Annotated in this window: 60 protein-coding genes (1 of these 60 only partly in view); 43 read left to right on the top strand and 17 right to left on the bottom strand. The window is 68.8% G+C overall.

The window, feature by feature from the left end:
• Positions 1-652: the 5' portion of a LacI family DNA-binding transcriptional regulator gene (locus tag ABLE43_RS10660; RefSeq protein WP_425475257.1), read on the bottom strand. It extends 389 nt beyond the left edge of the window; 652 of the gene's 1,041 nt are visible here — the first part of the coding sequence; the start codon lies at positions 650-652; its stop codon lies off the left edge, out of view.
• 234 nt (positions 653-886) lie between these two features.
• Here ABLE43_RS10660 and ABLE43_RS10655 point away from each other — a divergent pair, with 234 nt between their 5' ends.
• The 3 genes from ABLE43_RS10655 (at position 887) to ABLE43_RS10645 (ending at position 5,162) form a co-directional block, all read left to right on the top strand.
• A complete protein-coding gene (locus tag ABLE43_RS10655) occupies positions 887-3,283 on the top strand; it encodes a glycoside hydrolase family 3 N-terminal domain-containing protein (RefSeq protein WP_348978483.1) in 2,397 nt (798 codons plus the stop codon).
• A gap of 212 nt (positions 3,284-3,495) precedes the next feature.
• Positions 3,496-4,665, top strand: a complete 1,170-nt coding sequence (locus tag ABLE43_RS10650; RefSeq protein WP_348978482.1) for a BaiN/RdsA family NAD(P)/FAD-dependent oxidoreductase — start codon at positions 3,496-3,498, stop codon at positions 4,663-4,665.
• Complete coding sequence (locus ABLE43_RS10645; protein WP_348978481.1) at positions 4,662-5,162, top strand: DNA-deoxyinosine glycosylase; 501 nt, start codon at positions 4,662-4,664, stop codon at positions 5,160-5,162. Before ABLE43_RS10650 ends, ABLE43_RS10645 begins: the two co-directional genes overlap by 4 nt.
• A gap of 215 nt (positions 5,163-5,377) precedes the next feature.
• Here ABLE43_RS10645 and ABLE43_RS10640 read toward each other — a convergent pair whose 3' ends face one another.
• A complete protein-coding gene (locus ABLE43_RS10640; RefSeq protein WP_348978480.1) occupies positions 5,378-5,566 on the bottom strand; it encodes a hypothetical protein in 189 nt (62 codons plus the stop codon).
• A 134-nt stretch (positions 5,567-5,700) separates the two neighbouring features.
• Here ABLE43_RS10640 and ABLE43_RS10635 point away from each other — a divergent pair, with 134 nt between their 5' ends.
• The 3 genes from ABLE43_RS10635 to coaD are packed head-to-tail and all read left to right on the top strand — an operon-like array spanning position 5,701 to position 7,348.
• Positions 5,701-5,943 carry an exodeoxyribonuclease VII small subunit gene (locus tag ABLE43_RS10635; protein ID WP_348978479.1) on the top strand — a complete coding sequence of 81 codons (243 nt, stop codon included), beginning with the start codon at positions 5,701-5,703 and terminating at the stop codon, positions 5,941-5,943.
• Positions 5,943-6,851, top strand: coding sequence for a polyprenyl synthetase family protein (locus ABLE43_RS10630; RefSeq protein ID WP_348978478.1), 909 nt, complete (start codon positions 5,943-5,945; stop codon positions 6,849-6,851). The genes ABLE43_RS10635 and ABLE43_RS10630 overlap by 1 nt, the downstream gene beginning before the upstream one ends.
• Positions 6,848-7,348: a pantetheine-phosphate adenylyltransferase gene (coaD, locus tag ABLE43_RS10625; protein ID WP_348978477.1), complete on the top strand. Its 501-nt coding sequence runs from the start codon at positions 6,848-6,850 to the stop codon at positions 7,346-7,348. The genes ABLE43_RS10630 and coaD overlap by 4 nt, the downstream gene beginning before the upstream one ends.
• A gap of 146 nt (positions 7,349-7,494) precedes the next feature.
• Here coaD and ABLE43_RS10620 read toward each other — a convergent pair whose 3' ends face one another.
• Complete coding sequence (locus ABLE43_RS10620) at positions 7,495-8,049, bottom strand: DedA family protein (protein ID WP_348978476.1); 555 nt, start codon at positions 8,047-8,049, stop codon at positions 7,495-7,497.
• 98 nt (positions 8,050-8,147) lie between these two features.
• On the opposite strand from ABLE43_RS10620, the gene ABLE43_RS10615 reads away from it, so the two are divergent.
• From ABLE43_RS10615 to ABLE43_RS10595, 5 genes are all read left to right on the top strand, one after another.
• Positions 8,148-9,170: a COX15/CtaA family protein gene (locus ABLE43_RS10615; RefSeq protein WP_348978475.1), complete on the top strand. Its 1,023-nt coding sequence runs from the start codon at positions 8,148-8,150 to the stop codon at positions 9,168-9,170.
• Positions 9,170-9,952: a hypothetical protein gene (locus tag ABLE43_RS10610; RefSeq protein WP_348978474.1), complete on the top strand. Its 783-nt coding sequence runs from the start codon at positions 9,170-9,172 to the stop codon at positions 9,950-9,952. Before ABLE43_RS10615 ends, ABLE43_RS10610 begins: the two co-directional genes overlap by 1 nt.
• Positions 9,953-10,081: 129 nt before the next feature.
• Positions 10,082-10,561: a 50S ribosomal protein L13 gene (gene rplM, locus ABLE43_RS10605; RefSeq protein WP_348978473.1), complete on the top strand. Its 480-nt coding sequence runs from the start codon at positions 10,082-10,084 to the stop codon at positions 10,559-10,561.
• A complete protein-coding gene (gene rpsI / locus ABLE43_RS10600; protein ID WP_348978472.1) occupies positions 10,561-11,112 on the top strand; it encodes a 30S ribosomal protein S9 in 552 nt (183 codons plus the stop codon). The genes rplM and rpsI overlap by 1 nt, the downstream gene beginning before the upstream one ends.
• A 199-nt stretch (positions 11,113-11,311) precedes the next feature.
• Entirely contained in the window at positions 11,312-12,061 is a 750-nt protein-coding gene (locus tag ABLE43_RS10595; protein WP_348978471.1) for a class I SAM-dependent methyltransferase, read from the top strand.
• Between the two features lie 139 nt (positions 12,062-12,200).
• Here ABLE43_RS10595 and ABLE43_RS10590 read toward each other — a convergent pair whose 3' ends face one another.
• On the bottom strand, positions 12,201-12,953 hold the full coding sequence (locus ABLE43_RS10590) for a metallophosphoesterase family protein (protein WP_348978470.1): 753 nt from the start codon (positions 12,951-12,953) through the stop codon (positions 12,201-12,203).
• A gap of 82 nt (positions 12,954-13,035) precedes the next feature.
• Between ABLE43_RS10590 and ABLE43_RS10585 the strand changes: the two genes are divergently transcribed.
• From ABLE43_RS10585 to ABLE43_RS10570, 4 genes are all read left to right on the top strand, one after another.
• A complete protein-coding gene (locus ABLE43_RS10585) occupies positions 13,036-13,305 on the top strand; it encodes a hypothetical protein (protein WP_348978469.1) in 270 nt (89 codons plus the stop codon).
• Entirely contained in the window at positions 13,305-13,619 is a 315-nt protein-coding gene (locus ABLE43_RS10580; protein WP_348978468.1) for a DMT family transporter, read from the top strand. The genes ABLE43_RS10585 and ABLE43_RS10580 overlap by 1 nt, the downstream gene beginning before the upstream one ends.
• 61 nt (positions 13,620-13,680) lie before the next feature.
• Positions 13,681-14,424 (top strand): 16S rRNA (uracil(1498)-N(3))-methyltransferase, encoded by a 744-nt coding sequence (locus ABLE43_RS10575; RefSeq protein ID WP_348978467.1) that lies wholly within the window; start codon positions 13,681-13,683, stop codon positions 14,422-14,424.
• Between the two features lie 66 nt (positions 14,425-14,490).
• The gene (locus tag ABLE43_RS10570; protein WP_348978466.1) at positions 14,491-15,864 is read left to right on the top strand and encodes a glutamate--cysteine ligase; all 1,374 of its coding nucleotides are present in this window, start codon (positions 14,491-14,493) and stop codon (positions 15,862-15,864) included.
• A gap of 128 nt (positions 15,865-15,992) precedes the next feature.
• On the opposite strand, the gene ABLE43_RS10565 is transcribed toward ABLE43_RS10570, so the two are convergent.
• On the bottom strand, positions 15,993-17,270 hold the full coding sequence (locus ABLE43_RS10565) for a methyltransferase family protein (RefSeq protein WP_348978465.1): 1,278 nt from the start codon (positions 17,268-17,270) through the stop codon (positions 15,993-15,995).
• Between the two features lie 66 nt (positions 17,271-17,336).
• Between ABLE43_RS10565 and ABLE43_RS10560 the strand changes: the two genes are divergently transcribed.
• Entirely contained in the window at positions 17,337-19,262 is a 1,926-nt protein-coding gene (locus ABLE43_RS10560; protein WP_348978464.1) for a M61 family metallopeptidase, read from the top strand.
• Positions 19,263-19,413: 151 nt separating this feature from the next.
• Complete coding sequence (gene ppa / locus ABLE43_RS10555; protein WP_348978463.1) at positions 19,414-19,989, top strand: inorganic diphosphatase; 576 nt, start codon at positions 19,414-19,416, stop codon at positions 19,987-19,989.
• A gap of 33 nt (positions 19,990-20,022) precedes the next feature.
• On the opposite strand, the gene ABLE43_RS10550 is transcribed toward ppa, so the two are convergent.
• The gene (locus ABLE43_RS10550) at positions 20,023-20,394 is read right to left on the bottom strand and encodes a TfoX/Sxy family protein (RefSeq protein WP_348978462.1); all 372 of its coding nucleotides are present in this window, start codon (positions 20,392-20,394) and stop codon (positions 20,023-20,025) included.
• On the bottom strand, positions 20,391-21,284 hold the full coding sequence (locus ABLE43_RS10545) for a DMT family transporter (protein ID WP_348978461.1): 894 nt from the start codon (positions 21,282-21,284) through the stop codon (positions 20,391-20,393). Before ABLE43_RS10545 ends, ABLE43_RS10550 begins: the two co-directional genes overlap by 4 nt.
• Positions 21,285-21,367: 83 nt before the next feature.
• On the opposite strand from ABLE43_RS10545, the gene ABLE43_RS10540 reads away from it, so the two are divergent.
• The gene (locus tag ABLE43_RS10540; protein WP_348978460.1) at positions 21,368-22,006 is read left to right on the top strand and encodes a DUF1345 domain-containing protein; all 639 of its coding nucleotides are present in this window, start codon (positions 21,368-21,370) and stop codon (positions 22,004-22,006) included.
• An 87-nt stretch (positions 22,007-22,093) separates the two neighbouring features.
• Here the strand turns inward: ABLE43_RS10540 and ispG are convergent, their stop codons facing one another.
• Positions 22,094-23,218, bottom strand: coding sequence for a flavodoxin-dependent (E)-4-hydroxy-3-methylbut-2-enyl-diphosphate synthase (gene ispG, locus ABLE43_RS10535; protein ID WP_348978459.1), 1,125 nt, complete (start codon positions 23,216-23,218; stop codon positions 22,094-22,096).
• Between the two features lie 86 nt (positions 23,219-23,304).
• Here ispG and ABLE43_RS10530 point away from each other — a divergent pair, with 86 nt between their 5' ends.
• The 10 genes from ABLE43_RS10530 (at position 23,305) to ABLE43_RS10485 (ending at position 33,309) form a co-directional block, all read left to right on the top strand.
• Positions 23,305-24,495, top strand: a complete 1,191-nt coding sequence (locus ABLE43_RS10530; protein ID WP_348978458.1) for an acyltransferase family protein — start codon at positions 23,305-23,307, stop codon at positions 24,493-24,495.
• A gap of 39 nt (positions 24,496-24,534) precedes the next feature.
• A complete protein-coding gene (locus ABLE43_RS10525) occupies positions 24,535-25,473 on the top strand; it encodes an isoaspartyl peptidase/L-asparaginase family protein (protein ID WP_348978457.1) in 939 nt (312 codons plus the stop codon).
• A complete protein-coding gene (gloA2, locus tag ABLE43_RS10520) occupies positions 25,470-25,859 on the top strand; it encodes an SMU1112c/YaeR family gloxylase I-like metalloprotein (RefSeq protein ID WP_348978456.1) in 390 nt (129 codons plus the stop codon). The genes ABLE43_RS10525 and gloA2 overlap by 4 nt, the downstream gene beginning before the upstream one ends.
• A gap of 8 nt (positions 25,860-25,867) precedes the next feature.
• Positions 25,868-26,722 (top strand): S1/P1 nuclease, encoded by an 855-nt coding sequence (locus tag ABLE43_RS10515; protein ID WP_348978455.1) that lies wholly within the window; start codon positions 25,868-25,870, stop codon positions 26,720-26,722.
• Between the two features lie 84 nt (positions 26,723-26,806).
• Positions 26,807-27,115 (top strand): hypothetical protein, encoded by a 309-nt coding sequence (locus ABLE43_RS10510; protein WP_348978454.1) that lies wholly within the window; start codon positions 26,807-26,809, stop codon positions 27,113-27,115.
• Positions 27,116-27,171: 56 nt separating this feature from the next.
• The gene (locus ABLE43_RS10505) at positions 27,172-28,854 is read left to right on the top strand and encodes a GGDEF domain-containing protein (RefSeq protein ID WP_348978453.1); all 1,683 of its coding nucleotides are present in this window, start codon (positions 27,172-27,174) and stop codon (positions 28,852-28,854) included.
• 87 nt (positions 28,855-28,941) lie between these two features.
• Complete coding sequence (locus ABLE43_RS10500) at positions 28,942-30,636, top strand: long-chain-fatty-acid--CoA ligase (RefSeq protein WP_425475256.1); 1,695 nt, start codon at positions 28,942-28,944, stop codon at positions 30,634-30,636.
• 295 nt (positions 30,637-30,931) lie between these two features.
• Positions 30,932-32,242 carry a tRNA (N6-isopentenyl adenosine(37)-C2)-methylthiotransferase MiaB gene (miaB, locus tag ABLE43_RS10495; RefSeq protein ID WP_348978452.1) on the top strand — a complete coding sequence of 437 codons (1,311 nt, stop codon included), beginning with the start codon at positions 30,932-30,934 and terminating at the stop codon, positions 32,240-32,242.
• On the top strand, positions 32,239-32,802 hold the full coding sequence (locus tag ABLE43_RS10490; RefSeq protein WP_348978451.1) for a hemerythrin domain-containing protein: 564 nt from the start codon (positions 32,239-32,241) through the stop codon (positions 32,800-32,802). The genes miaB and ABLE43_RS10490 overlap by 4 nt, the downstream gene beginning before the upstream one ends.
• Positions 32,803-33,006: 204 nt before the next feature.
• Positions 33,007-33,309: a polyhydroxyalkanoic acid system family protein gene (locus ABLE43_RS10485; protein ID WP_348978450.1), complete on the top strand. Its 303-nt coding sequence runs from the start codon at positions 33,007-33,009 to the stop codon at positions 33,307-33,309.
• 136 nt (positions 33,310-33,445) lie between these two features.
• Here ABLE43_RS10485 and ABLE43_RS10480 read toward each other — a convergent pair whose 3' ends face one another.
• The 8 genes from ABLE43_RS10480 to ABLE43_RS10445 all read right to left on the bottom strand — a co-directional run bounded on the left by ABLE43_RS10480 (position 33,446) and on the right by ABLE43_RS10445 (position 40,153).
• On the bottom strand, positions 33,446-34,780 hold the full coding sequence (locus ABLE43_RS10480; RefSeq protein ID WP_348978449.1) for a PQQ-dependent sugar dehydrogenase: 1,335 nt from the start codon (positions 34,778-34,780) through the stop codon (positions 33,446-33,448).
• A gap of 386 nt (positions 34,781-35,166) precedes the next feature.
• Entirely contained in the window at positions 35,167-36,075 is a 909-nt protein-coding gene (locus tag ABLE43_RS10475) for a hemolysin family protein (RefSeq protein ID WP_348978448.1), read from the bottom strand.
• Positions 36,076-36,085: 10 nt separating this feature from the next.
• Positions 36,086-36,598: an rRNA maturation RNase YbeY gene (gene ybeY, locus ABLE43_RS10470; RefSeq protein ID WP_348978447.1), complete on the bottom strand. Its 513-nt coding sequence runs from the start codon at positions 36,596-36,598 to the stop codon at positions 36,086-36,088.
• Positions 36,595-36,990, bottom strand: a complete 396-nt coding sequence (locus ABLE43_RS10465; protein WP_348978446.1) for a type II toxin-antitoxin system VapC family toxin — start codon at positions 36,988-36,990, stop codon at positions 36,595-36,597. The genes ybeY and ABLE43_RS10465 overlap by 4 nt, the downstream gene beginning before the upstream one ends.
• Positions 36,987-37,238, bottom strand: a complete 252-nt coding sequence (locus tag ABLE43_RS10460) for a type II toxin-antitoxin system VapB family antitoxin (protein ID WP_348978445.1) — start codon at positions 37,236-37,238, stop codon at positions 36,987-36,989. The genes ABLE43_RS10465 and ABLE43_RS10460 overlap by 4 nt, the downstream gene beginning before the upstream one ends.
• A gap of 51 nt (positions 37,239-37,289) precedes the next feature.
• The gene (locus ABLE43_RS10455; protein ID WP_348978444.1) at positions 37,290-38,291 is read right to left on the bottom strand and encodes a PhoH family protein; all 1,002 of its coding nucleotides are present in this window, start codon (positions 38,289-38,291) and stop codon (positions 37,290-37,292) included.
• Positions 38,292-38,646: 355 nt separating this feature from the next.
• The gene (locus tag ABLE43_RS10450; RefSeq protein WP_348978443.1) at positions 38,647-39,711 is read right to left on the bottom strand and encodes an NAD(P)-dependent alcohol dehydrogenase; all 1,065 of its coding nucleotides are present in this window, start codon (positions 39,709-39,711) and stop codon (positions 38,647-38,649) included.
• 109 nt (positions 39,712-39,820) lie between these two features.
• On the bottom strand, positions 39,821-40,153 hold the full coding sequence (locus ABLE43_RS10445) for an SMR family transporter (protein WP_348978442.1): 333 nt from the start codon (positions 40,151-40,153) through the stop codon (positions 39,821-39,823).
• 173 nt (positions 40,154-40,326) lie between these two features.
• Between ABLE43_RS10445 and lnt the strand changes: the two genes are divergently transcribed.
• From lnt to ABLE43_RS10425, 4 genes are all read left to right on the top strand, one after another.
• On the top strand, positions 40,327-41,844 hold the full coding sequence (gene lnt, locus ABLE43_RS10440; protein ID WP_348978441.1) for an apolipoprotein N-acyltransferase: 1,518 nt from the start codon (positions 40,327-40,329) through the stop codon (positions 41,842-41,844).
• Positions 41,845-41,918: 74 nt separating this feature from the next.
• Complete coding sequence (gene metK / locus ABLE43_RS10435) at positions 41,919-43,130, top strand: methionine adenosyltransferase (protein WP_348978440.1); 1,212 nt, start codon at positions 41,919-41,921, stop codon at positions 43,128-43,130.
• Positions 43,131-43,238: 108 nt separating this feature from the next.
• Positions 43,239-44,036 carry a hypothetical protein gene (locus ABLE43_RS10430; RefSeq protein WP_348978439.1) on the top strand — a complete coding sequence of 266 codons (798 nt, stop codon included), beginning with the start codon at positions 43,239-43,241 and terminating at the stop codon, positions 44,034-44,036.
• A gap of 220 nt (positions 44,037-44,256) precedes the next feature.
• Positions 44,257-45,363: a hypothetical protein gene (locus tag ABLE43_RS10425; protein ID WP_348978438.1), complete on the top strand. Its 1,107-nt coding sequence runs from the start codon at positions 44,257-44,259 to the stop codon at positions 45,361-45,363.
• 19 nt (positions 45,364-45,382) lie between these two features.
• On the opposite strand, the gene ABLE43_RS10420 is transcribed toward ABLE43_RS10425, so the two are convergent.
• Entirely contained in the window at positions 45,383-46,030 is a 648-nt protein-coding gene (locus ABLE43_RS10420) for a phosphatase PAP2 family protein (RefSeq protein ID WP_348978437.1), read from the bottom strand.
• Between the two features lie 79 nt (positions 46,031-46,109).
• Between ABLE43_RS10420 and trmB the strand changes: the two genes are divergently transcribed.
• The 11 genes from trmB to ABLE43_RS10365 all read left to right on the top strand — a co-directional run bounded on the left by trmB (position 46,110) and on the right by ABLE43_RS10365 (position 53,881).
• A complete protein-coding gene (gene trmB / locus ABLE43_RS10415; RefSeq protein WP_348978436.1) occupies positions 46,110-46,790 on the top strand; it encodes a tRNA (guanine(46)-N(7))-methyltransferase TrmB in 681 nt (226 codons plus the stop codon).
• A 122-nt stretch (positions 46,791-46,912) separates the two neighbouring features.
• Positions 46,913-48,157 (top strand): tyrosine-type recombinase/integrase, encoded by a 1,245-nt coding sequence (locus tag ABLE43_RS10410; protein ID WP_348978435.1) that lies wholly within the window; start codon positions 46,913-46,915, stop codon positions 48,155-48,157.
• Positions 48,158-48,245: 88 nt separating this feature from the next.
• Positions 48,246-48,956, top strand: coding sequence for a hypothetical protein (locus ABLE43_RS10405; RefSeq protein WP_348978434.1), 711 nt, complete (start codon positions 48,246-48,248; stop codon positions 48,954-48,956).
• A 112-nt stretch (positions 48,957-49,068) separates the two neighbouring features.
• Positions 49,069-49,263: a helix-turn-helix transcriptional regulator gene (locus ABLE43_RS10400; protein ID WP_348978433.1), complete on the top strand. Its 195-nt coding sequence runs from the start codon at positions 49,069-49,071 to the stop codon at positions 49,261-49,263.
• A 206-nt stretch (positions 49,264-49,469) separates the two neighbouring features.
• Positions 49,470-49,661, top strand: coding sequence for a hypothetical protein (locus ABLE43_RS10395; protein WP_348978432.1), 192 nt, complete (start codon positions 49,470-49,472; stop codon positions 49,659-49,661).
• Positions 49,658-50,107: a hypothetical protein gene (locus tag ABLE43_RS10390; RefSeq protein ID WP_348978431.1), complete on the top strand. Its 450-nt coding sequence runs from the start codon at positions 49,658-49,660 to the stop codon at positions 50,105-50,107. Before ABLE43_RS10395 ends, ABLE43_RS10390 begins: the two co-directional genes overlap by 4 nt.
• The gene (locus tag ABLE43_RS10385; protein WP_348978430.1) at positions 50,104-50,334 is read left to right on the top strand and encodes a hypothetical protein; all 231 of its coding nucleotides are present in this window, start codon (positions 50,104-50,106) and stop codon (positions 50,332-50,334) included. Before ABLE43_RS10390 ends, ABLE43_RS10385 begins: the two co-directional genes overlap by 4 nt.
• A complete protein-coding gene (locus ABLE43_RS10380; RefSeq protein ID WP_348978429.1) occupies positions 50,331-50,849 on the top strand; it encodes a hypothetical protein in 519 nt (172 codons plus the stop codon). Before ABLE43_RS10385 ends, ABLE43_RS10380 begins: the two co-directional genes overlap by 4 nt.
• On the top strand, positions 50,846-51,856 hold the full coding sequence (locus ABLE43_RS10375) for a DUF7146 domain-containing protein (protein WP_348978428.1): 1,011 nt from the start codon (positions 50,846-50,848) through the stop codon (positions 51,854-51,856). Before ABLE43_RS10380 ends, ABLE43_RS10375 begins: the two co-directional genes overlap by 4 nt.
• Positions 51,853-53,424, top strand: coding sequence for a DUF3987 domain-containing protein (locus ABLE43_RS10370; RefSeq protein ID WP_348978427.1), 1,572 nt, complete (start codon positions 51,853-51,855; stop codon positions 53,422-53,424). The genes ABLE43_RS10375 and ABLE43_RS10370 overlap by 4 nt, the downstream gene beginning before the upstream one ends.
• Entirely contained in the window at positions 53,417-53,881 is a 465-nt protein-coding gene (locus tag ABLE43_RS10365) for a hypothetical protein (RefSeq protein WP_348978426.1), read from the top strand. The genes ABLE43_RS10370 and ABLE43_RS10365 overlap by 8 nt, the downstream gene beginning before the upstream one ends.
• The last annotated feature ends 230 nt before the right edge of the window (positions 53,882-54,111 follow it).

Here is a 54,111-nt window from a genome sequence, read left to right as displayed (position 1 = left end):
GCCGCTCGCCCGCGATCATGCCCGAGCGGAAGGTGAAATAGCCCTGCTCGACCGGCATCGACGCCGGGTCCAGCCCCGCCGCCGCGACCGCCGCCGCGAAGCCGCGCCACCGTTCGCCGCTGGCACCGTTGTTGGGATTGCCGCGGATGAAGCCGATGCGACGATGCCCCTGTTCGATCAGATGCGCAGTCATCGCCCGCGCCGCCGCGAAATCGTCGATCCGCACCGCGAGGCGCCCCGGCTGCGGCACGCCGATCGCCACCGCGACCGAGGGGATGCCCGCCGCGTCCAATTCGGCGTGCACCGGGGCCGAATCCGACAGCGGCGGCGGCAGGATCACGCCCTGTACCGCCGTCGATGCGAAGCGGCGGGTCGCCTCCGCCTGCGCCTCGGCACTCTCCCCCTCGCACGGTTCGAGGACGAGGTGGCAGCCGATCCGCCGCGCGCCTTCCAATGCGCCGATCAGGAAGTTCGACAGATAGGCGAGCGAGGGGTTGGCATAGAGCAGCCCGATCTGGGTCGCGTCGCCCGCCGCAAGGTTGCGCGCGGCGCTGTTGGGCCAGTAGTTCAGCTTCTCGATCGCCTCGGTCACGGCGACGCGGGTCGATTCGCGGACGTTCGCCCCGCCGTTGACCACGCGGGACACGGTCATCGCGGAAACCCCGGCCTCGCGCGCCACATCCTGTACGGTAACGCTCCCACGGCTGCGACGGCTGGGCTTTTGCATGGGGGTCGACGGCTCCTTCGCATGCATGGTTATGCGGTGCACGATGCTTTTGCAATTGCAGCATCGGTTGACGCGGATGCAGGCGGGCGATAGCTGATAGCGCTACCATGCGACCCGGGCGTCCACGACCCGCGCGCAGCACCGTCGGGAGAGAGAATCATGATCCGCCGCGCCGCCCCCCTCGCCCTCATGCTCGCCGGACTGCTCGGCAGCGTCGCCGCCGCACCGCTCGTCGCGCAGACCCGCCCCGCCGCCGACCGACCGCTGTACAAGGATGCCGCCCAGCCGGTGACGGCGCGGGTCGAGGATCTGCTGGCGCGGATGACGCTGGAGGAAAAGGTCGCGCAGATGCTCGGCATCTGGGAGAAGAAGGGCGACATCCAGACGGCGGCGGGTGACTTTTCGGCGGAGAAGGCCCGCGCCGCCTTTCCCGACGGCATCGGCCAGATCACCCGCCCGTCGGACCGGCGCGGGGTGAGCGCGGGCAACAATGCGGCGGGCGTCGCCGCCAACCAGGTCAACCGCACCGCGCGCGAAACCGCCGACTATATCAACGCGGCGCAGCGCTGGGCGGTCGAGCAGACCCGGCTCGGCATCCCGCTGATTATGCACGAAGAGGCGCTGCACGGCTATGTCGCGCGCGGCGCGACCAGCTTTCCGCAGTCGATCGCGCTGGCGTCGAGCTTCGATCCGGCGCTGGTCGAGCGGGTGTTCGGCGTCGCCGCGCGCGAGATGCGGGCGCGCGGCGCGAACCTTGCGCTCGCCCCGGTCGTCGACGTGGCGCGCGATCCGCGCTGGGGCCGGATCGAGGAAACCTATGGCGAGGACCCGCATCTCGTGTCCGAGATGGGGCTGGCGGCGATCCGCGGGTTTCAGGGGACCACGCTGCCGCTCGGCCCCACCAAGGTCATGGTGACGCTCAAGCACATGACCGGCCACGGCCAGCCGGAGAACGGCACCAATGTCGGCCCGGCCAATATCTCGGAACGCACGCTGCGCGAGAATTTCTTCCCCCCGTTCGAGCGCGCGGTGAAGGAACTGCCGGTGCAGGCGGTGATGGCGTCGTACAACGAGATCGACGGCATCCCGAGCCACGCCAACAAATGGCTGCTGGGCGAGGTGCTGCGCGGCGAATGGGGGTATAAGGGGTCGGTCGTCAGCGACTATTTCGCGATCAAGGAACTGAACACCCGCCACAGGCTGTACGGCACCGACATGGCGGCGGCGGGCAGGCGCGCGCTCGACGCCGGGGTGGACATGGAGCTGCCCGACGCGGAGGGGTGGAAGACGCTGGCGGCGATGGTGCGATCGGGCCAGGTGCCGCAGGCGCAGGTCGATGCCGCGGTGCGCCGCATCCTGACGATGAAGTTCCAGATGGGGCTGTTCGAGAACCCCTATGTCGACGCCCGCGCGGCGCAAGCGCGGACCGCTACGCCCGAGGCGATCGCACTGGCGCGCGAGGCGGCGGTGCGGTCGATGGTGCTGCTCAAGAACCAGGGCAATCTCCTGCCGCTCGATCCGGCGAAGGTGGGGCGGATGCTGGTCGTCGGCACCCATGCCCGCGACACCCCGATCGGCGGCTATTCGGATGTGCCGAACCATGTCGTCAGCGTGCTGGAGGGGATGCAGGAGGCCGCCAAGGGCCGCTTCACCGTCGATTATGCCGAAGGCGTGCGCCTGACCCGCAGCCGCGAATGGGCGGCGGACAAGGTGGACCTCGTGCCCGAGGCGGAGAATGCGCCGCTGATCGAGGAAGCCGTGGCCAAGGCGGCGGGCGCGGACACGATCCTGCTGGTGCTGGGCCAGAACGAACAGCTCAGCCGCGAGGCATGGGCGGACGAGCATCTGGGCGACCGGCAGAAGCTCGACCTGATCGGTTCCCAGAACGAACTCGCGCGGCGGCTGTTCGCGACCGGCAAGCCGGTGGTGGTCGTGCTGCTCAACGGCGGGCCGCTGGCGGCGACGTATATCGACGCGACCGCGCCCGCGATCCTCGAGGGCTGGTATCTCGGGCAGGAAACCGGCCATGCCGTCGCCGACGTGGTGCTGGGCCGCGCCAATCCGGGCGGCAAGCTGCCGGTATCGGTGCCGCGCAGCGAGGGGCAGTTGCCGATCTTCTACAACCACAAGCCGACGTCGCGTCGCGGATACCTGTTCGAGAGCACCGCCCCGCTCTATCCGTTCGGCTACGGCCTGTCCTACACCAGCTTCGACGTGGGCGCGCCGCGCCTTGCCAAGCCGGTGATCGGGACGGGGGAGAGCGTCGCGGTGGCGGTGGACGTGGCCAATACCGGCAACCGCGCGGGTGACGAGGTGGTGCAGCTCTACGTCCGTGACGACGAGGCGAGCGTGACCCGCCCGGTGCTGGAGTTGAAGGCGTTCCGGCGCGTGACGCTGAAGCCCGGCGAGCGGCGGACGGTGACGTTCACGCTGAAGCCCGCCGACCTGTCGCTGTGGAACGTGGCCATGCAGCGGGTGGTCGAACCCGGCACCTTCACGATCAGCGCGGGCAACAGCTCGACCAGCTTGAAGGCGACGACATTGACGGTGCGCTGAGCGACGCCCGGCGGCGCGGTCGGCGCATCCCGCGACCGATCCGCGCCACCGCTCCCCGTTCGTCCCGAGCGCAGTCGAGGGACGGGCGGCAAGCGCTGCGCACGGTGTCTCGACTGCGCTCGACACGAACGGTGTTGGCGGTCGTTCTCGTGGATCGAACCGCGCGAAACGCCCCGGTCGCTTTTGCCGCCCGGCTGTGCGATGGGCGCGCGATGGCTGCAACCTATGACGTCATCATCCTCGGCGCGGGCGGCGCGGGGCTGTTCGCCGCGGGCATCGCTGCGCAGCGCGGGCGGCGGGTGCTGGTGATCGACCATGCCCCCGAACCGGGGCGCAAGATCGTGATCTCGGGCGGCGGGCGGTGCAACTTCACCAACACCGGGACCAGCTGGGACCGCTATGTCTCCGCCAATCCGCAGTTCGCGCGCTCGGCGCTGGGGCGCTATACCGCGCAGGATTTCGTCGCGCTGGTCGATGCCCATGGCATCGCATGGCATGAAAAGACGCTGGGGCAGCTGTTCTGCGACGGATCGGCGCGGCAGATCGTGGCGATGGTGCTGCACGAGGCGGCGGACGCGGAGTTGGCGCTCGGCCAGCCGATCCGCGACGTGACCCATGCCGACGCGCGCTTCACCGTCGCGTTCGGCGCGCGGCAGGCGACCGCGCCGTCGCTGGTGATCGCGACCGGCGGGCCGTCGATTCCCAAGCTCGGCGCGACCGGCTTCGCCTATGACCTCGCGCGGCAATTCGGGTTGAAGGTGGTCGAGCCGCGCCCGGCGCTCGTTCCCCTGACGCTGGCGGCGGAGGACGCGCTGTTCCGCGAACTTTCGGGCGTGGCGGCGACGGTCACGGCAAGCGCGGACGGCCCGGCGTTCCGCGAGGCGGCGCTGTTCACCCACCGTGGCCTGTCCGGCCCGGCGATCCTGCAAGCCTCATCCTACTGGCGGCACCGGCAACCGGTGACGATCGACTTCGTGCCCGACCAGCCGCCCGGCTGGCTGCTCGCCGCCAAGCGCGCGCGGCCGAAGGCTGGGATGCGATCGGTGCTGGGCGCGGCGCTGCCCGACCGGCTGGCCGAGGCGCTGGCGCTACGGATCGACGCACCGTCCGAGCTGGGCAACCTGCGCGATGCGGACCTGAGCGCGATCGAGCGGCGGCTGTCGGGCTGGCAGTTCATGCCCAGCGGCACCGAAGGCTTCGCCAAGGCCGAAGTCACCGTCGGCGGCATCGCCACCGACGGGCTGAACCAGAAGACGATGGCGGCGAGGCACCTCCCCGGCCTCTATGCGATCGGCGAGGCGGTGGACGTGACCGGCTGGCTGGGGGGCTATAATTTCCAATGGGCATGGTCGAGCGGCTGGGCCGCGGGACAGGCGGTGTGACCCGCAAGGCGTCGTTCCCGCCGGTGGTCGATGCGGCCACGCGGGTGCTGATCCTCGGCAGCCTGCCGGGCGATGCGTCGCTCAGGGCCGCACGCTATTACGCGCATCCGCAGAACCAGTTCTGGCGGCTGCTGTCGCCGGTGGTGGGCGCTGACCTGCCCGCCCTGCCCTATGACGCGCGGCTGGCGGCGTTGCTGGCGGCAGGCGTCGGCCTGTGGGACGTGGTGGCGAGCGCGACCCGGCCCGGCAGCAGCGACGCGGCGATCCGCGACGCGGCGGCGAACGATGTGGGGGCGCTGGTGGCCGGGTTGCCGAAATTGCGGCTGGTAGCGTTCAACGGCGGGACGGCGTGGAAGCACGGGCGGGCGCTGGTCGGCGGAGTGGCGACGCTGCTGCTGCCGTCGAGCAGCCCGCTGCATACGGTCGGCGTGGCGGCGAAGCAGGCGGCGTGGGATGCGATCGGGGGGTATCTTTACGCTCGACAGAGCGGCAACTGAAGCCATCGCCTCCATTGGCTTTAAGGTATTCTCAGGCACAATGGATAAGGCGAACGGTCTGTCCGTTGACCGTTCGCCTTATGAATTACCCCAGGCTACCCGCTACCCGCTACCCGCTACCCGCTACCCGCTACCCGCTACCCGCTACCCGCTACCCGCTACCCGCTACCCGCTACCCGCTACCCGCTACCCGCTACCCGCTACCCGCTACCCGCTCAATTCTTCTTTTCTACTGATTTCACAAGAGCTTCGCGCCGCCGATTAAGTTCTTTCGTATCGCGCCCGATCTGCGCGAAGTCCTTCGCATAAGGACTTCCAGCCTTGAGGTGAGGATTTCTCGGTTCAGCCATCCGTTGTTTCCTTTCATTGTGGCCGTCGAGGAGATAGTCATGGTCGGAGCGCATTCAATGCTACCTTGAGGGCCAGAAGCACCGTCGCCCGGCGCAAGCGCATCGGCGCGAAGTAAAACCGGTTTAGGCCGTGGATCGACCTTCTCCCCGGTTGCAATCGCCCCGCCCCCTGCCCCATAGCATCGCCCATGTCCGACGAACGCGAAGTCTCCGCCCTGTCCTTTGAAGATGCCCTGCGCGAACTGGAGGGGATCGTCAGCCGGCTGGAGACGGGGCAGGAGGATCTGCAGACCGCGATCGACCTCTACGCCCGCGGCGACCTGCTGCGGCAGCAGTGCGCACAGCGGCTCGATGCGGCGCAGGCGCGGATCGAGGCGATCCGGGTGGATGCCGAGGGGCGCGCCGCCACCCAGCCGTTCGACGCCAACTGATGGCGACGATCGCCCCGCCGTCGGTGTCGCTGAACGCGGCGCTGCGCGAAGTATCGGCGGAGATGGACCGCCAGTTCGACGCACTGCTCCCGGTTCCGCACGATCCGCGCGCCAACCTGTACCGCGCGATGCGTCATGCCGCGATCGGCGGCGGCAAGCGGCTGCGCCCGCTCCTCGTTTTCGCCACCGCGCGGCTGTTCGGCGTCGAGCGGGCGCGCGCCGCCCGTGCCGCGCTCGCGATCGAGTGCATCCATGTCTACAGCCTCGTCCACGACGATCTGCCCGCGATGGACGACGACGACATGCGCCGCGGCAAGCCCACGGTGCACAAGGCGTATGACGAGGCGACCGCGATCCTTGCGGGCGACTGTCTCCACGCGCTCGCCTTCGAGATCCTTGCCGAGGAGGCGACCCATCCCGAACCGCGCGTGCGGATCGAGCTGATCGCGGACCTCGCCTGCGCGTCCGGCCCGTCGGGCATGGCGGGCGGACAGGCGATGGACCTCGAGGCGGAGAACACCACCTTCGACCTGAACACCGTCACCCGGTTGCAGGCGATGAAGACCGGCGCGCTGATCGCCTGTTCCGTGGAGGCGGGGGCGATCCTCGGGCGCCTGCCCGCCGAGCAGCGCACCCCCTTGCGCGGCTATGCCCGCGATATCGGCCTGGCCTTCCAGATCGCCGACGACATCCTCGACGTCGAGGGCGACGAGGCGTCGGTGGGCAAGGCGCTGCGCAAGGACGGCGAGGCGGGCAAGGAGACGTTCCTGTCGCTCCTCGGCCTCGACCGCGCCCGCGAACAGGCGCGGCGGCTGGTCGAACAGTCGATCGAGCATCTGCGCGACTATGGCCCCGAGGCCGATCTGCTGCGCGCGATCGCCCGCTATGTGCTGGAGCGCGACCGGTGAGGATCGGCGTCTATCCCGGCACCTTCGATCCCATCACGCGCGGGCACATGGACATCATCCGGCGCGGCGCGAAGCTGGTCGACCGGCTGGTGATCGGGGTGACGACCAATCCGTCCAAGTCGCCGATGTTCACCCTCCCCGAACGCCTCGCGATGGTCGCGCGCGAGGTGGCGGAGGTGGACGGCGACATCGCGGTGGTGGCGTTCGACGCGCTGCTGATGACCTTCGCCGAGCGGCAGGGGGCGAGCGTGATCGTGCGGGGCCTGCGCGCCGTCGCCGATTTCGAATATGAATATCAGATGGCGGGCATGAACCAGCAGATCAACGACCGGATCGAGACGGTCTTCCTGATGGCCGACGTGTCGCTGCAACCGATCGCGTCGCGACTGGTCAAGGAGATCGCGATGTACGGCGGGGCGATCCATCGCTTCGTGTCGCCTGCGGTGTGCGAGGATGTGATCGCGCGGGTGGAGGTGCTGGGGCGCAAGGGGGAATAGGCGACCCGCTCCTCCCCGGCACGGGGAGGGGGACCGTCGCCGAAGGCGATGGTGGAGGGGGTTGGCCGCATACGGAACCGCTGCGTTCGGGGCGATCCCCCTCCACCATGCTGCGCATGGTCCCCCTCCCCGTGCCGGGGAGGATCTTATGCGCGCAGCCGCACCACCCACACAACGCCCAGCACCAGCGCGGCCGCCGCGCCGCCCGCCGCCAGCACCTGCCACGACGGCAGCCAGCGCCCGATCAGGTCGTTCAGCCCGTGGCCGAACCAGTAGCCGATCGACACGAAGACCGTCGCCCACACCGCCGCCGCGATCGCGTTCAGCGCCATGAACCGCGCGGTCGGCAGCCGCGTGGTGCCGATCGCGACCGGGCTGACCGTGCGCAGGCCATAGAGGAAGCGAAAGGCGAAGACGAACAGCGTCGGCCGCCGCTCGAATGCCGCCAGCGCTTTGGTGAAGGCCGGGCGCGCCTGCATCCGCTGGACGCGCGGATGGTCGCGGAACCGGCGTCCGGCGGCGAAGAACAGCTGGTCGGCGACGAACGATCCGATCGCCGCCGCCGCGATCGCCCCGGCATAGGGCAGCGCCCCGCGATGTACCATGATGCCGCCGAGCACGACGACCGTCTCCCCCTCGACGCCCGCACCGAGGAACAGCGCGGCAAGGCCGTAGCGCGCGACCAGCGCCTCGATCGTCATGGGGTGGGCTCCGGCATCGCCCACGACCGTAGCGATGCCGCGCGGCGCGTCCAGCGAAACACTTCCGCGCCGCCCGTCCGCGCGGTAAAGGCAGCGGCATGTCCGCGTCCCCCGCCCCCGCCCGCCCCGCCGCCCTCGCCCGCTGGCTGTGGAGCGTCGCCGCGCTGATCGTGCTGATGGTCGTCGTCGGCGGGATCACGCGGCTGACCGAATCGGGGCTGTCGATCACCACATGGAAGCCGATCAGCGGGATCGTGCCGCCGCTGAACGCCCAGCAATGGGAAGCGGAGTTCGCCGCCTATCGCCGCATCCCCGAATATCAGCTGCTCAACCAGGGCATGACGCTGGCCCAGTTCAAGGGCATCTTCTTCTGGGAATATCTCCACCGGCTGCTGGGCCGGGTGATCGGCATCGCCTTTGCCGTGCCGCTGGCGTGGTTCTGGCTGCGCGGCGCGATTCCGCAAGGGTACAAGGCGCGGTTGCTGGCGGTGCTGGCATTGGGCGGGTTGCAGGGGGCGATCGGCTGGTGGATGGTCGCGTCGGGCCTGTCGGTCCGGACCGACGTGTCGCACCTGCGCCTTGCCGCGCATCTGCTGACCGCGCTGTTCATCCTTGCGGGCACGGTGTGGACCGCGCTCGACCTGCGCGAACTGGCGAAGCATCCGGCGGCGGTCCCCGCGCGGCTGCGGGGCATCGGCGTGGTCGCCGGGGCCGCGCTGTTCGTGCAGCTGCTCTATGGCGCGTGGGTCGCGGGGCTGAACGCCGGGCTGGTGACGAACGAATGGCCGCTGATGAACGGGCGGTTCTTTCCTGCGCAGGAATGGCGCCTGCGCGCGCCGCTCGATGCGATGGTCAACGATCCCTATGTGGTGCACTTCATCCACCGCTGGTGGGCATGGGTCGCGGTCGCCGCGCTGATCCTGCTGGCGCGGAGCGCGAAGCGCGCCGGGCATCCGAAGGTCGCGCGCGCGATCCATGTCGCGTTCGGCGTGCAGATCCTGCTCGGCATCGCCACCGTCATGAGCGGCATGCCGATCGCGCTGGCGGCGCTGCACCAGCTGGTCGGTGCGCTGCTGGTCGTCGCCACAACATGGGGCGCGCACGCGGTCGGGCGGCGGTGATGCTGGCGCTGCTGGCGGTACAGGCGGTGGTGGCGAGCGGCTTCGCGCCGGTACCCGACACCCCCTATCGCTACCGCATCGAACAGGAGCGCGACGAGGCGGGCGTGACCCGGCGCTACGTCACCGAACGCACGATCCGCTTCGCGCGCGGCACCGACGGCTATGTCGCCGAGATGACGATCACCGCCGTCGACGGCAGCCTGTCGTCAGGCGCGGGGGCGATGTTCGAGCGTGCCTTCGCCGGGCTGCGCGGGGTGCCGATGCGCTACCGGCTGAGCGCGGCGGGTGCGGTGATCGCGGTCGAGGATCGCGCCATGCTGTGGCAGCGGCTGATCGACGGGGTGATCGCCACGGCAGGCAGCGATCCCGAACGGCAGGCGACGGTGCGGCGGCTGACCGCCCCGCTGGCGGCCATGCCCGAGGCGCAGCAGGTCGCGATGCTGGGATCGATGCTCGCCACCGTCCTCGCCCCCGATGTCGTCCGCGGGGGCACGATGGCCGAGCGCGCGATCCGGCAGGAGGGCATCGGACCGCAGGGCATCGGCACTGCGCTGAGCGGGACCGAGCGGGTGTTCGCGCAAGGGGCGCTGCTGGTCGACGAGCGGCGGCTGGCGGGTCCGGTCGCGCTGCCCGGCGGGGCGAAGGGCGAGCGGGTGAGCGAACTGACCCGCAGCGTCGATCCCGCGACCGGCTTGATCGTCGCGCAGCAGGAGGCGATCCGCCTGACCGGCCCCAGCGCCACGTCGCGCACCGTCACCCGGATCACCCGGCTGGAACCATAGGGTATCCGGATACCCGTCAGCAATCGCCCGGTTTGCTTGACTTATCGCATGGCCGCGGGCAATTGGCCTCTCGTTCGCACCGTCCCGGCATGGGGCGGGCGCGTCATATATCCGAAAGGTCCAACGCCCATGAAGGCGCTCATGAAGACCACCAAGTCGGCCAAGCCGCACGAGGTGGAGAAGAAGTGGCACATCGTCGATGCCGACGGCCTGGTGGTCGGTCGCGCGGCGACGATCATCGCCAACGTGCTCCGCGGCAAGCACAAGACGTCGTTCACCCCGCACGTCGATTGCGGTGACAACGTCGTCGTCATCAACGCCGACAAGATCCGCTTCACCTCGAACAAGGCGAAGACGAAGACCTATTACAAGCACACCGGCTATGCCGGCGGCATCAAGGCGATCACCGCCGAGAAGGTGCTCGAGGGTCGCTTCCCCGAGCGCGTGCTCGAAAAGGCCGTCGAGCGGATGATCCCGCGCGGGCCGCTGGGCCGCGAGCAGATGCGCAACCTGCGCATCTTCAAGGGTGCCGAGCATCCGCACGAAGCGCAGAACCCGCAGGTTCTCGACATCGCGGGCATGAACCGCAAGAACAAGGTGGGCGCATAATGTCCGACAACCGCCAGTCCCTTTCCGACCTCGCGAACCTGACCGGCCAGCAGGCGCCCGCCGCCCAGCCGCAGGCTTCGGCCCCGCAGGCCGATGGCGAAGCCGCCGCCCCGGTCGAGGCACCGCGTCCGACCACCCCGCTGCGCGCGCAGGAAATCGATGCCTATGGCCGCGCCTATGCGACCGGTCGCCGCAAGGACGCCGTCGCCCGCGTGTGGCTGAAGCCCGGTTCGGGAAAGATCACGATCAACGGTCGCGATCAGGAAGTCTATTTCGCGCGTCCGACGCTGCGCCTCGTCATCAACCAGCCGTTCGGCGTCGCCGACCGCACCGGTCAGTATGACGTGATCTGCACCGTCAAGGGCGGCGGCCTGTCGGGCCAGGCCGGCGCGGTCAAGCACGGCATCAGCCAGGCGCTGACCCGCTACGAGCCGGTGCTGCGCGCCCCGGTGAAGGCGGCAGGCTTCCTGACCCGCGACAGCCGCGCGGTCGAGCGCAAGAAGTACGGCAAGGCGAAGGCCCGCCGCAGCTTCCAGTTCTCGAAGCGTTAAGACGTCGTTCGGAAACGCGCCCGCAGGGGCGCGTTTCGCGGCACCGGCGCGCACGCACGGGGAGCCAAAAAGTTCCTCTTTGCGGCCAGTCGCGGTCGATTTGGGGCGGTCCGGTGTCGGGCCGCCCTTTTCGTTTGGATCACAAACGGGTAGCGAGTTCGGGACCGCACGTGTCGGCGGTATGGATAAAAGAGTTGCCATGACCTCGCGTGCCAAGACCTCGCTGCTGCCGCTCGCCGATGGCGACCTCTGGCCCGAGGAGATGCGCCGCACCCTCTCCGACAAGCTGTTCACCATCGCGTTCGGGGCGATCCAGTGGCCGTGGCTGCTGCGCAGCCTGTCGGGCGGCAAGCGCGCGGTGAAGGCGAAGCTGATCGCCGATCTGGGTCTCGCCCCCGATGCGCTGCCCAATCTGGGCAGCTGGAAGGCGGACACCGGTTATCTCTCGCTGATCGTCGACCGCATCGCCGCCGATCGTCCGCAGACGGTGGTCGAACTGGGTACCGGCGCGTCGAGCCTCGTTACCGGCGCGGCGCTGGCGAAGCATGGCGGGGGGCAGCTCATCAGCTTCGACCAGCATGCCGGGTTCGTCGATGCGACGCGCGAGTGGCTGGCCGAGCACGGCATCAAGGCCGACCTGCGCGCCGCCCCGCTGGTCGAGGCGCCGGGCGACTGGCCGGGCGTATGGTACGATATCGATTCGCTGCCCGACCGGGTCGACATGCTGCTGATCGACGGGCCTCCGTGGACGATCCACCCCTATGTGCGCGGCGCCGCCGAGGTGCTGTTCGACCGGCTGCCGGTGGGCGGCGTGGTGATGCTCGACGACGGCGCGCGTCCGGGCGAGCGGGTGGTGGCGCAACGCTGGCGCAAGCGCTGGCCGAACTTCCGCTTCGAGCTGGTCAACCGCGGGACCAAGGGGACGTTGATCGGGGTGCGGCTGTCGTAGGCGGCATTCGGACCGGCCTCGCCGATACCCCGACCGTTCGTGTCGAGCCTAGTCGAGGCACCTTGGCGCAGCGTTCGCGGCACGTCCCTCGACTTCGCTCGGGACGAACGGACCGGGGGGGGGCGGACAGCGCGCCCCCCTACCCCGCCACCGTCACCGCCTCGTCCGGCACGCCCATCTTGCGCGCGATCGTCTCGAACCGGCGGCCCTCGATCCGGATTTCGTTGAACGACGGCGGATCGTCGCGCGTGCGGGTGGACAGCGTGCCCGCGCCGATCATCCGCAGCCCGCCGCTGCCGTGCGGCACGTCGAACGGGTCGTGGACATGGCCCGACAGCACGGCATGCGCCCCCGCCGCCGCCACCGCCTCCAGCGCGCGCTGCCCGCCGCGCGTCTCGCCGCTCGACCGGGTGCCGACATCGACCAGCGGATGATGCGCGGCGATGAACACCAGATCGTCGTTCGGCACCCGCCGCATCAGCTTCAGCGTCCGCGCCAGCGCCTTCCTGCCGACATAGCCCTTCGACCAGTCCCAGCGGAACTGGAAGCGCGCGGTGGTCTTGAGCGGTACGATCGCCACGCCCTTGATCTCCAGCGGACGCTCGATCATCCGCTCCAGCCGCCGATAGCGTTTGTAGGGCCGCACGAACCGCGCGAAGAGATTGTAGAGCGGCAGGTCGTGGTTGCCGACCTCGACCGTGACCGGACGGCCAAGGCTCTCCAGCCACTCCGCCGCCGCCTCGAACTCGGCGGTGCGCGCGCGCATCGTCAGGTCGCCGGTCATGATGATCGCATCGGGCTGTTCGCGGCGGACCGCCTCGCCGAACCAGGCGATCGCCGCCTGGTCCTCCGCGCCGAAATGGACATCGCTGACGTGGAACAGGCGGATCATCGTTGGCGGGCCTCCCTTTCGGGGCCCAACGCATTGCCGCCGCAAAGTTTGCGTCGAGCCTGCGGGGCGTTAGGGAACAGCCATGGACCTCGACCAGCTGCTCCGCCATTATTTCGGCACCGACGATCCCCACGATGCCGCACTGTCCGTACAGGGCCGCGCGCACGAGGCGATCGCGATCGACTTCGGCGTGGAGCGCGATCCCGCGCGGCGGTTCGCGCTGTGGTCGCTGATGGATGCGCTCGGCTTCGCGCCGGTGCCTGCCGAGGCCTTCGCCAAGGAACCGGCGTTGCGCGCGGCGGCGGAACGCTATCTCGACGCCGCCTATCGCATCGAGCGGGAGCACGGCTGATGCCGTGGCTGCTGCTGACCGTCGCCGGGCTGCTGGAGGTCGTCTGGGCCTATTGGATGAAGCGGTCGGACGGGTTCACCAGGGTAGGGCCGACGCTCGTCACCTTCGCGACGATGTTCGCCAGCTTCGGCCTGCTGGCGCTGGCGATGAAGCGGCTGCCGCTCGGCACCAGCTATATGGTATGGACCGGGATCGGCGCGCTGGGCGCGTTCGTGGTCGGCATCGTGCTGCTGGGCGAGAGCGTGACGCCGATGCGGCTGGCGGCGGCGGCGCTGCTGCTCGGTGGGCTGGTGCTGATGAAGCTGGCGTCGTGACCCTTGCCATTCCGGCGCAGGCCGGGATGACGAAGATGGGGTAGCTGCTATACCCCCGCCCATGCCCGCTACCCCCGCATGGCCGCCCGATTCGACCCCGCGCCTGTACGTCGAGACGCCGCTCGCCCGCGACGCGCATGTCCGCTTGGACGGGGCGCAGGCGCATTACCTGCTGTCGGTGATGCGCGTGAAGGACGGCGATCCCGTCCGCCTGTTCGACGATGCGACCGGCGAATGGCTGGCGAGCGCCGCCGATGTCCGCAAGCGCGACCTGACGCTGGTCGTCGGCGACCAGCTGCGCGAACGGGAGCGCGTGCCCGACCTGTGGCTGTGCATCGCGCCGACCAAGAAGGGCCGGATCGACTGGACGATCGAGAAGGCGTGCGAGCTGGGCGTCGATCGCATCCTGCCCGTGGTCACGCGGCGGACGGTGGTCGACCGGCTGAACCTCGATCGGCTGCGTGCCCATGCGATCGAGGCGGCGGAGCAATGCGGGCGCACCGCCCTCCCCGCGCTGGCCGAACCGGTGAAGCTGCCGCAGTTCCTGCGCGATTTGCCCGAGGGCCGCACGCTGTTCTTCGCCGACGAGACCGGCGGCGTGCGCGCGACCCAGGCGATGCGCGACCATGCCGGGCCGGGCGCGATCCTGATCGGTCCCGAAGGCGGCTTTGATCCGGAGGAGCGCGACGCGATCCGCGCCCATCCACAAGCGGTCGGGGTCGCGCTCGGCCCGCGCATCCTGCGTGCCGAGACGGCGGCGGCGGCGTCGGTCGCGCTGTGGATGGCGGCGGCGGGCGATTGGTAGCCGCGCTATACCCCGATCAACCACAGCCCCCTAGCGCGGCTGCCCGCCCTCGCCTATGGCGCGGCCATGAGCACGAAGACCGTTTCGGACAGCAAGGCAGCGGTCATCGAGGACCGCGCGCAACTCGTCGACTATTTCGCGGGCGGCGAGAAACCTGCCGAGCGCTGGCGCATCGGGACCGAGCACGAGAAGTTCGTCTATCGCACCGCCGATCACCGCGCGCCGTCCTATGACGAGCCGGGTGGCATCCGCGACCTGCTGTCCGGCCTCGAACGCTATGGCTGGCGCCCGGTCGAGGAGGGTGGCCAGGTCATCGCGCTGACCGGCAGCGACGGATCGATCAGCCTCGAGCCCGCCGGACAGTTCGAGCTGTCGGGCGCGCCGCTCGAAACCCTGCACCAGACCTGCGCCGAGACCGGGCGGCACCTGCAACAGGTGAAGGCGGTGGGCGGGGAGCTGGGGCTCGGCTTCCTCGGCCTCGGCATGTGGCCCGACAAGCGGCGCGACCAGCTGCCGATCATGCCCAAGGGGCGCTACGGCATCATGCTGAACCACATGCCGCGCGTCGGCACGATGGGGCTGGACATGATGCTGCGCACCTGCACGATCCAGGTGAACCTCGATTACGCCAGCGAGGCGGACATGGTGCGCAAGTTCCGCGTGGGGCTGGCGCTGCAACCGCTCGCCACCGCGCTGTTCGCCAATTCGCCGTTCACCGAAGGGCTGCCCAACGGCCAGCTCTCCTATCGCTCGCACATCTGGTCGGACACCGATCCGGCGCGCACCGGCATGCTGCCGTTCGTGTTCGAGGACGGCTTCGGCTATGAACGCTATGCCGACTATGCGCTCGATGTGCCGATGTACTTCGTCTATCGCGACGGGCGGTACATCGATGCGGCCGGGCTGTCGTTCCGCGATTTCCTGAAGGGCGAGCTGTCGGTCCTGCCGGGCGAGAAGCCGACGATGGAGGATTGGGCCGACCATCTCTCCACCGCCTTCCCCGAAGTGCGGCTCAAGACCTTCCTCGAGATGCGCGGCGCGGACGGGGGCCCTTGGGGCCGCATCTGTGCGCTGCCCGCGCTATGGGTCGGGCTGCTCTACGACCAGGGCGCACTCGATGCCGCATGGGATCTGGTGAAGGGCTGGTCGATCGCGGACCGGCAGGCGCTGCGCGACGCGGTGCCCGCGCTGGGGCTCGACGCGCCGCTGCCGGGCGGCGGCACCCTGCGCGACGTGGCGGGCACGGTGCTCGACATCGCCGGCGCAGGGCTTACCGCCCGTGCACGCCTCAGCGCCTCGGGCGAGAACGAGAGCGGCTTCCTCGAACCGCTGCGCGAGGTGGTGCGATCGGGCAAGGTGCCCGCGCAGGTGCTGCTCGACAAGTTCGCGGGCGAATGGGCGGGCGACCTGTCGCGGGTGTACGACGAGTACAGCTTCTAGCGGGCGTTCCCGCCGGGACGATCCCTATACCCGACCGTTCGTGTCGAGCGCCGTCGAGACACCTTGGCGCAGCGCGTGCGGCACGTCGCTCGACTTCGCTCGGGACGAACGGAATGGGTTGTTTCCGCTCACCGCAACCGCCGCAGCATCCTCGGCACCGGCCCCCGCCGCGCCATCCATGCGTCATAGGCGCGATAGGCCGGGTCGAGCCGCAGGTGCCGCTCCTCGGTCCGCGCGCGCCAGTAATAGACGCCGCTGACGCACGCCAGGATCGCGGTGTTGCGCAAGGCCTGTACCCAGTCGCCGCCGGTGGTCAGCATCGGCAGCGTCGATATCCACCAGAACAGGTTCTTCGACAGATAGGCCGGATGGCGGCTCAGCCGGTACGGCCCATGCGTCAGGATGCCGCGGTTGGTGAGGTTGGAGAAGCGCAGCCCGAACGCCACCGTCGCCCAGGCATAGATCGCGGTCAGCGCCACCAGCACCGCGCCGGTCGGCCACAGCAGCCACGGCTGCCCCGCGAACCACTGGTGCCATTCGGCGGTGCCGGGGCGATAGTCGAGCAGCCCGCCGTCGGCCATCAGCACGAACGGCGGATAGCAGATCAGCGCCGCCGTCCAGCCCGCCGCATAGGGGGTGGCGCTGCGGATATGGCTGTCGAGCGGGCGCAGCGACAGGATATAGCCCGCCGTGGCGAAACCCACGTCGATCACGAACATGACGGTGATGAGCCACTGCGCCAGCGGCACGGGACCGGAGAACACCGCCGCCCGTTCGGCCCGGACGAACGCGCCGAAGCCGCCGGGCACGATCGCCAGCATGAAGGCGAGGAAGAACCCCTTGACCGCCCAGCCGCGCAGATGGCCCGCGATGGCCGCGCGATCGATCGGCTCGTCGAGGTGCATCACCCATGCGCCGAGCGCCCAGCACCCGTCCTTCGGCGCGACCAGCCGCCGGTCGATCCACAGCATATAGGGGATCGACAGCACGAACAGCGGCACCGCCGCCCAGCCGAGCAGCCACATCGCGAAGGCGAAGCTGCCCTCCCGGTAGAATCGCCCGGTCGCATAGACGGCGGCGATCAGGCCCCATGTCACCCACAGCCCGGCGAGCTTGGTCAGGCTGATCTCCAGCGTGTCGCGCCACGGCCGCACCCGGTGCCAGTCGATCCCGGTCGAGGGATTGCGATGCACCTTGTCGACCAGCAGCGACCACAGGATCATCGGCACGGCGCAGGCGACGACGTTGACCAGCGCCGCATAGGGGCCGTCCATCCCCCAGTGCCACGCCGCCGCCGACCACGCGCCCATGCCCGCCAGCCCCGCCAGCCCGACGCCGTGCGACACCGCCGATGGCGGCGGCGCGTCGGGTTCGGCTTGCACAGGCAACGACTTGTCGTGATACATGGGGCATCCGCCTTCACCCGGATCGATCGCTATCCGGTGAAGCATATCCTTTCCCAAAGGAAGTCCATGCTGCGTTTCGCGTTCGCCGCCGCCCTGCTTTCCTCCACCGCGCTCACTGCCGATGCGCAACAGATCAACCCGCCGGGCAACACCCTGCCCCAGCCGACGCCGATCACCGACACCATCCCCGCCGCGCGCGACATCGACTATCCCGGCACGATCAGGCTGGAGGTCGACGCGACCGATACGGTGCAGGGCATCTATCGCGTCAAGGAGACGATTCCCGTCGCGCGCAGCGGTCATATGGTGCTGCTGATGCCCAAGTGGCTGCCGGGCAAGCACGGCCCGCGCGGCGAGATCGAGAAGCTGGCGGGCCTCGTCGTCCGCGCGAACGGGCGCGAGCTGCCGTGGACGCGCGACGTGCTCGACATGCACGCCTTCCACATCGACGTGCCCGCGGGCGCGCGCAATCTGGACGTGCAGTTCCAGTTCCTCACCGCGACGCAGCCCGACCAGGGCCGCATTGCCGTCACGCCCGAGATGCTCAGCCTGCAATGGGAATCGGTCAGCCTGTATCCGGCGGGCTATTACACCCGGCGCATCCCGATCGAGGCCACCGTGCGCTATCCGGCGGGCTGGACCGCGGCGGCGGGGCTGCCCTCGACCGTCCAGAACGGCGTCTATCGCTACGAGCGGACCAGCTACGAGACGCTGGTCGATTCGCCGGTGCTGGCGGGCAAGTATTTCAAGCGCTTCCCGCTGACCGACCGGGTCGCCCTGAACGTCGCCGCCGACAAGCCGTCGGAACTCGCCGCCACGCCCGAACAGATCGCGGCGCACACCCGGCTGGTCGAACAGGCGGTGAAGCTGTTCGGCGCGCAGCATTACGACAAGTACGAGTTCCTGCTGTCGATCAGCGACAAGCTGGGCGGGATCGGCCTCGAACATCACCGTTCGTCGGAAAACGGCGTGGAGCCGGGCTATTTCACCGACTGGGCATCGGGTCCGGGCAGCCGCAACCTGCTGCCACACGAATTCACCCATAGCTGGGACGGCAAGTACCGCCGCGGCGCGGACCTGTTCACGCCCGATTTCCGCACCCCCATGCGCAATTCGCTGCTGTGGGTGTATGAGGGGCAGACGCAGTTCTGGGGCTATGTGCTCCAGGCGCGCTCGGGCCTCGTGTCGAAGCAGGATACGCTCGACGCCTATGCCGATATCGCCGCCGCGCTGGACGCGCGCGAGGGGCGGCAGTGGCGCCCGCTGATCGATACCACCAACGATCCGGTCATCACCGCCCGCCGCCCCAAGGGCTGGGTGAGCTGGCAGCGGTCGGAGGACTATTACAACGAAGGCCTGCTGGTGTGGATGGAGGTCGATTCGATCCTGCGCCAGCAGTCGGGCGGCACGAAGTCGATGGACGATTTCGCCCGCGCCTTCTTCGGGATGCGCGACGGCGACTGGGGCGTGCTGCCCTATACGCTGGCCGATGTGGTGAAGACGCTGAACACCATCCAGCCCTATGACTGGGCGGGGTTCCTCGACAAGCGGCTGAACGCGCGCACCGATCGCGCGCCGATCGCGGGCTTTGCCGCCAACGGCTACAAGCTGGTCTATACCGACACGCCGACCCCGTATCTGAAAGGGCGCGAGAAGAGCGGCGGCGGCGCCAACCTCAGCTATTCGCTGGGCATGACCGTATCCAAGGACGGCAAGGTCGGCGGCGTGCTGTGGGGCAGCCCGGCGTTCAAGGCCGGGTTCGAGACGGGCACGACGATCATCGCTGTCGCAGGCCAGGCCTATACCCCCGACAATCTGCGCGAGGCGGTGAAGGCCGCGAAGGGGTCGAAAGACCCGATCCGGCTGACCGTGCGCATGGACGACCAGATCCGCGAGATCGCCGTGCCGTATAACGAGGGCCTGCGCTATCCCCGCCTCGAAAAGGTCGGCGACGGCGAAAACGGGCTGGACCGGCTGCTGACCGCGAAGTGATCCGCGGCGATACCGCCCGTCCGCGTGCCGGGCGGGCGGTATCGCCATACCGGAAACTTGCAAACAAAAGCCCCTTCATCGGTCACGAATTCGCGCTAAAGGGCAGGTCTGACGGCATGGGAAACCCCATGCGCCAAGAGGGAGAAGCAGCATGCGGATCGACATGATCCCGGTGGGCGAGGACGCCCCCAACAGCCTGAACGTCATCATCGAGGTGCCGACCGGCGGCGAACCGGTGAAGTATGAGTTCGACAAGGCTTCGGGCGCGCTGTTCGTCGACCGCATCCTGCACACGCCGATGCGCTATCCGGCGAACTACGGCTTCGTGCCGCACACGCTGTCGCCCGATGGCGATCCGCTCGACGCGCTGGTCGTGTCGCGCTCGCCCTTCATCCCCGGCTGCGTCGTGCGCGCGCGTCCGATCGCGGTGCTGAACCTCGAGGACGAGGCGGGCGGCGACGAAAAGCTCGTCTGCGTGCCGGTCGACTCGACCTTCCCCTATTACAGCAACGTCGGCGAGAAGACCGACCTGCCCGAGATCGTGTTCGAGCAGATCGAGCATTTCTTCACCCACTACAAGGATCTCGAAAAGAAGAAGTGGGTCCGCATCGGCACCTGGGGCGGTGCCGAGGAAGCCAAGCGCATCACGATGGAAGCGATCGAACGCTACAAGGAGGCGAAGGCGCAGGGCGAGGAACCGCACGAATACGACGTGCCGGGCCGCTGATCCTGAAACGGGGGCACCATCCGGTGCCCCCGATCAACCGGACGCAGGCCTGCGCTTCGCCTTGCGCTGCCTGACCGGCGCACGCCTTCCCGCTGCGACCGCCAGCGCGGCCCATTCGAGCAGCGCATCGCCGTCGTCGAGCACCGCGTCGGGCGCACGGCGGTAGTGCATGGTGGCGACCGTTCCGTCCTTGCGGGCGTAGGAAAAGCGTTCGCACCCCGCCGCGTCCCACGCGGGATCGGCGACCGCATCCGATTTGAACCACAAGCTGTCGTCCAGCACGATCGCGAACACCGTGCCGTCGAGGTACAATGTCGCGCCGCCCATCATCCGCCGGAACGTGACCGTCCCCATCGGCGCGAGGCCGTCCGCGACCCATTCGATCAGCCCGTCGTCCGCGCTCATGCCCCCGCCTCGCTCTGTACCACCGGTGCGCGGCTGCGCACCGCGACCACGCATCCCGCGACGATCAGCGCCGCGCCGGTCAGGGTATAGGGCGACACCGTCTCGCCGAACGCCACCCACCCGGCCAGCGCCGCCCAGACGAAGGCGGTATATTCGACCGGGGCCAGCAGCTGCGCCTCCGCCCGCGCATAGGCCCAGGCGAGCGCCATCATCGACAGCGTGCCGAGGATCGCCGCCCCCGTCACCGGCCACCATTGGTTCGCGGCGGGCACCGCCCCCAGCCATGGCGCGGCGGGCAGCAGGAGGATCGCGAGCACGAGGCTGGCGAAGCAGGCGACCTCGACCGGATCGGCGGCCTGCGCCTGTCGCCGCAGCAGGATCAGATTGCCCGCGTAGAGTACCGACGCGGCGACGCAGGCGAGGCTGCCGAGCACCGCCTGCGTCGAGGCATCGGCCCGCACCTCGCCCGCTGCGATCACCAGCACGCCCGCGGATGCGATCAGCGATCCCCATATGGCGCTGCGCCGCACCCGCTCGCCCAGCGTCAGCGCCGCGAGGAACAGCGCCATCAGCGGGGCGAGGAAGGTCAGCGCCACCCCCTGCGCCATCGGCACCCGCGCAAGGCCCCAGAAGAACAGCACCACCGACGATCCCGCCGCCAGCCCGCGCGCGACGTGCAGCACCAGCCGGTCGCGCGGCGGCCAGCGCCGCCCGCTGGCGACGAAGATCGCTCCGCACAGCACGCTGCCCGCGACCGCGCGCCACAGCACCGCGTTATACGCCCCGCTCTCGATCGTCAGCTGCTTCATCAGCGCGTCCATCACCGTATAGACGGCGATGCCGGCGGCGGCGACCGCGAAGGCGGTGAGCGGAGAGGCCGGTTTCGACATGCCCTGCCCTTCGCCGCCCCGCCGCAGCATTGCAACCCCGCGCCCCCTATCGGCGGGGCGGCGTGCGGGATAGGACCGGCGGCATGTCGCTCAACCTCGGCCGGCGGATCGCCCCGCCGCGCTTCGTCGCCTTCGTCCTCGTCGCGCTCGCCGCCGCGGCGTGGAGCGTGCCCGCGCTCGGCTGGCGGCTCGGCGTGCCGCTGGCGTTCGATGCCGGGGCGGCGGTGTTCCTGCTGTCGTGCCTCCCGCTGCTCGGCGCGTCGGCGGCGAAGATGCGCGCGGCGGCGATCCGCAACGACGCCAACCGGCCCGCGCTGCTGCTGCTGTCCGCTGCGCTGGCGATCGTGGTGCTCGCTGCGATCGCCGCCGAACTGGGGCAGCGCGGCAGCCCGAAGCCCGGCGTCATCGCGTTGGTGATCGCGACGCTGCTGCTCAGCTGGGGCTTCGCCAACAGCGTCTATACGCTGCACTATGCGCATATGTTCTACACGCGCGGCGAAGACGGCAAGGATGTGGGCGGCCTGTCGGTTCCCGGCACCGACGAGCCGGATTACCGGGACTTCTGTTACTTCGCCTTCACGCTCGGCATGACGTTCCAGACCTCCGACGTGACGCTGACCAGCCGGGCGATGCGCCGCGTGGCGACCGGCCACTGCCTGATCGCGTTCCTGTTCAACCTGGGCGTCGTGGCGTTCAGCGTGAACGTGCTGGGCGGGGGGTGAGCGCGCCGCCCCGTCTGGTTCGAGCCTGTCGAGAACCGCCCGCCCGGGCGACGCCTTCTCGACAAGCTCGAAGCAAACGGATGCGTTTTACTCCGCCGCCTGCGGCACGCCCGCGCTCGCCGCCTCGATCTCCGCCGCCTTGGCCTCGACCAGCTTGACGATATGCTCGATCATGTCGGCGTCCTGCACATGATGGTCGGTCACGCCCGACAGATACACCATATGCCGCCCGTTGCCGCCGCCGGTGATGCCGATGTCGGTCTCGCGCGCCTCGCCGGGGCCGTTGACGACGCAGCCGAGCACTGAAAGCGACATCGGCGTGCGGATGTGCTGCAACCGTTCCTCCAGTGCCTGCACGGTGCGGATCACGTCGAACCCCTGCCGTGCGCACGACGGGCAGGACACGACGCGCACGCCGCGGTTGCGGATGCCCAGCGCCTTCAGGATCTCGAAGCCGACGCGCACTTCCTCCTCCGGCTCGGCGGAGAGCGACACGCGGATCGTGTCGCCGATCCCGAACCACAGCAGCGACCCGATGCCGATCGAGGACTTGACCGTGCCGCCGACGAAGCCGCCCGCCTCGGTGATGCCCAGATGCAGCGGGCAGTCGACCATCTCGGCCAGCTGCTGGTACGCCGCGACCGCGAGGAACAGGTCGGACGCCTTAACCGCGACCTTGAACTCGTGGAAGTCGTGGTCCTGCAACAGCTTGATATGGTCCATCGCCGATTCGACCAGCGCGTCGGGGCACGGCTCGCCATATTTCTCGAGCAGATGCTTTTCGAGGCTGCCGCCGTTCACGCCGATGCGGATCGCGCAGCCGTTGGCCTTGGCGGCGCGCACCACCTCCGCCACGCGCTCGTTCGATCCGATGTTGCCGGGGTTGATGCGCAGGCACGCCGCCCCCGCATCCGCCGCCTCCAGCGCGCGCTTGTAGTGGAAATGGATGTCGGCGACGATCGGCACGCGCGCGGCGCGGGTGATCTGGCGCAGCGCCTGCGTGCTCGCCACATCGGGGCAGGACACGCGGATGATGTCGGCCCCCGCCTCCTCGCACCGGCGGATCTGGTCGATCGTCGCCACCGCGTCGGACGTTTCGGTGTTGGTCATGGTCTGCACCGTGACCGGCGCGTCGCCGCCGACGGGCACGTTGCCGACCATGATCTGGCGGCTCTGGCGGCGGTGAATGTCCCGCCACGGACGGATCGACATGAAAAATCTCGCTAAGGCTTGCGTAAACTGCCCGAGCCTATAGCGCGGCGCACCACCATGCGAAAGGCGCGGACGGCGGGGGAAGGATGGCATCGGGCGCGATGGACGAGCGCAAGCGGCATTACGGGCTCGACTGGCTGCGCATCGCCGCCTTCGCGCTGCTCGTGCCCTATCACATCGCGCTGACGTTCAGCATCTTTCCCTGGGTGATCAACACGCCCTATGCCTTTCCGTGGCTGACGGTGCCGATGATGGCGGTGACGCCGTGGCGGCTGGGGTTGCTGTTCGCGGTGTCGGGCTATGCCTCGGCCAAGCTGTCGCTGCGCGCGTCGGGACGCACCGCCTTTGCGATCGACCGGTCGAAGCGGCTGCTGGTCCCCCTCGCCTTCGGCATGGTCGCGCTGGTCCCGTCGGAGATGTGGGTGCGGGTGCGCGAGCATGGCTATCCCCGGCCGCTCGGCTGGTTCTGGCTGCACGACGCATGGCACGAGGGTCGCTTCTGGGGCGTGACCTTCCCCAGTTGGGAGCATCTGTGGTTCCTCGTCTATCTCTGGGCCTATACCATGGTGCTCGTCGCGCTGCTGGCCGGGGCATCGGGGCGGGCCGACCGGCTGCTCGATCGCTGGGCGGCGTGGCTGGTGCAAGGGTCGCGGCTGCTGTGGGCGCCGCTGGCGGTGCTGATGCTGCTGCGCGTGTCGGTGCTGTTCACGATTCCGGAGAAGATGGGGCTGGCGACCGACTGGGCGGGGCATCTGCATTACGGGCCGATCTTCGCGCTGGGATTCCTGATCGGGCGACGTTCGATCCTGTGGCCCGCGGTGCACCGGCTGTGGAAGCCCGCGCTGGCGATCGCCATCGTGGGCGCGGCGGCGGCGGCGATCATCGAACTGCGCTATCCCGGCAATGCGGTGCCGCCGCATCTGGAGATGGCGATCAACCGTACCTCGCGCTCCGCCGTCGCCTGGGCGATGGTGCTGGTGCTGTTCCATCTCGCCGACGCCTATGCCGATCGCGACCATCGCTGGCGGGTGCCGCTGTCGCGGGCGGTGTTTCCGGCGTACATGATCCACCATCCGGTCATTATCGCGACGACATGGTTCCTGCTGCCCACCCGCCTCGGCCCCGGCGCGATGGCGGCGATCCTGTTCGCGGTGACGATCGGTGCGTGTTTCGCGGGCTGGCTGCTCGCGCGCAGCGTGCCCCTGCTCGGCATCCTGCTGGGCATGCCGCCGCGCGACGGTGCGGCGCGGGGTAGCGTGGGCCGCGCGATCTGCTAACCACGCGGACCGTTCCGTCCGTCGATCAGGAGTAGCCCCGTGTCCACCGCCCCTCCCCCCCGCTGGACGCTGCTGGTGCATGGCGGCGCGGGCGTGCTGACCCGCGATACGGTGTCGGCGCAGACCGACGCCGCCGCGCGCGCCGGGCTAGATGCCGCGCTGGCGGCGGGCGAGGCGGTGCTGGCATCGGGCGGCGCGGCGATCGATGCGGTGCAGGCGGCGGTGCGGGTGCTGGAGGACGATCCGACCTTCAATGCCGGGCGCGGCGCGGTGTTCACCTTTGACGGCGGGATCGAACTCGACGCGGCGATCATGGACGGCGCGACCCGTGCGGCGGGCGCGGTGGCGGGCGTCACGGCGGTGCGCAGCCCGGTCACGCTCGCCCGCGCGGTGATGGAACACAGCCCGCACGTCCTGCTGGCAGGCAAGGGCGCCGACACCTTCGCCGCCGAACAGGGCGTCGAGCCCGCCGCCCCCGGCTGGTTCGCGACGCCCGAGCGCCGCGCGCAGCTCGACGCGATGAAGGCCGACCCCGACAACTGGTTCGACGTCGACATGAAATACGGCACGGTCGGCGCGGTCGCGGTGGACGCGGACGGCCATGTCGCCGCCGCCACCTCGACCGGGGGCGTCACTGCCAAGCGCTGGGGCCGGATCGGCGATTCGCCGCTGATCGGCGCGGGCACGCTGGCCGACGACCGCGCCTGCGCCGTGTCGGCCACCGGTGCGGGCGAATATTTCATCCGCGTGGGCGTGGCGCACGAGATCGCCGCGCGCATCCGCTTCACCGGCGAACCGCTGCAGGCCGCCGCCGACGCGGTACTGGCCGAGACGAAGGCCTTGGGCGGCACCGGCGGGGTGATCGTCACCGGCCCCGCGGGCGATGCCGCGTGGAGCTTCACCACGCCCGGCATGTACCGCGCCCGAGCGACTTCGGACGGCGAGCGCCGCGTCGCCATCTATGGCGACGAGCGATGAGCGGCCTCACCGCCATCCACCATGTCGCGATCATCGCGTCGGACTATGACCGCTCGAAGCGCTTCTATGTCGAGGCGCTCGGCTTCACGATCCTGCGCGAGGTGTGGCGCGCCGAGCGCCGGTCGTGGAAATGCGACCTGACGCTGGGCGGCATGCAGATCGAGCTGTTCACCTTTCCGCAGGCCCCGCCCCGCCCGTCGCGGCCCGAGGCGCTGGGCCTGCGCCACCTCGCCTTCGCGGTCGGCGATGTCGAGGCCGAGGTCGCGCGGCTGGCGGCGCACGGCGTCGCGTGCGAGCCGGTGCGGGTGGACGAACATACCGGGCAGCGCTTCACCTTCTTCACCGATCCCGACGGGCTGCCGCTGGAACTGTACGAAACAGGCTGAGGGGCGCTATGGCCAAGCTCATGATTCGCCGCATGATCCTCGCGCTCGCCGCGCTGCTCGCCGCCTCGCCCGCCCATGCCTATTGGGAGTTCGGCCACGAAAGCGTCGCGACCATCGCCCGGCTGAACGTCCGCCCCGAAACCCGCGCCGCGATCGAGCGCATCCTGCGGCACCAGGCGCTGCTGGAGACGCCGAGCTGCCCGGCGCGCACCATCGAACAGGCCAGCGTATGGGCCGATTGCGTGAAGCCGCTGGGCGAGCGGTTCAGCTATGCCTATGCGTGGCACTATCAGAATGTCGACGTGTGCAAGCCGTTCGACCTGAAATCGGCCTGCCGCGACGGCAATTGCGTGTCGGCGCAGATCGAGCGCGACGTGAAGCTGCTGAAGGACCCCAAGGTCCCGATGCGCGAGAAGGTGATGGCGCTCGCCTTCCTCGTCCATTTCGTCGGCGACCTGCACATGCCGCTGCACGCCGGGGATCGCGGCGATCTGGGCGGCAACCGGGTGAAGGCGGACTATGGCGCCTATGGCCCCGAACGCTTCAACCTCCATTCGATCTGGGACGGGCCGCTGACCGAACGGGCGATCTCGACGCCGCCGTCGATCCTGCGCGTCTATACCGCCGCCGAGCGCGCGCCCGTACAGGCGGGCAGCGTCGAGGACTGGAGCCGCGACAGCTGGACCGTCAGCCGCGACCATGCCTATGCCCCGGCACTCGGCGGCGATGCCTGCGGCCCGAAGCCCGATGGCCGGGTGAAGCTGGACGATGCGACCATCGCCCGGCTGGTGCCGATCGCGCAGGATCAGGTGAAGAAGGGCGGCCTGCGCCTCGCCCGGCTGCTCGACGAGGCGCTCGGTTAAAGAAACATTGCCACCGCCGGTGGCCCGTGCAACCTTGGCGCATGGATCGACCGCACATCATGCGGCGAGTGACAGGGGATGAGGATGCGGGGGATCGCGACGATCGCGGCGGCGATGCTGCTGGCCATGGGCCTTGGCGGCTGTGGCCTGACACCGGGCGACGGCGGGCCGCAACTGACGGTCGCGGGCCCTAGCGCGGCAGTGGAGGCGTTCGTCCGCGCGCAGGGCGCGCATCGCCCGACCCGCGCCACCACCTTTCCGCAGGCGCTGGGCAACGGACAGGCGAGCGCACGGGTGCTGATGCCTGCGGGCACGCCGGTGGCCACGATGCAGCGCCTCGCCGACGAGGCGATCGCGGCAGGGCTGACGTCGGGGATCGTCGCGGGACGCTGAGCCCCGCCGCACCCGTCTTTACCGTTTCTTGTCCGCTGCCGTGCTTGGATGCGGCGATGGAGTCGGGTTGGCGACATGTCTGTCTTTGGCTGGCGCTGATGCTCTCGGCGTTCGCCGCCGTGCCTGCCGCCGCGCAGGCAGGGATCGTCGGCGATGCGCTGCGCCTGTGCGTCCGCCCGGTAGCGACCGGCGATACGGTGCGCGGCGTGCTGGCGGATGCGCGCCGGTTCGATTGCACCACGCCGCAGCAACGCTTCGGTCCCGGCAGCTTCTGGGTGCTGTCCGGCGCGCTGCCGCGTCATGCGGGGGCGGCGCTGCGCATCCGCCAGACCAGCGTGGTGCAGGACGCGCTGACCATCTACGCGATCCGCACCGACGGGCGGATCAGCGGCGTCGCCAGCAGCCCGTCGGGGGTCGCCAACCATCTCCGTCTCGGCGCGGTGATCGAACACCGGTTCGAGCCGTCCCCCGCCCCGGTCGCCCGAATCCTGTGGCGCATCGACGGCGCGGCCAACATGCGCGGCATCGTGGTCGGCGCGCGCGTCACCGACGATGCCGACAGCATCCGCTCCGACCTGCTGCTCGCGGCGCTCTATGCGGGCTTCATCGGGCTGTGCTCCGCGCTGCTGATCTACAATCTCGCGCTGTGGACCGCGCTGCGGCACCATTTCCAGATCGCCTATTGCGCGATGCTGCTGTGCCTGAACCTCTATGCGCTGTCGTCGTCGGGGGCGCTGGCGTGGCTGATCCCCGATCTGCCCAACAACAACCGCATCGCCTTCAACCATGTCGTGCTGTCATGGGCGACGGCCGCCGCGCTGGCCTTTTGCCGCCGGTTCTTCGAGCGGCCGATCTTCGGACGGGTGCTCGGCCCGGCGATCGACGGGGCGGCGGCGGCCTTCTTCGTGCTCGGCCTGTCCTTCACCGTGTTCGCGCCGGTCGCGATGCGCCTGCTCGACCAGATCTATTCGGTCATGTTCATGCTCGTGCCGCTGGTGGTGCTGCCGGTGCTGGTCAGCGCATGGCGGCGGCGCAGCAACTATCTGTGGCTGTTCTCGCTCACCTGGGCGTCGCCGATCGGCATGATCGTGACCCGCGGGCTGTACAATCTGAACTTCATCGCGTGGAATTTCTGGATCGACAATTCCACCCTGCTGGCGATGAGCGCGGAGGCGCTGCTCACCAGCCTCGCCATCGCCTATCGCATCCGCCTGCTCAGCATCGAGCGCGATCAGGCGGTGCGGCAGGAGGCGATCACCCGCGAGCTGGCGGAGACCGATCCGCTGACCGGGCTGCTCAACCGCCGCGCGTTCATGGAACGGGCGATCGCGGTGGAGGGCACGCGCACGCTGATGCTGTTCGACATCGATCATTTCAAGCAGGTCAACGACACCATCGGCCATGACGGCGGCGACGAGGTACTGCGCCTGTTCGCCCGTACCCTCAGCGAGCATCGCCGCGGCGACGTGCTGCTGGCGCGCATGGGCGGCGAGGAGTTCGCGATGCTGGGGCCGGTCGGCGCGATGCCCGATCCCGACTCGATCCTCGCGGTGGTCCGCGCCCAGTTGATGCCGTTCGACCTGCGCGTGACCACCAGCATCGGCATCTGCCACGGGCCGCTGTCGGGCGAGAACGACTGGAAGCGGCTGTACCGCCTCGCCGATCAGGCACTGTTCCAGGCGAAGGCGGCAGGGCGCGATCGGTCGGTACGCGCCCGCCCGCTGGCGGCGGCGGCCTGAGCAGGCCTTCGCCGCACCGCCGCATCGCAGTTGCACAAAAGACAACGTGGGTTGCACCCGGTGCAACTCCTGCTTACACTCCTGTCAATGAGCAGCGTCGCCCCCTCGTCCGCCCGCTATGCCCATCCCGTGCCGTGGGAGACGCCGATCCCGCCCATGTCGATGGTGACATTGTTCGAGGAATCGGCGGCAAGGGCCGGACATGCCCCGCTGATCGACTTCCTCGGGCGGCACTACAGCTATGCCGAGACGAAGAACGGCGCGGACCGGGTGGCGTGCGGGCTGGCGGCAATGGGCTATGGTCCGGGCGACCGCATCGGGCTGTTCCTGCCCAACGTCCCGCATTATGTCGCGGCCTATTACGGCATCCTGAAACTGGGTGCGACGGTGGTCAACTTCTCCCCGCTCTATACCGCGCAGGAACTGGCGGCGCAGGTCGAGGATTCGGGCACGAAGCTGCTGTTCACCCTCTCCGCCTCCGCATTGCTGCCGACCGCGCTGCAGGTGCTCGAATCGAGCTCGCTCGAACGGCTGGTCGTCGGATCGGTCGCGGGTGCGCTGCCCGCCGCCAAGTCGCTGTTCTACCGCTGGTTCCGATCGAGCGAGGTGACGCCCCGCCCGCACGACCCGCGCATCACCGCCTTTTCCGCGCTGATCGCCAACGACGGCGGCTGCGCGACCCCGACGATCGACCCGGAACGCGACCTCGCGCTGATCCAGTACACCGGCGGCACCACCGGCAGCCCGAAGGGCGCGATGCTCAGCCACGCCAATCTCTCCGCCAATGCGCGGCAGGTCGCGTGGCTCGATCCCGATCACGGCCGGATCGTCGACCGCATCCTCGGCGTGCTGCCGTTCTTCCACGTCTTCGCCAATACCTGCGTACTCAACCGCACCGTGGTGTCGGGCGGGGAGATCGTGATGCTGCCGCGCTTCGATGCGGGACAGGTGCTGGCGGCGATCGACCGGACGAAGGCGACCGCGCTGCCGGGCGTTCCGACGATGTACCGCGCGCTGCTCGACCATCCGCGCCTTGCGCAGACCGACTTTTCCTCGCTGGCCCATTGCATCTCGGGCGGGGCACCGCTGCCGCCCGAACTGAAGCAACGGTTCGAGGCGGCGACCGGCGCGACGCTGATCGAGGGATACGGCCTGTCGGAAAGCTCGGGCGTGGTGTCGTGCAACCCCTATTCCGGTGTGCAGAAGTCGGGCAGCATCGGCCAGCCGATCGCAGGCACCCGCGTACGGCTGGTCGACAAGGAAGACGCGACCCGCCCCGCGCCCGACGGCGAACCGGGCGAGATCGTGGTGACGGGACCGCAGATCATGGGCGGCTACTGGAACCGGCCGGATGCCGACGACACGACCTTCTGCACCGACGCCGAAGGAGTCCGCTGGCTGCGCACCGGCGATGTCGGCACCATCGACGACGACGGCTTCATCCACATCGTCGACCGGCTGAAGGACATGATCGCGGTCGGCGGGTTCAAGGTGTTCCCGAGCGAGATCGAGCGTGTGCTCTACCACCATCCGGCGGTGCGCGAGGCGCTCGTGATCGGCCTGCCCAGCGACTATCGCGGCGAAAGCCCGCACGCCTATGTCACCCTGACCGAGGATGCGGCGGTGGACGGCGAAGGGCTGAAGGCGTGGCTCAACCCGCAACTCGGCAAGCACGAACGGGTCGACGAGGTGGTCGTCCGCCTGGCGCTGCCCAAGACGATGATCGGCAAGCTCAGCCGCAAGGACCTGATCGCCGAGGTGATGGCGGAGCGGGGCGCGTAGGATTTTTGGTTCACGCGAAGGCGCGAAGACGCGAAGGGAAGGGAATTTAGATTTCGCGCGGAGGCGCGGAGGCGCAGAGAGGTTGCGCCTGCCGCGCCAGCGGCTCTCCAAATCCGGCGCAACGAATGAAAGGCTCCGCCGGACAGGGTGACACGGCAGCGCACACAACCTCTCTGCGCCTCCGCGCCTCCGCGCGAACCATCACTCTTCTTCTCTTCGCGTCTCCGCGCCTTCGCGTGAAACCGAATCTCCCCCACCCTTCCGACCACGACGCAAATCCGGTACAGGCCACCCGATGACCACCACCCCGAAAACCTTCCACGTCAAGTCGTTCGGCTGCCAGATGAACGTCTATGACGGCGAGCGCATGGCCGAGTTGATGACCGCGCAGGGCATGACCGCGACCGACGACGCCAATGCCGCCGACCTCGTCGTGCTCAACACCTGCCACATCCGCGAGAAGGCGACCGAGAAGGTCTATTCGGACATCGGCCGCCTGCGCAAGCACGGCGCCGACCCGATGATCGCGATCGCGGGCTGCGTCGCGCAGGCCGAGGGCGAGGAGATCGTCCGCCGCGCGAAGGTGGACGTGGTGGTCGGCCCGCAGGCGTATCACAACCTGCCGAAGCTGGTCGCCGATGCGGCGGCGGGCAAGCCCCAGCTCGACACCGACATGCCGGTGGAATCCAAGTTCGCCCACCTCCCCGCCCGCCGCCGGGTGGGGCCGAGCGCGTTCCTGACGGTGCAGGAGGGCTGCGACAAATTCTGCACCTATTGCGTCGTGCCCTATACCCGCGGCGCGGAGATCAGCCGCCCCTTCGCGCGCATCGTCGACGAGGCGAAGGCGCTGGTCGACGCGGGCGCGCGCGAGATCACGCTGCTGGGGCAGAACGTCAATGCGTGGACCGACGAGGACGGGCGCGGGCTCGACGCGCTGATCCGCACCCTCGACCGCATCCCCGCGCTCGAGCGCATCCGCTATACCACCAGCCACCCCAACGACATGACGCAGGGGCTGATCGACGCGCACCGCGACGTCGAAAAGCTGATGCCGTTCCTCCACCTGCCGGTGCAGGCGGGCAGCGACCGCATCCTGAAGGCGATGAACCGCAGCCACACCCGCGACAGCTATCTGCGCATCCTCGACCGCGTCCGCGCCGCCCGACCCGACATCGCGCTGTCGGGCGACTTCATCGTCGGCTTCCCCGGCGAGAGCGATGCCGAGTTCGCGGAGACGCTCGCCCTCGTCGATGCGGTCGGCTATGCGCAGGCGTTCAGCTTCAAATACTCGCCCCGCCCCGGCACCCCCGCCGCCGACATGGGCGGCGACGTGCCCATGGAGGTGATGGATGAGCGGCTCCAGCGGTTGCAGGCGGCGCTGCTGCGCGACCAGAAGGCGTTCAACGATGCCGCCGTGGGCCGCACCTGCCGCGTGCTGGTGGAGCGCGCCGGGCGCCATCCGGGCCAGATGCTCGGCAAGTCGCCGTGGCTGCAATCGGTCCATTTCACGACCGACGCCCGCATCGGCGACATGGTGGCGGTGGAGATCGTCGCCGCCGGTCCCGTCTCGCTCTCGGGCGTCGAGCGGGTGCAACAGGCGGCTTGAGCGACCTTGCGACGCGCGTTGGGATCGGCGACGACATCGCCTATCTCCGCCCCGCCCATCCGCAGCCCGGCTGGCGCGCGCACGCCAATTTCGGGCAGCTCGCCGACTTCTGGCTGCACGTCCATGCCAGCCTGAAGGGCGAGGCGGCGGCGGTCGCCGCCACGCTTGCCGCCCTGCGCGCCGGGCGGCTCGACCCCGCCGGGTTCCAGCGGCGGTTCGTCGGCGAGCTGAACCGCTTCCTCCAGCATCTCGACGCGCATCACCGCATCGAGGATCAGGCCTATTTCCCGAAGTTCCGCGCGCTCGACCCGCGCATGGCGCGCGGGTTCGACCTGCTCGACGCCGATCATCACGCGATCCATGCCGCGCTGGTCGCCAATGCCGATGCCGCGCGGACGCTGCTGGCGGCGCTGCACGGATCGGACGCGGTCGATCGCGCCGCCGACGGCTATGCCGCGCAGTCGGACGCGCTGCTGGCGATGCTGACCCGTCATCTGGCCGACGAGGAGGATCTGGTGATCCCGGCGATGCTGGAACACGGGGAACGGGTGCTCGGATAGCGCGGGGCGAAATGCGATGAAACCGTTCGCGCTGAGTAGGGGCTGAGCTTGTCGAAGCCCAATATCGAAGCACCCCGCCCGGACGGTCCTTCGATACGCCATTTCGACGGGCTCAATGGCTACTCAGGACGAACGGGGCAATTGCCCGCACTGGCATCGCACCCCTGCCGCCCCTACCTCCCGGCAAACGTCAAAGGACCGTCCATGACCCAGCCCGTCGAAGTCGATATCCCGCACAAGCTCGGCCGCGCCGCGGTGCGCGCCCGGATGGATTCCGGCATCGACAAGCTGGCGGGCATGATCCCCGGCGGCACGATGCATGACAAGCGCTGGGACGGCGACACGCTGCACTTCACCGTCACCGGCATGGGCCAGACCGTCGCCGCGCGCTGCGAGGTGCAGGACGCGAACGTCCATGCGGTGCTCGACCTGCCGCCGATGCTGGCGCTGTTCGCCGCCAAGATCCGCGACAAGCTGACCCGCGAAGGCCCGGCGCTGCTCAAGTGAACGGCGTCGCCCCGGCACCGTGATCGCGGCGCCGTCTCTCCCCGTTCGTCCCGAGCGAAGTCGAGGGACGTGCCGCAGGCGCTCGACCAGGCCCGACACGAACGGCCGGAGCGGCATGCCGTCACGGATCGCGCCGTTACCGCCGCCCCGCACTCACCCGCCACACCACATTGCCCACATCGTCGGCGACGAGCATCGCGCCGGTGCGGTCGGCGATCACCCCCACCGGGCGACCATGGACCTGCTTGCCGTCCGCGGTCAGGAACCCGGTCAGCACATCCACGGGCTTTGCGTTGGACGGCGGGAAACCGTTGGGCGCAAACGGCACGAACACGACCTTGTAGCCCGACGGCGGCACCCGGTTCCACGATCCGTGCAGTCCGATCATCGCGCCGTACCCGAACCGGTCGCCCAGCCGCATCGCATCGGTGAAGGCAAGGCCGAGCGGCGCGACATGCGCGCCCAATGCGAAGTCCGGCCGCACGACATATTCACGCAGGTCGGGCCGCTGCGGCTGCACCCGATCGTCGATATAGCCGCCCCAGTAATGCCACGGCCAGCCATAGTTGCCGCCGAACTCCACCTTGGTCAGATAATCGGGCGGCATGTCGGACCCCAGCATGTCGCGTTCGTTGACCACCGCCCACAAGTCCTTCGTGCGCGGCTCGAACGCCATGCCGTTGGCGTTGCGCAGCCCGCTGGCATAGATGCGGTAGGTCTTCGCCACCGGATCGACCTGCCAGATGGCGGCGCGGTTCTTCTCGACGTCGAGGCCGTTCTCGGCGATGTTCGATGCCGATCCGACGCTGACGTACAGCGACTGGCCGTCGGGCGCCGCCACGACGTTGCGCGCCCAGTGGTTGCCGCCGCCCGGCAGCTTGACCACCGTCTCGGGCTGCGCGGTGATGCGGGTCTGGCCGACGCGGAAGGGATAGCGCACCAGCGCATCGGTATTGGCGACATAGAGCCGGTCGCCCAGCACCGCCATGCCGAAGGGCGAGTTGAGTCCGGTCAGCAGCACGCTGCGCGCCTCGGCCACGCCGTCGCCGTCCGCATCGCGCAACAGGGTGATGCGGTTGGCCGAGGCGCCGCCCGCCCCCGCCTTGTCCATGAAGCGGCGCATGAACCAGCCGGTGATCCCGCCGCCGTCGCGCGGCGGGCTGTTGCTCTCGGCGACCAGCACGTCGCCGTTGCCCAGGCGGTACAGCCAGCGCGGATGATCGAGTCCCCTGGCGAACGCCTGCACCTGCAATCCCGGCGCGGCGGTCGGCGTCTGCCCTTCCGCCCAGCCGATCGGCTCGGCGACGCGCACCGTCGGGATGCGCTGCGGCCGTGCCTGCGACAGTTGCGGTACGCGCCCCGTCACCGCCTGCTCGCTGAACGCGGCGCGATCTGGCCGGGTCAGATAGAACACCAGCGCAGCCAGCAGCACGACGGCGAGGATCGACAGGCGGATGACGTGTTTGCGCATGTCCGACGAATAGGGCGCGGCGGCTCCCACGGGAAGGGGGCAAAAATGCCGCCGGTCGCGCCATGCGACCGGCGGCCCGTCAGGGAACGGCGATCATACCGCCGCCACCACGTCCTTCGGCGCCGTGCGATTCCCGCTCCTTCTGCGTCCGGTAATGACGCAAGCCCGTCTGCCAGCAGCGTGAAGAACGGAACAGCGGATAGCTTCGCTGTCTGTGATCGGTTCCGGCGATGGGACTGGCGTACCCGATCCTCCCCGCTCGCGGGGAGAGGGACCATGCGCAGCATGGTGGAGGGGGTTCGCCGCGCACGCTGCCGTTGCGTTTGTGGTGATCCCCCTCCACCATTCGCCTCGCGAACGGTCCCCCTCCCCGTGCCGGGGAGGACTTATTCCGCTTCGGTCGCGACCGGCGGATGCAGCCGCAGCCGCAGCACCCGCCGCGTATCCGCCGCGACGATCTCGATCTTCCAGCCCGAGGGGTGGTCGAGGCAGGTCCCTTCCTTCGGCACCTCTCCGGCGAGCACGAAGGCGAGGCCGCCCAGCGTCTCGACATCCTCCTCGACCTCGCCCAGCCGCGGGTCGATCAGCTCGGCGGCGTCCTCCAGCTCGGCACGGGCATCGGCCTCCCACGCACCGCCGTCCAGCGGCACGAACAGGTCGGTCGGCGCCTCGTCATGCTCGTCCTCGATCGCGCCGACGATCTCCTCGACCAGATCCTCGATCGTGATGAGCCCGTCGGTCCCCGAATATTCGTCGAGCACGATCGCCAGGTGGGTGCGGCTCGCCTGCATCTGCGCCAGCAGGTCGAGCGTCCCCATCGACTGGGGCACGTACAGCGGCTGGCGCAGCAGGCTGATCGCAGTCGGCGGCGGTTCCTCGCCCTTGGCCAGGATCGCGAACACGTCCTTCACATGGACCATGCCGACGATGGTATCCAGCTTCTCGCGATACACCGGCAAGCGGCTGTGCCCGGCCTCGGCGAACAGCTTCACCACCTCGGCAAAGGGGGTATTCTCCTCCAGCGCGACGATGTCGGCGCGCGGCACGCCCATGTCGCCCGCATCGCGCTCGCCGAAGTGCAGGATGTTGCGCAGCATCTTGCGCTCGATCGGCGACAGGTCACCCTTGACCGGCGCATCATGCTCCTCCTCGTGCGCGGCGATCACCTCCTCGATCCGCTCGCGCAGCGTCTCGCTCGATTCGCCTCCGAAGATCAGCGAGCGCAGGCCGCGCCATATGCCCCCTTCCGAGTTGCTACTGTCCCCGGGCGTGGTGCTGGTCGAAGCGTCGGCCATGATGGTCGTGTCAGTCCTCTGTGACGGGATAGGGATCGTGCAGGCCGAGTTCGGCGAGCGTCGAACGCTCGATCGCCTCCATGGCTTCCGCCTCGGCATCATTTTGATGGTCATGCCCTAGCAAATGCAGGCAGCCATGGACAATCAGGTGCGTGGCATGATCGGCAACGCTGATCCCGCGCTCCGTCGCTTCCGCCGCGCACACGCCATGCGCCAGCACGATGTCGCCCAGCAGCACCTCGCCGTCGTCGCTGTTCTGGGTGACGGTGTTCAGCAGATCGGGCTGGATCATCGGAAAGGACAGCACGTTGGTCGGCTTGTCCTTCTGACGATACTGCCGGTTGAGCGTCCGCACCTCGTCGTCGTCGGTCAGCCGCACCGCGATCTCGATGATCGCCGGATCGCTCAGCCACCCGCCCTGCGGCGTGCGCCCGATCGCGGCGGTCGCGGCACGGGTCGCCAGCGCCTCCCAGTCGGTGGTTTCGGGCCAGTCGGCCTCCGCCTGTACGGCGATCTCGATCATGCGATGTCGGTCCTTGCGAAATCGTCGCCCTTGTAGAGCAGGCGGGCGTCGTTGGTACGGGCACAGGCATAGGCGAAGCAATCGCCCATGTTGAGCGAGGCTTCGTGGCGCCCCTTGCCGTAGCGGTGATAGGCATCGAGCGCGATGCGCCGTTCGTCCTCGCCGATCGGTACGAGACGGAACGGGCGCGCGGTCGCAAAGGCCTCTACCTCGCGCCATGCGCGTTCAAGGCCGTATCCGGGTGCCTTGCGCAGCGACACGATCGCTTCCCAACACACCATCGGCGACCACAGCGGGTCGGCATCTTCCGCGATCGCGTCGATGAACCCGTCATGCCCCGGTTCCTGCGCGATCACCGCGATCAGCGCGGACGCATCGACGAACAGCGTCATCCGTCGCCCCACATCTCGTCGAAATCGGCCTTGCTCATCAGCGGCCCCATCGGTTCGGGCAACGGGTTGCTGGCACGATAGTCGCGGATCCAGTCGCGCCAGTTTCCGCGCCGGGCCTTTCCATCCAACTCGTCCTCGACCCGGCGCACGGCATCGCGCACGACCTGCGTCTTGCTGGTGCCCAGCCGCCTGGCGACGCGGGCCACCGCCGCGGCGGTTTCGGGGTCCTTGATGTACAGCGAGGCCATGTGCCGCTCCGGATAGTATATCCCGCAAGCTAATACGGGATATACCGGGGTTCAAGCATCCTGCCCCTCATAGGCCTCGACGATGCGGCCGACGATCGGGTGGCGCACCACGTCGCCCGCGCCGAATCGGGCAAAGGCCAGCCCCTCGATCCCCTCCAGCCGCCGGGTGGCGTCGGCGAGGCCCGATGCCTGCACCCCGCCGGGCAGGTCGGTCTGGTTCGGATCGCCGCACACCACCATCCGGCTGTTCTGGCCGAAGCGGGTGAGGAACATCTTCATCTGCGCGGGCGTGGTGTTCTGCGCCTCGTCGAGGATGACGAAGGCGTCGGCCAGCGTGCGTCCGCGCATGAACGCGATCGGCGCGATCTCGATCTCGCCCGACAGGATGCGGCGCTCGACCTGCTCGGCGGGCAGGCAGTCGTTCAGCGCGTCGTACAGCGGGCGCAGATAGGGATCGACCTTCTCCTTCATGTCGCCGGGCAGGAAGCCGAGCTTCTCGCCCGCCTCGACCGCCGGACGCGACAGGATCAGGCGCTGCACGCTGCCGGTGATGAGCTGCGCCACCGCCTGCGCGACCGCGATATAGGTCTTGCCGGTGCCCGCGGGCCCGAGCGCGAAGATGATGTCGTTGTCGAGCAGCTGGCGCATGTACGCCGCCTGCGCGACGGTGCGCGGCACGATCGTCTTCTTGCGCGTGCGGATCATGATCGACGGCGCGCCCTGCCCGCTCTCGGCGCGGAAGATGCCGTCGAGCGCAGGCTGCGCCGACATGGCGATCACCGCGTCGATCAGCCCCGGATCGACCGTCTCGCCGCGCAGGATGCGGCGGTGCAGTTCGTTCAGTACCTCGCGCGCATGCGCCACCGCCTCGGCCGATCCCTCGATCCCCACCCGGTCGCCGCGCGCGGTGATATACACGCCCAGCCGCTCCTCCAGCGCCAGCAGATTGGCGTCGAACTCGCCGAACAGGCGGGGGAGAAGCTGCGGCTTGTCGAAACTCACCTCGGCGCGGGCGCGCTGCCCGGCTTGGGCAGGAACGGGCTTGCGGCTCATGCGATCCTTTCGGCTGGGGGCTGACGGCGCGCGGGTCCGGTTCGGGGGAGGAATCGGACGGGATGGCGCGACTGCATCATCGGCAAGACTGGCAGATGGGGGCGCTGTGGGAAAGCGAATAGTGGTTCACGCGAAGGCGCGAAGGCGCGGGGAAGAAAGAAGGAAGAGTGTTCGCGCAGAGGCGCGGAGGCGCAGAGAGGTTGCGCCCGCCGCGCCGGCGGCTCTCCATCGCAATGGCAGCAAGCGAAAGGCTTCGCCGGACAGGCCGCCATCGCCACACGCTCAACCACTCCGCGCCTCCGCGCCTCCGCGCGAACCTCATTTTCTTCGTCGCGTCCTCGCGCCTTCGCGTGGATCAACCCTGCTTCAACGTCGCCATGTCGATCACGAACCGGTACTTGACGTCGCTCTTCTGCATCCGGTCATAGCCCGTCTCGATCTCGTCCATCGCGATCGTCTCGATATCGGCGGTCAGCCCGTGGTTGTAGCAGAAGTCGAGCATCTCCTGTGTCTCGGCGATCCCGCCGATCAGCGATCCCGCCAGCGACCGCCGTCCGAAGACGAGGTTCCCGACCGAGGGCGAGGGATGCGGCGTCTCCGGCACGCCGACCAGCGTCATCGTCCCGTCCCGCTTGAGCAGCGCGAGGAACTGGTCGAGATCGTGCGAAGCCGCCACCGTGTTCAGGATGAAGTCGAAGCTGCCCGCGTGTTCGCCCATCGCGTCGGCGTCCTTCGACACGATCAGGTCCTTCGCCCCCAGCCGCTTCGCATCGTCGCGCTTGTTCGGCGAGGTGGAGAAGACATACACCTCCGCGCCCATCGCCGCCGCGATCTTGACGCCCATATGGCCGAGCCCGCCCAAGCCGACGATGCCGACCTTCTGCCCCGGCCCCACCTTCCAGTGCTTGAGCGGCGAATAGGTGGTGATGCCCGCGCACAGCAGCGGCGCGACCGCCGCCAGGTCGGCCTCGTCGTGGCGGACCTTCAGCACGAAGTCCTGATCGACCACGATATGGTCCGAATAGCCCCCGAAGGTATGCCCGCCCAGCACCGGGTCCGGCCCGTTATAGGTGCCGACGAAGCCGGTGCCGGTGCAATATTGCTCCTCGCCCTCGTGGCACGACGGGCATTCGCCGCAGCTGTCGACCATGCAGCCGACGCCGACCGTATCGCCGACCGCGAACTTCGTCACCTCGGCTCCGACCGCCGTCACGGTACCGACGATCTCATGCCCCGGCACGCAGGGGTAGAGCGTGCCCGGCCATTCGCCGCGCGCGGTGTGCAGGTCGCTGTGGCACACGCCGCAGTAGCGGATGTCGATCGCGACGTCCGTCGGCAGCGGATCGCGCCGCTCGAACGAAAAGGGCGCGAGTTTCGCGTCGGCGGCCTGCGCGGCATAGCCCTGGGCGGGGGTCGTCATGGGTGCGGAATTCCATCGGCTGGGGAAAGATTCCCGCCTGCAATGCGGGGCGTCCGTTTTGGTTGCCGATACAATGTATCACGATATGGAATTTTCGGACGAGCCGCGCTCAATGCCCGCCGCTGCGCGAGAACAGGTTGATGACCGCCACCCCGGCGATGATCAGCGCCATGCCGAGGACCGCCGCCGCGTCCAGCTTCTGCCCCTGCCACACCCATGCGATGCCCGCGACCAGCACGATGCCCGCGCCGGACCAGATCGCATAGGCGATGCCGGTCGGAACGGTCCGCAGCGCCAGCGACAGGCAGTAGAAGGCGAGCGCATAGCCGACGACGGTCACGACCGACGGCCACAGCCGGGTGAACCCGTCCGTCGCGCGCATCGTCGAGGTGGCGACCACCTCCGCCAGAATCGCGATCGAGAGCCAGGCATAGGGCGACATGCGCCATGGGGTAGCCGGTTCCGGGCTCGGGAAGAAACCCCGTCCGTCCCGAGCCAAGTCGAGGGACGGGCCGCGATCGCTGTGCCCGGTGTCTCGACTTCGCTCGACACGAACGGTCAGTGCGCAGTCAACGCCCCTTGCGTCCACTCCCTGCAAACCGGATATGCCGCCGCGTGCCCGCCCTTCTCGCCCTGCTCGCCGGCCTGACCTCGGCCCTCGGATTCGCGCCGCTCGAATGGTGGCCGGTCACGCTCGCCGCCTTCGCGCTGTGGCTGTGGCTCGTCCACCGCGCGCCGACGCTCAGGGCCGCGCTGTGGCGCTCGTGGCTGTTCGGGGTCGCGCATTTCACGGTCGGCAACAACTGGATCCAGCACGCCTTCGATTTCCAGGACCGGATGCCCCCGGCGCTCGGCTATGTCGCGGTGGTCGGGCTGGCGCTGTATCTCGCGAGCTATCCGATGCTGGCCGGTGGCCTCGCGTGGCGGCTCGGACGGCGTGGCGACCGGCCGGACATCGCCTTCGTGGCTGTCGCCGGGGCGGCATGGATCGCGACCGAATATCTCCGCGCGGTCGTGTTCACCGGCTATGCGTGGAACCCGATCGCGGTGATCTGGGTGCCGACGCCGCTCAGGGCTCTCGCCGCCTGGACCGGCACCTACGCCCTGTCCGGCCTGACCGTCGTCGCGAGCGCCGCGCTGCTCCTGCCGCGCCCGAAAGTGCGGGCCGGGGTGATCGTTGCCCTCGCGCTGCTGATGCTGGTGCCGGGCGACATCCGCGTGACCCGCCCGCCGGTCGCCGACGACGCCCCCCGCGTCCGCGTCGTCCAGCCCAATTTCCCGCAGGAGGCCGTCCGCAGCCCCGGCTATGACGCGCGCCTGTTCGACAGGCAGATCGCCCTGTCCGGCCGCCCCGACCGCGCCCCGCGCCTGATCGTCTGGCCCGAAGGCACGGTCAATTTCTACCTCGAGGACGGCTATCCGCCCGCTTGGTACGACCGTCCGCCGCTGCTGACCCGCGCCGCCATCGCCAGCACGCTGGGCCCCCGCGACGCCGCGCTGGTCGGTGGCACCGCGCTGATGTTCGGGCGCGACGGGCAGGTCGCGGGGGCAGGCAATTCGGTGTTCGCGATCACGCCCGACACCCGCATCGCCGGTCGGTATGACAAGGCGCATCTGGTGCCCGGCGGCGAGTATCTGCCGCTGCGCCCGATCCTCCAGCCGCTCGGCCTCTCCCGCCTCGTCATGGGCGACATCGATTTCGTCCCCGGCCCCGGACCCGCCACCGTCTCCGTGCCGGGCTTCGGCGCCATCGGCATGCAGATCTGCTACGAGATCATCTTTTCGGGGCAGGTCGTCGATCGTGCCCACCGCCCCGCGCTGCTCTTCAACCCGTCGAACGACGCATGGTTCGGCGCCTGGGGCCCGCCGCAGCATCTGGCGCAGGCGCGGCTGCGCGCGACCGAAGAAGGCCTGCCGATCCTGCGCGCGACGCCGACCGGCATCTCTGCGGTCATCGACGCATCGGGCCGGGTGCTGGCGCATATCCCCGCGAACCGCGAAGGCGCGATCGAGCTGCCGATCCCCGCCCCCCACGCGCCCACGCCCTTCGCCCGGATCGGCAACCTCGCGGCGCTGGCGATGATAGTTCTGCTTGTCGGCCTCGCGATTGCCATCCGCCGTCGCCCGCGCTAGGGCGATGACATAAGGAAAGCTTTATATGCGGCATGGCAACGGCCGCGCGCTTTCCCTCTAACCAGAGGAAGTCCATGCGTTCCAATTACCTCTTCACCTCGGAATCGGTATCCGAAGGCCATCCCGACAAGGTCGCGGACCAGATTTCCGATTCGATCGTCGACCTGTTCCTGTCCAAGGACCCCGAGGCGCGCATCGCCTGCGAGACGCTGACGACCACCCAGCTCGTCGTCCTCGCCGGGGAAATCCGCTGCAAGGGCGTGTTCGAGAACGGCGAATGGGCCGCGGGCGCTAGGCAAGAGATCGAGCGCACCGTCCGCGAGACCGTGAAGGCGATCGGCTATGAACAGTCGGGCTTCCACTGGCAGACCTTCCGCTTCGAGAACAACCTGCATGCGCAGTCGGCGCATATCGCGCAGGGCGTCGATGCCAGCGGCAACAAGGACGAGGGTGCTGGCGATCAGGGGATCATGTTCGGCTTCGCCTGCGACGAGACGCCGGACCTGATGCCCGCCACGCTCGACTACAGCCACAAGATCCTCGCGAAGATGGCGGCGGATCGCCATTCGGGCACCGCGCCGTTCCTCGAACCCGATGCCAAGAGCCAGGTTACGCTGCGTTTCGAGAACGGCAAGCCGGTCGCCGCGACCGCGATCGTCGTCTCGACCCAGCATGCGCCGGGCTATGACGAGGGCGAGAACGAGGCCGAGCTGCACGCCTACGTCAAGTCGGTCGTCGCCGACGTGCTGCCCGCCGAGCTGCTGTCGGATGCCACCGAATATCATATCAACCCGACCGGTTCGTTCGAGATCGGCGGGCCGGACGGCGATGCGGGCCTGACCGGCCGCAAGATCATCGTCGACACCTATGGCGGTGCCGCCCCGCACGGCGGCGGCGCGTTCAGCGGCAAGGACCCGACCAAGGTCGATCGCTCGGCGGCGTACATCACCCGCTATCTCGCGAAGAACATCGTCGCGGCGGGCCTCGCCAGGCGCTGCACGATCCAGCTCGCCTATGCCATCGGCGTGTCGAAGCCGCTGTCGCTCTATGTCGACACCCACGGCACCGGCACCGTTGCCGACGATGCGATCGAAACCGCGATCGCGGGGATCGAGAAGCTGGGCGGGCTGACCCCGCGCGGCATCCGCACCCACCTCGGCCTCAACAAGCCGATCTATCGCCCCACCGCCGCCTATGGCCATTTCGGCCGCAAGCCGGAGGGCGACCTGTTCCCGTGGGAAAAGACCGATCTGGTGGACGAACTGAAGGCGGCGCTCGCGGCGTAAATCCCGCTCGACAGCATGGCCTTTTTGCGGGAGGTTCGTCGGCAACGGCGGACCTCCCGTTTGCATTGGGGGCCGCGCGACAAGGGGGAGCGCGAAGCGATGCGGCGGATGGCACTGATGGTCGCGGCGTCGATCGCGGCGACTCCCGCCGCCGCGCAGGTGGCCGACGAAGCCGCCACCCTTGCCGCCACCGCCGCGCGCGGACGGCTGATGGCCGCCTATGACCGCGCGGCATGGCTCGGCACCGACGATGTGCAGGCGCGTCTGACCGACTGGCGCGACCGGCTCGGCGGGTGGATCGTCGACGGCCCGGTCGAATCGCCCACTATCGTCTTCCACGACCGGTCGCAGCCGCCGCGCGCGCTCTATTCGGCGCGGCTGGAACGCGGGAGCCTGACCGGTGCGACGCTGGTGCAGGGCGATGCCGCCGTCCTCGCCCCCGAACGGCTCCGCCTGATCGCCGCACGCGACGCGGCGGGGAAAGCGATGGGCGCGGCGGGCGTCCGCCCTTGTTCCAGTGCGTTCAACACGGTCGTCGTGCCGCCCGCCACGCCGGACGGGCCGACCGCCGTCTATTTCCTGTCGGCGCAGGCGAAGGCGAACGACCTGCCCGTCGGCGGCCATTTCCGGGTCATGGTCGCCGCCGACGGCACCGCAGGCGCACCGCACGCCTTCTCCAGGGGCTGCATGACGCTCTCGCCCGACGGCAAGGCGAAGGCAATCGCGGTCGGCGTCGTCACGACGCTCACCGGGCCGCTGCCGAACGAGGCGCATGTCTTCGTGGTCGAGGCATATCGCAAGCCGCTGCTGGTACTGGTCCCCGGCCCGCCGCAGCGCGGATTCATGGTGGAGCCGGGGCGGCCGATCGCGCCGTTCGAGCTGAACCGGGCGAAGGGGGGACGGTAGGACCGATCGACACCCGGCGGCAAACGATCGATTTCGTCATTCCCGCGCAGGCGGGAATCCATAACCGCGACGGCCTGCGATCGATTCGGTACGTCGACGCATAGGGGCTCCCGCCTGCGCGGGAGTGACGAATTGGGGGTACGGGGTCGGCGCGCCGGGTGTCGATCTGGCCGAATACAGCCCCCCGCTGGCGGCGGGGCATCGAGCAAGGGGGAATGGCATGCGAAGGACATTACGGGCAACGGCGATCCATGCGGCGCTCGGCATGATGCTGGCGGGATCGGTCGCTACGGCACAGACCGGGCCGGAGGTGGTCGCCGCCGCGCCGTCCAAACCCTATCGCTTCCGCCACAGCGGGATGGTCGCGCCCGCCATGCTCGACGGCCTGCCGCGCACCGTGGTCAAATCCTATGGCGAGAACGAACTCGACCTGTCGGCGGGCTATTCGCGCGAGAACGAGTTGCTGACCGTCTATGTCTTCCGCAACGTCAGCGGCGGTGTGCCCGTCTGGTTCGATCGCGCCCGCTTCGCGATCGAGCAGCGCAGCGCGGAGTACGGCACCATCACCGCCGCCGTCGCGCCCGCCGCCTTCACGCCGCCCGGCCAGTCGAGCGCCAGCGGCCTGATGGGCGCATGGTCGATCAGCAAGCCGCCCTATCGCGGAACCGCCCTCGCGTTCGTGCCGATCGGCGAATGGTATGTGAAGGTCCGCTACAGCTCGGCGATCCATGACGGTGCGGCGCTGGCCGCACGGCTGCCCGCCGTGCTGGCGGCACTGACGTGGCCGAAGCGGATCGCCGCCGCGCCCGCAACCGCCCCGGTCGCCGATTGCGCGACGCCGCTGTCGTTCCCGACGATGGCCGAACCGGTGCGCGACGCCAAGGCGCTGGGCATGGCGGCGATCACCAGCGGCGTGGTCGCCACCGCCGCGATGCAGGAGCGCGCCAAGGCCGGGGCCGTCACCTGGTGCCGCGATCCCGTCCCCGCCCCGGTCGGCGGCCTCTACCGCGCGAACGGCGCGACCGACGCCTATCTGCTGGCATTGAGCGATGCGGGGCGCGGGATCGGCGTCGCACCCGACGGCATCGGCGAAGCAGTCGGCAAGAGCGAGGGCAAGACGGTTCGCCAGTGGAACGTCGCGCTCTACGAACTGAACAAGGTCATCAACTTTCCGCCGATGACCGCCCTGCCCCGCCCGGACCAGCTCGTCGACCTCCTGCGCGGCCCGGCGATGTCCAGCGCCAGCACCTGGGGCAGGAAGACGCAGATCGACATCAACCCGGCGTTTCTTAAGGACGATAACGAGAAACCGTCGCCAACTCCCTGATTTGCATCGCAGAAGTGCTTCACGAGACCCCGTGCGGCAGGGCGTTGTGCGCAACCTTCGCAACCTTCGGGTCCGTGGCGGCATCGATCAGCCGCGCCGCCAGTGCCTCCGCCGCCCAGCCGATGACCGCGCCGACTGCGACATCGATCGGGAAATGGGTACCGCGCGGAATCTGGATCGCGGCGATCCCTGCGGCGGCGGCATAGGCCGGGCGCGCGGCACCGGGATATTCCCGCGCCACCGCCCGCGCCACCGCCACCGCCCCTGCGGTATGGCCCGAAGGAAAGGAATTGTGCGGCCCCTCGTCCCGCTCGCCGGGCGTCGGGCGATGCGCCTGCCGCGACGTGAACAGCCTGGGGCGTGCCCGGTCGATATTGTGCTTGATCGCTGCCTTCGCTCCGGTGGCGATCCCGTGCGCCAGCAGCATGCGGAACCCGGTCCGCGCCAGCCGCCGGTCGCGCAGGCCCAGCCCAAGCGCGATGGTGGCAAGGTTGATCGTCACCGTCGGCGGCTGGTCGGCGACCTCGCTCAGCCAACCTGCCACCTTGACCACCGGATGATCGGCAAGATCACGCGCGACCGCCTGCCCCGCCGCGATATCGGCGTCGATGACCCGTTTGGCTTCCCGCTTCGCCTGCTGCTTCTTGCCCAAGACCGTTTCTCCCATGCCCCGAACCCGCCGCAGGGCGCTTGGGTCCGTGGCAAAGTGTTGCCGTTTGCGCAGGCGCGGCCTAATCCCGCGCGCCATGAACGATCCCACCACCATCCGCCGCCTCTATGGCCGGCGTCAGGGCCACAAGCTGCGCATCGGCCAGGCGGCGCTGGTCGAGGAACTGCTGCCGCGCGTGTCGGTGCCCGACGACGGCCCGCTCGACGCGATGCGCCTGTTCGGCGACGGCCGCCCGGTCGAGGTCGAGATCGGCTTCGGCGCCGGCGAGCATCTGGCCGGACAGGCAGCGATGCGGCCGGGACACGGCTTCATCGGCTGCGAACCGTTCCTCAACGGCGTGGTCGGCGCGCTGAACCACATCCGCGACGACGGGCTCGACAACGTCCGCCTGCACATGGGCGACGCGCTGGAGGTAATCGAGCGCCTGCCCGATGCCTCGCTGGAGCGGGTGTATCTGCTCCACCCCGATCCCTGGCCCAAGGCACGCCATGCCAAGCGGCGGATGATGAACCACGGGCCGATGGACCTGATCGCGCGCAAGCTGCGCATCGGCGGCGAATTCCGCCTCGGCACCGACGATCCGACCTATTGCCGCTGGGCGATGATGGTGATGGACCAGCGCCGCGACTTCGCGTGGCAGGCCCGGACCGCCGCCGATTTCCTGACGCGCCCCGCCGACTGGCCCGAAACCCGCTACGAACGCAAGGCGCGGCGGCAGGGGCATGAGGTCTGGTATTTCAGGTATATTCGACAGTAAGCCGCCATTTTTGACGGTCATCCGCCCCTTTACCTCAGTAGCGCCATCACCTAGCATCACCCCTAGCAATCACGGATAACGCGAGCGTGATTGCTAGGTGATTGCCAGCGGAGGCGCAGGACATGGCGACAGGCAAGGTCAACAAGCGGAGCGTGGACGCTCTCAAGCCGGGGGCCGGTGTGTCGTTCCTGTGGGACGACGACCTAAAGGGGTTCGGCGTGAAGATGACGCCAGCCGGGGCGCTGTCCTACGTCCTGCAATACCGCATGGGCGGGCGCGAGGCCAAGACGCGGCGCTATACCATAGGAGCGCATGGGTCGCCGTGGACGCCGGCCAGCGCGCGCACGGAGGCCGAACGCCTGTTGGTGCTGATCGCCCAAGGGACCGATCCCAGCGAGGCCGACAAGAAGCGTCGCGACGATGCGGTCAACCTTGCCTTCTCTGCCTACGCCGATCGCTTCCATGCCGCCTGCAAGGGCGACGGCTGGCGGGGGCTGGTGGCGCGCTGCTTGCGGCTCCACGCTAAGCCGGTGCTTGCCAGCAAGGCGCTTCCGGCAATCACGAAGGCCGATGTGGTCGCGGTGTTCGACGCCATGCCAGCCGACCAGCAGGCGAACCGCCGCAATGTGTTCGCCGTGCTGCGCCGCCTGTTCCGTTGGGCGATCGGGCGCGGCGATCTGGACCGCTCCCCGATGGAGGGTATGGAAACGCCCCCAGCCGTTCGGGCGCGAGATCGGTGGCTATCCGACGATGAGCTGGCGCGCGTCTGGAACGCTACCCCAGCCTGCCACCGCTGTTTCGGCCCGATCGTCCGCCTGTTGATCGCGACCGGCCAGCGGCGGGAGGAAGTCGGCGGGCTGGACTGGTCCGAACTGAACCGCGCCGATCGCCTGTGGCGCATTCCTGGCACCCGCACGAAGAACGGGGAGCCGACTGCGGTCCCGCTCAACGATCTGGCGATTGCCGAACTGGACGCCGTGGCGAAGGGCGACAAGTGGCCCAAGCGCGGACGCACCTTTGCCACCGCCAGCGGTGAAGCCTTCACCGCCTATTCCAAGGGTAAGGACAAGCTGGATGCGACGGTTGCGGCTGACGGCGGCGATCCCCTGCCCGCTTGGCGGCTGCACGACCTGCGACGGACCCTTGCCACTGGCCTGCAACGGCTGGGGGTTCGGTTCGAGGTGACGGAGGCTGTCCTAAATCACGTCGGCGGATCGCGTGCCGGTGTGGCGGGCGTCTATCAGCGGCACGACTGGAAACAGGAGAAGCGCGACGCCCTCGACGCATGGGGGCGGCACGTTGTCGCTTGCCTGTCGGGCGTCGGTGATGAGACAAACGTCGTCCCGCTCGCCGCAAGGCGGGCGTGATGCTGGGGCGGCTAGGTTAGCTCCCGAACGATCGGTTTCCGCCCGATCTGCCGCCCCTTCATATCAGCGGACGCCTACGGAGGGCGGAATGGGCGATGTGTTCCTGCATGTGCCGGAACGGTTGGCGGGCTATCCAGTCACGCTAGACGAGGCGGTCGGCGTGCTTCTCAAGCGCGTCTATGGGGCGGACTTCCGCCTGTGGACGCCAACAGACAAAGCCGTCGAGATGGCGCAGCGGATTTGGGAGGGCGTCTGCCTGAACCTTGCCACCAACGATTTGCACAGCTTCGCCCAGGCGGACGATACCGGGTCATGGTATCGCATCCCATCCGAGTATTGGGGCGATTGGTGGTTGTTGTCGAACCACATCAAGTGGTCGCCGCCGTCCGCCCTGCTCCCGATCGCAAAGGTTGATTGGGTGCCCGATCATCTGAACGGCGCAGCGGTCGTTGTATGGCAGGCGGACGTTGATAGGCTCGCTGACACATGGGACGCAGCGTATGCCCGCTACAAGGCGGTGCAGGACGATCAGCAAAGCGAGCGGGACGCAGGGCAGGAGGCGGTCGAAACGCCCAATAGCATTGCCCCCCGGCCAGCAAGTCAGGAGCGACTGCGGAAGTGGATCACCGCTCGCAACGCGGACGGATGGTCGCAGACGAGAATCCTCAAGGAAGTTTCGGGTGCGTTTCCCGACAATGAGGTGCCGGGTCGTTCGACACTGGTTGCTTTTGACGTGGAGGCCCGGAACGAACTCGGCCTAGAGCCTCGGAAAGTAGGACGGGGAAAGAAGGGCAAATAGATAATTCGCAGCCGATTATTTCGGGGAATTTCGGGGGATTAGACGGCGAATTTTCCGGCAACGATGTTCATTCCACACCACGCCCAATCATGGGCCGGTGTGGATGAACACAATGGAAAACCTTCTCACCACTAGCCAAGCTGCACCGCGTGTCGGTGTTTCGCCGGGCACGCTGGCCAACTGGCGGGTTCAGGGCGTCGGCCCGAAGTTCATCCGCGCTGGCGCTCGCATCGCTTACGACCCAGCCGACATTGAGGCTTGGAAGGCTACTCGCCGCGTCGGCTCGACTTCCGAGCAGGTGGCGTGATCCATGGGCCTTGCAACGTCGCGGGTAACGCAGCCCGTTAAGCGAAAGGGCCGCGCGGCTGGCACCGCACGACCCCCTCAGAACATTGCTTGCAACAGCGGCACCTCAGATAACATCACGGCCCTTCGCAGGCAACGGCTTGCGCCGTTCGGCCTGTCGGATGTGCGCGCCGATCTGGTGGCCTCTCTCGCATGGGGGGCGCTGCAATGACGCCTGTAGCAAAAGTCGCACTGGCGCTGCTGAGCGCCAACAACCCGCCCCTGAGCCGCAAGGCCGGGTCGTTCCTTGGACAATTGGTGGTGGACCCTACGCCGCTGACGGAGAAGCAAGCCGCATGGTTTGCGACCCTGCTGGAACGTGCGGGCCTGCCTCCTCTCGCCGATGGAGGCGACCTGTGACCTATCCGACCGAAAACAACCATCGCGGCGTAGAGACCAGCCGTGAAGCTGCCGAGATGGCCGCGCCAATGTCGAGCCGTCTGCGCGCTATCGTGCACGGCATCCTGTTCGAGCATCCCAAGGGCCTGACGGTGGAGGAAGTCTGCGCGATTGCGGACATGCCCCGCTACTCGCTTCAACCACGCCACACCGAACTACTTAAGCTGGGCATGATCCGGGACACCGGCGAACGCCGGTTCAACGAGTCCGGCGCGCGGGCGATCGTCTGGCGAGCGACCGTTCTTGACCGGATGGAAGCGCAGGCCGGGGGGATTCGTGCCATGGAGGAACAGCGACTGCGTAACGCCCGCCGCGCCGAATGGGAGCGGACGACGGACGACGGGTTCGAGGTACCCGGTAGCGCCCATGTCGCTCCCCATCCGGACGCGAAAGGCGGTGCGGCATGATCCCGGCAACCGATCTGCGCATGACAAGCGAGAAGATGCCGGTGGGCAAGGGCTTCGCCGTCGTGTTCCGCATGGAGGGCGGGCGACTGGACGTGGAGTGGCTTCCCCGGGTTCCCGGTCCGCGTCGCGGTCGCCAGTGCCTCCCCGCCTACCGGCTGGCACGGAACGAGTTTCTGCGCCGCGTTGCCTTGAAAACGGGCCTTAACGTCGCGGTGATCGAAGCATGAGCGCGCAGAAACCTGCGGCTTGGCCCGCCCGCGCCATCGTCCTGCGTGAACTCCCTGCTGGCGGCTGGGCACCCGTCCTGCACGGCTCGCTGGTCGCGAGGAACGATCCCCGCCGCAAGCCCGACACGGCGCTTGATCTGGTCGGGGCTATGTCCCGCGCTCGGGACTGGCACGCCCGCGACGGCCTGCCGGTGTTGATCCAGCCGTGTGGCTCGCAACCGCGCGTCATGGATCGTCGCGAGCGTTGCCAGTGGGAGCGGACCGGCCAGCGCCCGAAACAAACCCTAGCCGCGATCCTCGACGGCACGATCCATGTCATGCGCGAGCATGGCGGGTTCACGGTCTGCCACGAGAGTAGCGGCGGCAATAGCTGGGGCGAGATCCTTGGCCCGTTCGACCAAGCCGCCCACGCTGTCGCCATGGCCCATCAGTTGAATAGCGCCCGATACGGCGGCGGCTGCGAAGTCGCTGTGTGCCATTCCGCGCTCGCCGAAATTGAAGGGGAAAGGCAATGACCCGCTATCCGAGCGGCACGACGTTGCCGCCTGAACTGCGCACCGCAATTGATCGGATGCGCGCCGATTATTCCCTGTCCGCTGTCGCCGATCGCGCAGGCGTGAAGCTGCACCGGGCCGGGAACGAGTGGAAAGCCTGCTGCCCGTTTCATGCCGATCGGACGCCCTCGTTCACGATCTACAGCGGGGACCGCCGGTTTATGTGCTTTGGCTGTGGCGCTGAGGGCGACGTGTTGGACTTCATGCAGCGCGCTTACCGAGTCGGGCTGGTCGATGCCGTCCGTATGCTCGACAGCGGCGCGCTGGGGGCGATCGAAGCCCCAGCCACTACCGAGCGGCCCCGCAAAGACCTGTCGCGGCTGGTGGCCCGTATTTGGGGCGATGCGGTTTCGATCGCGGGCACCCCTGCCGAACGCTACCTGCGCAGTCGCGGTATCGACATGGCCTTTCCCGACTGCCTGCGGTTCGCGCGGCTGGCGCCGCCCACGATCGAAGGGAACGGCCTGCTGGCGGCGAATGGTCCCAAACCCCTGCCGGTCATGCTGGCGCTGGTGACAGGGCCGGAGGGCACGCATCCGGCGTTGCAGCGGACCTATCTCACGGAGGACGGTCGCAAGGCAGCGGTGATCCCCACCGAACAGGACCGCAAGCCCAAGGTGAAATACAGTCTGGGGAACGTCCGTGGCGGTGCGATCCGGCTGGGGCCAGCGTCGGGCAGCATCGTCGTGACCGAAGGGTTCGAGGACGGCGCAACCATCGCGCAGGCGCTTGGCAGGTCGGTGTGGGTCGCGGCTGGAACGTCCATGCTCCCGCACATGCTGTTCCCCGACGACGTGCGCGCGGTGGTGATCGGCGCGGACGGCGACCAGCCGGGCCGGGTTGCCGCTGAGAAGGCCGCGACTGCCTATGTCGAACGCGGGCTGTCGGTCCGCATCACGCCGCCGCCCCAACCGCACAAGGACTGGAACGAGTGGTTGCAGGCGCGGCGTAGCGGGGTGGCCGCATGAGCGCCGCCGCTGATATGGAAGCCCGGTTCAGGGACACGCCGCCTTTCGAGGCACCGCCGTTCACCGATCGCTACCCCAGCCGGGCTACAGACGCGGAATGGCCCCAGCCGGATATGTCGATGGTATCGGAAAAGCGGTTCCCCGCGCCGACGATGCCGACCACTCTGTTCGGCGATCTGTGGCCGCTGGTTTCCGACCTGGCCGAAGGTGCAGGCGCGCCGGTCGATTATGTTGCCCTTGGCGTGATCGCCGCCGCCGCCTCGTTGATCGGGGCGAAGCGACGGGTGCAGCCGTTCGAGTCTGCGCCACAGTGGCAGGAGCCTTGCGTGTTGTGGGTCGCGCCGGTTGGCGACCCTTCCTCGAACAAGTCGCCTGCGATCGATGCGGCAACGGGACCGCTGCGCGGTATCGAGAAGGACCGCGCCGAAGAACATAAGCAACAGGTGATCTATTGGCAGACGACTGCCGAGCGCGCGAAGGCCGAACGGGCGCAGTGGCAGGCGCAGGTGAAGGAGGCCACGAAGGCCGGGGAGGCAACGCCGCCCATGCCCGAAGCGGCAGACGAACCGGAGCCGCCGCACCGTCCGCGTTTGATGGTACAGGACGGCACCCCGGAGGCGGTAATCGAGATACTGTCGGGTAACCCGAACGGGGTTTTGCACCTTCGCGACGAGCTGGCCGGGTGGCTGATGAGTTTCGAGCGGTATTCGCCGGGAGGCCGGGAGTTCTGGCTAGAGGCTTATGGCGGGCGGCACTTCACGGTTGATCGCAAGAGCAATAGGGCGGGCGCGGTATCCGTACCCTTCAACGGGGTTACGGTGCTAGGCGGCATCCAGCCGGAAAAGCTGTCCGATTGCCTTCTGGCGACTGCGGACGACGGCTTGGTCGCCCGCTTCCTGTGGGCATGGCCGGAACCGCGTCGGTATCAGCGCCCGCGCAACATCGCTGATATGGGGTTGCTCGATACGATCTATCGGACCCTTGCCGGTTTGAGCGCGCGGACTGAGGAAGGCGGCGCGATCGTTCCCGATGTGCTGATGCTGTCGCCGGAAGCGGGTACGATCTTTGAAGCGTGGATACGCGACAACGACGATGCGAGCAGCGACACGGCGGGGCTGTATAAGGGGTTTCTCGGCAAGCTGCGCGGTATGGTGCTGCGCCTCGCGCTGGTCGCTGAAATGCTCGCTTGGGCCAAACGCGGCGGGCGGGAGCCGGATCGTATCGAGGCGACGACGCTGGTTGCCGTGCTGGAGTTCGTGGACAGCTACGCCAAGCCATCCGCGCTTCGCGTGTTCGGCGATGCTGCGTTGCCGATCGATCAGCGCAATGCCGCGCAGTTGGCCAAGCTGATCGTTCGCGAGGGATGGGATCGGATCAACGCGCGCGACCTGTTGCGGTCGGGCCGACTGTCCAAGGCGGACAAGGCAGCGGACGTGGACGCGGCAATCGAGTTGCTGACTGAGGCGGACTGGCTGCGGCCCGCCCCATCGCGATCGGGTGGCACGATCGGACGTGCCAAGAAGGAGTTCCTTGTGAACCCGGTCGTCCATGGTGCTGGCAATGCCTAGCTGGCGCGAGGTCGCGGCATCGCTGCTGGAACCGCAAGGGGCCGGTCCTGTACCGGCTTCACCGCCGCGCCAGCCGCGCCGATACAGCGATCTACCGTCCGACATAGCCGAAGGGCTGGAAAGCCTGCGCCGCGTTCCCACGGGCCGTTTCCGGGGCGATACGACGGCATGGGCGCGTGTGGTGGACGATGCTCATACGCTCGCCCTCGACGGATGGGCGGGCAAGGCGCTGGCGCTGGGATGGTCTGCCCATGACGTGTTCGGGATCGGTCGCCGCGATAGCCTCGACTTCGCCGGATTGGCGGTGTGGCTCGACGGGCGTGAAGTCGTGGTGATGAACGCGGACAGGGCCATGGTTCGGGATCGCAGCGGCATGGCGTGTTTCGAGCGTGGCGGCTGGGGGCATGGTCGGGATGCCTGCGCCGATCCCGGCTTGCTGTGGCAATTCGGGCGATGACACAGCCTATCGTCACCTATTGTCCCTATTGTCACAGCGGCGTTTGTCTCTCTCGCGCCTCCCGCGCGCGGGGCGTAACCGAAATAAGTCCTCTATCTATCTATATACCGTAAGCGTGGCCTGAGGGCCGCCTTGCCCGTTTGGCCGTAGCCGGGATGCTTATCGTCTTTGACGAGGGCGCGGGCGGTGCGGGAAGTTTTCGGTTCTGAGACTGGTCGTACGAGCGCTCG

The organism is Sphingomonas silueang (genome assembly GCF_040049155.1).
Taxonomy (GTDB): domain Bacteria; phylum Pseudomonadota; class Alphaproteobacteria; order Sphingomonadales; family Sphingomonadaceae; genus Sphingomonas; species Sphingomonas silueang.
This window is presented reverse-complemented; position numbering and strand designations above follow the sequence as displayed.

Bases quoted from the DNA above. Each gene is read 5' to 3' on its own strand.
- ABLE43_RS10565 (WP_348978465.1), bottom strand. From the start codon at position 17,270: ATGTATCACGACAAGTCGTTGCCTGTGCAAGCCGAACCCGACGCGCCG.
- ABLE43_RS10425 (WP_348978438.1), top strand. From the start codon at position 44,257: ATGCGAAGGACATTACGGGCAACGGCGATCCATGCGGCGCTCGGCATG.
- ABLE43_RS10510 (WP_348978454.1), top strand. From the start codon at position 26,807: ATGCGGGGGATCGCGACGATCGCGGCGGCGATGCTGCTGGCCATGGGC.
- ABLE43_RS10505 (WP_348978453.1), top strand. From the start codon at position 27,172: ATGGAGTCGGGTTGGCGACATGTCTGTCTTTGGCTGGCGCTGATGCTC.
- ABLE43_RS10640 (WP_348978480.1), bottom strand. From the start codon at position 5,566: ATGCGCTCCGACCATGACTATCTCCTCGACGGCCACAATGAAAGGAAA.
- ispG (WP_348978459.1), bottom strand. From the start codon at position 23,218: ATGTCGATCCGTCCGTGGCGGGACATTCACCGCCGCCAGAGCCGCCAG.
- ABLE43_RS10430 (WP_348978439.1), top strand. From the start codon at position 43,239: ATGGCACTGATGGTCGCGGCGTCGATCGCGGCGACTCCCGCCGCCGCG.
- ABLE43_RS10560 (WP_348978464.1), top strand. From the start codon at position 17,337: ATGCTGCGTTTCGCGTTCGCCGCCGCCCTGCTTTCCTCCACCGCGCTC.
- ppa (WP_348978463.1), top strand. From the start codon at position 19,414: ATGCGGATCGACATGATCCCGGTGGGCGAGGACGCCCCCAACAGCCTG.
- ABLE43_RS10365 (WP_348978426.1), top strand. From the start codon at position 53,417: ATGCCTAGCTGGCGCGAGGTCGCGGCATCGCTGCTGGAACCGCAAGGG.
- ABLE43_RS10550 (WP_348978462.1), bottom strand. From the start codon at position 20,394: ATGAGCGCGGACGACGGGCTGATCGAATGGGTCGCGGACGGCCTCGCG.
- ABLE43_RS10570 (WP_348978466.1), top strand. From the start codon at position 14,491: ATGAGCACGAAGACCGTTTCGGACAGCAAGGCAGCGGTCATCGAGGAC.
- trmB (WP_348978436.1), top strand. From the start codon at position 46,110: ATGAACGATCCCACCACCATCCGCCGCCTCTATGGCCGGCGTCAGGGC.
- ABLE43_RS10580 (WP_348978468.1), top strand. From the start codon at position 13,305: ATGCCGTGGCTGCTGCTGACCGTCGCCGGGCTGCTGGAGGTCGTCTGG.
- metK (WP_348978440.1), top strand. From the start codon at position 41,919: ATGCGTTCCAATTACCTCTTCACCTCGGAATCGGTATCCGAAGGCCAT.
- ABLE43_RS10585 (WP_348978469.1), top strand. From the start codon at position 13,036: ATGGACCTCGACCAGCTGCTCCGCCATTATTTCGGCACCGACGATCCC.
- ABLE43_RS10575 (WP_348978467.1), top strand. From the start codon at position 13,681: ATGCCCGCTACCCCCGCATGGCCGCCCGATTCGACCCCGCGCCTGTAC.
- ABLE43_RS10375 (WP_348978428.1), top strand. From the start codon at position 50,846: ATGACCCGCTATCCGAGCGGCACGACGTTGCCGCCTGAACTGCGCACC.
- ABLE43_RS10370 (WP_348978427.1), top strand. From the start codon at position 51,853: ATGAGCGCCGCCGCTGATATGGAAGCCCGGTTCAGGGACACGCCGCCT.
- ABLE43_RS10530 (WP_348978458.1), top strand. From the start codon at position 23,305: ATGGCATCGGGCGCGATGGACGAGCGCAAGCGGCATTACGGGCTCGAC.
- ABLE43_RS10380 (WP_348978429.1), top strand. From the start codon at position 50,331: ATGAGCGCGCAGAAACCTGCGGCTTGGCCCGCCCGCGCCATCGTCCTG.
- rpsI (WP_348978472.1), top strand. From the start codon at position 10,561: ATGTCCGACAACCGCCAGTCCCTTTCCGACCTCGCGAACCTGACCGGC.
- miaB (WP_348978452.1), top strand. From the start codon at position 30,932: ATGACCACCACCCCGAAAACCTTCCACGTCAAGTCGTTCGGCTGCCAG.
- ABLE43_RS10610 (WP_348978474.1), top strand. From the start codon at position 9,170: ATGCTGGCGCTGCTGGCGGTACAGGCGGTGGTGGCGAGCGGCTTCGCG.
- ABLE43_RS10615 (WP_348978475.1), top strand. From the start codon at position 8,148: ATGTCCGCGTCCCCCGCCCCCGCCCGCCCCGCCGCCCTCGCCCGCTGG.
- ABLE43_RS10540 (WP_348978460.1), top strand. From the start codon at position 21,368: ATGTCGCTCAACCTCGGCCGGCGGATCGCCCCGCCGCGCTTCGTCGCC.
- ABLE43_RS10460 (WP_348978445.1), bottom strand. From the start codon at position 37,238: ATGGCCTCGCTGTACATCAAGGACCCCGAAACCGCCGCGGCGGTGGCC.
- ABLE43_RS10410 (WP_348978435.1), top strand. From the start codon at position 46,913: ATGGCGACAGGCAAGGTCAACAAGCGGAGCGTGGACGCTCTCAAGCCG.
- ABLE43_RS10590 (WP_348978470.1), bottom strand. From the start codon at position 12,953: ATGATCCGCCTGTTCCACGTCAGCGATGTCCATTTCGGCGCGGAGGAC.
- gloA2 (WP_348978456.1), top strand. From the start codon at position 25,470: ATGAGCGGCCTCACCGCCATCCACCATGTCGCGATCATCGCGTCGGAC.
- ABLE43_RS10500 (WP_425475256.1), top strand. From the start codon at position 28,942: ATGAGCAGCGTCGCCCCCTCGTCCGCCCGCTATGCCCATCCCGTGCCG.
- ABLE43_RS10655 (WP_348978483.1), top strand. From the start codon at position 887: ATGATCCGCCGCGCCGCCCCCCTCGCCCTCATGCTCGCCGGACTGCTC.
- ABLE43_RS10395 (WP_348978432.1), top strand. From the start codon at position 49,470: ATGACGCCTGTAGCAAAAGTCGCACTGGCGCTGCTGAGCGCCAACAAC.
- ABLE43_RS10400 (WP_348978433.1), top strand. From the start codon at position 49,069: ATGGAAAACCTTCTCACCACTAGCCAAGCTGCACCGCGTGTCGGTGTT.
- ABLE43_RS10455 (WP_348978444.1), bottom strand. From the start codon at position 38,291: ATGAGCCGCAAGCCCGTTCCTGCCCAAGCCGGGCAGCGCGCCCGCGCC.
- ABLE43_RS10515 (WP_348978455.1), top strand. From the start codon at position 25,868: ATGGCCAAGCTCATGATTCGCCGCATGATCCTCGCGCTCGCCGCGCTG.
- ABLE43_RS10545 (WP_348978461.1), bottom strand. From the start codon at position 21,284: ATGTCGAAACCGGCCTCTCCGCTCACCGCCTTCGCGGTCGCCGCCGCC.
- ABLE43_RS10420 (WP_348978437.1), bottom strand. From the start codon at position 46,030: ATGGGAGAAACGGTCTTGGGCAAGAAGCAGCAGGCGAAGCGGGAAGCC.
- ybeY (WP_348978447.1), bottom strand. From the start codon at position 36,598: ATGATCGAGATCGCCGTACAGGCGGAGGCCGACTGGCCCGAAACCACC.
- ABLE43_RS10630 (WP_348978478.1), top strand. From the start codon at position 5,943: ATGGCGACGATCGCCCCGCCGTCGGTGTCGCTGAACGCGGCGCTGCGC.
- ABLE43_RS10475 (WP_348978448.1), bottom strand. From the start codon at position 36,075: ATGGCCGACGCTTCGACCAGCACCACGCCCGGGGACAGTAGCAACTCG.
- ABLE43_RS10635 (WP_348978479.1), top strand. From the start codon at position 5,701: ATGTCCGACGAACGCGAAGTCTCCGCCCTGTCCTTTGAAGATGCCCTG.
- ABLE43_RS10445 (WP_348978442.1), bottom strand. From the start codon at position 40,153: ATGTCGCCCTATGCCTGGCTCTCGATCGCGATTCTGGCGGAGGTGGTC.
- ABLE43_RS10405 (WP_348978434.1), top strand. From the start codon at position 48,246: ATGGGCGATGTGTTCCTGCATGTGCCGGAACGGTTGGCGGGCTATCCA.
- ABLE43_RS10485 (WP_348978450.1), top strand. From the start codon at position 33,007: ATGACCCAGCCCGTCGAAGTCGATATCCCGCACAAGCTCGGCCGCGCC.
- ABLE43_RS10480 (WP_348978449.1), bottom strand. From the start codon at position 34,780: ATGCGCAAACACGTCATCCGCCTGTCGATCCTCGCCGTCGTGCTGCTG.
- ABLE43_RS10595 (WP_348978471.1), top strand. From the start codon at position 11,312: ATGACCTCGCGTGCCAAGACCTCGCTGCTGCCGCTCGCCGATGGCGAC.
- rplM (WP_348978473.1), top strand. From the start codon at position 10,082: ATGAAGGCGCTCATGAAGACCACCAAGTCGGCCAAGCCGCACGAGGTG.
- ABLE43_RS10650 (WP_348978482.1), top strand. From the start codon at position 3,496: ATGGCTGCAACCTATGACGTCATCATCCTCGGCGCGGGCGGCGCGGGG.
- ABLE43_RS10385 (WP_348978430.1), top strand. From the start codon at position 50,104: ATGATCCCGGCAACCGATCTGCGCATGACAAGCGAGAAGATGCCGGTG.
- ABLE43_RS10620 (WP_348978476.1), bottom strand. From the start codon at position 8,049: ATGACGATCGAGGCGCTGGTCGCGCGCTACGGCCTTGCCGCGCTGTTC.
- ABLE43_RS10450 (WP_348978443.1), bottom strand. From the start codon at position 39,711: ATGACGACCCCCGCCCAGGGCTATGCCGCGCAGGCCGCCGACGCGAAA.
- ABLE43_RS10465 (WP_348978446.1), bottom strand. From the start codon at position 36,990: ATGACGCTGTTCGTCGATGCGTCCGCGCTGATCGCGGTGATCGCGCAG.